The organism is Variovorax brevis (assembly GCF_030317105.1).
In the GTDB taxonomy this organism is placed as follows: Bacteria; Pseudomonadota; Gammaproteobacteria; order Burkholderiales; family Burkholderiaceae_C; genus Variovorax; species Variovorax brevis.
The window spans coordinates 1-57,671 of record NZ_JASZYG010000019.1 but is presented as its reverse complement, the minus strand read 5'-3'; the positions used below and the strand labels follow the sequence as shown (position 1 = coordinate 57,671).

The 57,671-nt window shown below is 64.4% G+C and carries 38 protein-coding genes and 5 pseudogenes (1 of these 43 running past the window's edge); 19 read left to right on the top strand and 24 right to left on the bottom strand.

The annotated features are described in order from the left end of the window. From QTI66_RS33185 to QTI66_RS33170, 4 genes are all read left to right on the top strand, one after another. Nucleotides 1–823, top strand: the 3' portion of a protein-coding gene (locus QTI66_RS33185) for a quinone oxidoreductase family protein (RefSeq protein WP_286564632.1). It extends 158 nt beyond the left edge of the window; only the last 823 of its 981 coding nucleotides appear in the window; the start codon falls outside the window, past its left edge; it ends in the stop codon at nucleotides 821–823. Nucleotides 824–851: 28 nt separating this feature from the next. Continuing rightward, a complete protein-coding gene (locus tag QTI66_RS33180) occupies nucleotides 852–1,703 on the top strand; it encodes a TauD/TfdA dioxygenase family protein (protein WP_286564631.1) in 852 nt (283 codons plus the stop codon). Between the two features lie 308 nt (nucleotides 1,704–2,011). Then, a complete protein-coding gene (locus tag QTI66_RS33175; RefSeq protein ID WP_286564630.1) occupies nucleotides 2,012–2,752 on the top strand; it encodes a CoA transferase subunit A in 741 nt (246 codons plus the stop codon). Between the two features lies 1 nt (nucleotide 2,753). Next, nucleotides 2,754–3,422 (top strand): 3-oxoacid CoA-transferase subunit B, encoded by a 669-nt coding sequence (locus tag QTI66_RS33170; RefSeq protein ID WP_286564629.1) that lies wholly within the window; start codon nucleotides 2,754–2,756, stop codon nucleotides 3,420–3,422. Nucleotides 3,423–3,548: 126 nt separating this feature from the next. Here the strand turns inward: QTI66_RS33170 and QTI66_RS33165 are convergent, their stop codons facing one another. From QTI66_RS33165 to QTI66_RS33140, 6 genes and pseudogenes are all read right to left on the bottom strand, one after another. Beyond that, nucleotides 3,549–4,796 carry a multidrug effflux MFS transporter gene (locus QTI66_RS33165; RefSeq protein WP_286564628.1) on the bottom strand — a complete coding sequence of 416 codons (1,248 nt, stop codon included), beginning with the start codon at nucleotides 4,794–4,796 and terminating at the stop codon, nucleotides 3,549–3,551. A 49-nt stretch (nucleotides 4,797–4,845) separates the two neighbouring features. Continuing rightward, nucleotides 4,846–5,022, bottom strand: a pseudogene (locus QTI66_RS33160) (VOC family protein); the annotation flags it as partial. 35 nt (nucleotides 5,023–5,057) lie between these two features. Beyond that, complete coding sequence (locus tag QTI66_RS33155; RefSeq protein WP_286564627.1) at nucleotides 5,058–7,106, bottom strand: acetyl-CoA carboxylase biotin carboxylase subunit; 2,049 nt, start codon at nucleotides 7,104–7,106, stop codon at nucleotides 5,058–5,060. Between the two features lie 133 nt (nucleotides 7,107–7,239). Continuing rightward, a complete protein-coding gene (locus QTI66_RS33150; RefSeq protein WP_286564626.1) occupies nucleotides 7,240–8,772 on the bottom strand; it encodes an acyl-CoA carboxylase subunit beta in 1,533 nt (510 codons plus the stop codon). 57 nt (nucleotides 8,773–8,829) lie between these two features. Next, a complete protein-coding gene (scpA, locus tag QTI66_RS33145; protein ID WP_286564625.1) occupies nucleotides 8,830–10,992 on the bottom strand; it encodes a methylmalonyl-CoA mutase in 2,163 nt (720 codons plus the stop codon). Nucleotides 10,993–11,015: 23 nt separating this feature from the next. Continuing rightward, a complete protein-coding gene (locus QTI66_RS33140; RefSeq protein ID WP_286564624.1) occupies nucleotides 11,016–12,650 on the bottom strand; it encodes an AMP-binding protein in 1,635 nt (544 codons plus the stop codon). 352 nt (nucleotides 12,651–13,002) lie between these two features. Between QTI66_RS33140 and QTI66_RS33135 the strand changes: the two genes are divergently transcribed. Both QTI66_RS33135 and QTI66_RS33130 read left to right on the top strand, forming a co-directional pair. Continuing rightward, entirely contained in the window at nucleotides 13,003–14,190 is a 1,188-nt protein-coding gene (locus tag QTI66_RS33135) for an acetyl-CoA C-acyltransferase family protein (protein WP_286564623.1), read from the top strand. A gap of 11 nt (nucleotides 14,191–14,201) precedes the next feature. Further along, the gene (locus QTI66_RS33130) at nucleotides 14,202–14,855 is read left to right on the top strand and encodes a DsbA family oxidoreductase (protein ID WP_286564622.1); all 654 of its coding nucleotides are present in this window, start codon (nucleotides 14,202–14,204) and stop codon (nucleotides 14,853–14,855) included. 90 nt (nucleotides 14,856–14,945) lie between these two features. On the opposite strand, the gene QTI66_RS33125 is transcribed toward QTI66_RS33130, so the two are convergent. After that, nucleotides 14,946–15,188 carry an SGNH/GDSL hydrolase family protein gene (locus tag QTI66_RS33125; RefSeq protein ID WP_286564621.1) on the bottom strand — a complete coding sequence of 81 codons (243 nt, stop codon included), beginning with the start codon at nucleotides 15,186–15,188 and terminating at the stop codon, nucleotides 14,946–14,948. A 220-nt stretch (nucleotides 15,189–15,408) separates the two neighbouring features. Here QTI66_RS33125 and QTI66_RS33120 point away from each other — a divergent pair, with 220 nt between their 5' ends. The 6 genes and pseudogenes from QTI66_RS33120 (at nucleotide 15,409) to QTI66_RS33095 (ending at nucleotide 31,706) form a co-directional block, all read left to right on the top strand. Further along, nucleotides 15,409–15,666, top strand: coding sequence for a type 1 glutamine amidotransferase family protein (locus tag QTI66_RS33120; protein ID WP_286564620.1), 258 nt, complete (start codon nucleotides 15,409–15,411; stop codon nucleotides 15,664–15,666). 1,129 nt (nucleotides 15,667–16,795) lie between these two features. Beyond that, entirely contained in the window at nucleotides 16,796–17,506 is a 711-nt protein-coding gene (locus QTI66_RS33115; RefSeq protein ID WP_286564619.1) for a sugar transferase, read from the top strand. Nucleotides 17,507–17,997: 491 nt separating this feature from the next. Next, on the top strand, nucleotides 17,998–26,247 hold the full coding sequence (locus tag QTI66_RS33110; protein ID WP_286564618.1) for a non-ribosomal peptide synthetase: 8,250 nt from the start codon (nucleotides 17,998–18,000) through the stop codon (nucleotides 26,245–26,247). A gap of 412 nt (nucleotides 26,248–26,659) precedes the next feature. Further along, on the top strand, nucleotides 26,660–29,473 hold the full coding sequence (locus tag QTI66_RS33105; protein ID WP_286564653.1) for a response regulator: 2,814 nt from the start codon (nucleotides 26,660–26,662) through the stop codon (nucleotides 29,471–29,473). Between the two features lie 568 nt (nucleotides 29,474–30,041). Then, nucleotides 30,042–31,093, top strand: a pseudogene (locus QTI66_RS33100) (IS110 family RNA-guided transposase); the annotation flags it as partial. 169 nt (nucleotides 31,094–31,262) lie between these two features. Continuing rightward, a complete protein-coding gene (locus QTI66_RS33095) occupies nucleotides 31,263–31,706 on the top strand; it encodes an ADP-ribosylglycohydrolase family protein (RefSeq protein WP_353506256.1) in 444 nt (147 codons plus the stop codon). A gap of 283 nt (nucleotides 31,707–31,989) precedes the next feature. On the opposite strand, the gene QTI66_RS33090 is transcribed toward QTI66_RS33095, so the two are convergent. The 5 genes from QTI66_RS33090 to QTI66_RS33070 form a co-directional block, all read right to left on the bottom strand. Next, nucleotides 31,990–32,484 carry a hypothetical protein gene (locus tag QTI66_RS33090; RefSeq protein ID WP_286564616.1) on the bottom strand — a complete coding sequence of 165 codons (495 nt, stop codon included), beginning with the start codon at nucleotides 32,482–32,484 and terminating at the stop codon, nucleotides 31,990–31,992. A 488-nt stretch (nucleotides 32,485–32,972) separates the two neighbouring features. Continuing rightward, on the bottom strand, nucleotides 32,973–34,064 hold the full coding sequence (locus QTI66_RS33085) for a GSU2403 family nucleotidyltransferase fold protein (RefSeq protein WP_286564615.1): 1,092 nt from the start codon (nucleotides 34,062–34,064) through the stop codon (nucleotides 32,973–32,975). A gap of 1,521 nt (nucleotides 34,065–35,585) precedes the next feature. Then, the gene (locus QTI66_RS33080) at nucleotides 35,586–36,155 is read right to left on the bottom strand and encodes a hypothetical protein (RefSeq protein WP_286564614.1); all 570 of its coding nucleotides are present in this window, start codon (nucleotides 36,153–36,155) and stop codon (nucleotides 35,586–35,588) included. Between the two features lie 317 nt (nucleotides 36,156–36,472). After that, the gene (locus QTI66_RS33075; RefSeq protein ID WP_286564613.1) at nucleotides 36,473–37,354 is read right to left on the bottom strand and encodes a hypothetical protein; all 882 of its coding nucleotides are present in this window, start codon (nucleotides 37,352–37,354) and stop codon (nucleotides 36,473–36,475) included. Nucleotides 37,355–38,177: 823 nt separating this feature from the next. Next, the gene (locus QTI66_RS33070; RefSeq protein ID WP_444815080.1) at nucleotides 38,178–38,456 is read right to left on the bottom strand and encodes an ATP-binding protein; all 279 of its coding nucleotides are present in this window, start codon (nucleotides 38,454–38,456) and stop codon (nucleotides 38,178–38,180) included. 280 nt (nucleotides 38,457–38,736) lie between these two features. Between QTI66_RS33070 and QTI66_RS33065 the strand changes: the two genes are divergently transcribed. Beyond that, on the top strand, nucleotides 38,737–39,126 hold the full coding sequence (locus QTI66_RS33065) for a hypothetical protein (RefSeq protein WP_286564612.1): 390 nt from the start codon (nucleotides 38,737–38,739) through the stop codon (nucleotides 39,124–39,126). Nucleotides 39,127–39,475: 349 nt separating this feature from the next. Then, nucleotides 39,476–40,852, top strand: a complete 1,377-nt coding sequence (locus QTI66_RS33060) for a DUF5666 domain-containing protein (protein ID WP_286564611.1) — start codon at nucleotides 39,476–39,478, stop codon at nucleotides 40,850–40,852. Nucleotides 40,853–41,276: 424 nt separating this feature from the next. On the opposite strand, the gene QTI66_RS33055 is transcribed toward QTI66_RS33060, so the two are convergent. Beyond that, nucleotides 41,277–42,086, bottom strand: a complete 810-nt coding sequence (locus QTI66_RS33055; RefSeq protein WP_286564610.1) for a DUF6502 family protein — start codon at nucleotides 42,084–42,086, stop codon at nucleotides 41,277–41,279. Between the two features lie 1,377 nt (nucleotides 42,087–43,463). Here QTI66_RS33055 and QTI66_RS33050 point away from each other — a divergent pair. From QTI66_RS33050 to QTI66_RS33040, 3 genes are all read left to right on the top strand, one after another. Continuing rightward, the gene (locus QTI66_RS33050; RefSeq protein WP_286564609.1) at nucleotides 43,464–43,808 is read left to right on the top strand and encodes a hypothetical protein; all 345 of its coding nucleotides are present in this window, start codon (nucleotides 43,464–43,466) and stop codon (nucleotides 43,806–43,808) included. A 1,138-nt stretch (nucleotides 43,809–44,946) separates the two neighbouring features. After that, complete coding sequence (locus QTI66_RS33045; RefSeq protein WP_286564608.1) at nucleotides 44,947–45,654, top strand: hypothetical protein; 708 nt, start codon at nucleotides 44,947–44,949, stop codon at nucleotides 45,652–45,654. Next, nucleotides 45,655–46,767 carry an acyltransferase family protein gene (locus tag QTI66_RS33040; RefSeq protein ID WP_286564607.1) on the top strand — a complete coding sequence of 371 codons (1,113 nt, stop codon included), beginning with the start codon at nucleotides 45,655–45,657 and terminating at the stop codon, nucleotides 46,765–46,767. A 73-nt stretch (nucleotides 46,768–46,840) separates the two neighbouring features. Here the strand turns inward: QTI66_RS33040 and QTI66_RS39715 are convergent, their stop codons facing one another. The 11 genes and pseudogenes from QTI66_RS39715 to QTI66_RS32990 all read right to left on the bottom strand — a co-directional run bounded on the left by QTI66_RS39715 (nucleotide 46,841) and on the right by QTI66_RS32990 (nucleotide 56,219). Next, a complete protein-coding gene (locus QTI66_RS39715; RefSeq protein WP_353506257.1) occupies nucleotides 46,841–46,912 on the bottom strand; it encodes a DUF3606 domain-containing protein in 72 nt (23 codons plus the stop codon). Nucleotides 46,913–47,053: 141 nt separating this feature from the next. Next, entirely contained in the window at nucleotides 47,054–47,284 is a 231-nt protein-coding gene (locus QTI66_RS33035; RefSeq protein WP_286564606.1) for a hypothetical protein, read from the bottom strand. 12 nt (nucleotides 47,285–47,296) lie between these two features. Continuing rightward, nucleotides 47,297–47,716, bottom strand: a pseudogene (locus QTI66_RS33030) (ATP-binding protein); the annotation flags it as partial. A gap of 62 nt (nucleotides 47,717–47,778) precedes the next feature. Then, nucleotides 47,779–48,498, bottom strand: a pseudogene (gene istA, locus QTI66_RS33025) (IS21 family transposase); the annotation flags it as partial. 687 nt (nucleotides 48,499–49,185) lie between these two features. Then, nucleotides 49,186–49,311 (bottom strand): hypothetical protein, encoded by a 126-nt coding sequence (locus tag QTI66_RS33020; RefSeq protein WP_286564605.1) that lies wholly within the window; start codon nucleotides 49,309–49,311, stop codon nucleotides 49,186–49,188. A gap of 343 nt (nucleotides 49,312–49,654) precedes the next feature. Next, a complete protein-coding gene (locus QTI66_RS33015) occupies nucleotides 49,655–50,542 on the bottom strand; it encodes an NAD(P)H-hydrate dehydratase (RefSeq protein WP_286564604.1) in 888 nt (295 codons plus the stop codon). A gap of 9 nt (nucleotides 50,543–50,551) precedes the next feature. Next, nucleotides 50,552–51,319, bottom strand: a complete 768-nt coding sequence (locus QTI66_RS33010; protein WP_286564651.1) for a histidine phosphatase family protein — start codon at nucleotides 51,317–51,319, stop codon at nucleotides 50,552–50,554. Between the two features lie 392 nt (nucleotides 51,320–51,711). Then, nucleotides 51,712–52,496: pseudogene (locus QTI66_RS33005) on the bottom strand (transposase); the annotation flags it as partial. Nucleotides 52,497–52,804: 308 nt separating this feature from the next. Next, nucleotides 52,805–53,704 (bottom strand): FkbM family methyltransferase, encoded by a 900-nt coding sequence (locus tag QTI66_RS33000; protein WP_286564603.1) that lies wholly within the window; start codon nucleotides 53,702–53,704, stop codon nucleotides 52,805–52,807. Nucleotides 53,705–53,776: 72 nt separating this feature from the next. Then, the gene (locus QTI66_RS32995) at nucleotides 53,777–55,105 is read right to left on the bottom strand and encodes a hypothetical protein (RefSeq protein WP_286564602.1); all 1,329 of its coding nucleotides are present in this window, start codon (nucleotides 55,103–55,105) and stop codon (nucleotides 53,777–53,779) included. 919 nt (nucleotides 55,106–56,024) lie between these two features. After that, nucleotides 56,025–56,219, bottom strand: coding sequence for a hypothetical protein (locus tag QTI66_RS32990; RefSeq protein WP_286564601.1), 195 nt, complete (start codon nucleotides 56,217–56,219; stop codon nucleotides 56,025–56,027). 459 nt (nucleotides 56,220–56,678) lie between these two features. Between QTI66_RS32990 and QTI66_RS32985 the strand changes: the two genes are divergently transcribed. Both QTI66_RS32985 and QTI66_RS32980 read left to right on the top strand, forming a co-directional pair. Beyond that, nucleotides 56,679–56,828: a hypothetical protein gene (locus QTI66_RS32985; protein ID WP_286564600.1), complete on the top strand. Its 150-nt coding sequence runs from the start codon at nucleotides 56,679–56,681 to the stop codon at nucleotides 56,826–56,828. A 216-nt stretch (nucleotides 56,829–57,044) separates the two neighbouring features. Beyond that, on the top strand, nucleotides 57,045–57,197 hold the full coding sequence (locus QTI66_RS32980) for a hypothetical protein (RefSeq protein ID WP_286564599.1): 153 nt from the start codon (nucleotides 57,045–57,047) through the stop codon (nucleotides 57,195–57,197). Nucleotides 57,198–57,671: the final 474 nt, after the last annotated feature.

Below are 57,671 nucleotides of genomic sequence, written 5' to 3'. Positions count from 1 at the left end.
CGTGCCCATGCCGAGCGGCCTGGGCGTCGAGGCAGCCGGCGTCGTCGTGGCGATCGGCGAAGGCGTGACCAACGTGGCCGTCGGCGACCGCGTCACGTACACCGGCTTCATCAACACGCTGGGCGCCTACAGCACCGAGCGGCTGATCCCGGCCGCCCCGCTGATCCGCCTGCCCGAGGGCATCTCGTACGAGACGGCCGCCGCCATGACGATGCGCGGCCTGACCAGTGCCTACCTGATGCGCCGCATCTACCCGTTCAAGCAGGGTGACACCTTGCTGTTGCATGCCGCGGCAGGCGGCGTCGGCTTGATCGTCTCGCAATGGGCCAAGCTGCTCGGCATCACCGTGATCGGCACGGTCTCCACCGAGGAGAAGGCCGAGATCGCCCGCGCCCACGGCTGCGCACACACGATCAACTACAGCCACGAGGACGTCGCAAAGCGCGTGCGCGAACTCACCGACGGCGTTGGCGTGAACGTGGTGTTCGACAGCGTCGGCAAGAGCACCTACATGGGCTCGCTGGACTCGCTCAAGCGTCGCGGCCTGCTGGTCTACGTCGGCGCAGCCAGCGGCCCCATTCCCGCACTCGACCCGCAAGTGCTGGCGATCAAGGGTTCGCTCTACATGACGCGCCCGGCACTGGCCGACTACATCGCGGACCCCGTCGAAAAGGCAGATCTGGCCAAGGAAGTCTTCGGCCACGTGGCCGACGGCCGCATCAAGATCGAGATCAACCAGCACTACGCCCTGGAGGACGCCGTGCAGGCGCACCGCGATCTGGAGTCGCGCAAAACGACGGGCTCGTCGATCTTCGTGGTCTGACAGGCAATACAACAGAAGGAGACAAGCCATGAAGATCGAACAACTGACGTGCAGCATCGGCGCCGAGCTGATCGGCGTGAACCTGGCCGACGCGGCCGTTGACGACGGCCTGTTCAAGGAGGTCTACGCCGCCTTGCTGAAGCACCGCGTGCTGTTCCTGCGCGACCAGGACGACCTCACACCCCAGGCGCATGTGGCCTTCGCCTCGCGCATGGGCCAGCTCGAGGACCATCCGATGGTGCCCTCGCACCCCGACGCACCGGGCCTGGTGCAGATCTACAAGACCCCGGACAGCCCGGCCGACCGCTACGAGAACGCCTGGCACAGCGACGGCACCTGGCGCGCGACACCCCCGCTGGGCGCCGTGCTGCGCTGCGTCGAATGCCCCCCGGTGGGCGGCGACACGATGTGGGCCAACATGGTCATGGCCTACGACAAACTTCCCGACGACATCAAGGCGCAGATCGCCGACCTGTGGGCCAACCACAGCTTCAACAGCTCCTTCGCCGCGGCCATGCCGATGGACAAGCGCCTGGCAATGCGCGCGCAATACCCCGACGCCGAGCATCCGGTGGTGCGCACGCACCCCGAGACCGGCGAGAAGCTGCTCTACGTGAACGCCTTTGCCACGCACTTCGTCAACTTCCACAACAAGAAGAACGTGCGCTTCGGCCAGGACTACAACCAGGCCGGTGGCGATCTCCTGCAATACCTGATCGCCCAATCGAGCATCCCCGAATACCAGGTGCGCTGGCGTTGGAAACCCAACAGCGTGGCGATCTGGGACAACCGCAGCACCCAGCACTACGCGGTCATGGACTACGCGCCGTGCCATCGAAAAATGGACCGCGCCGCCATCGTGGGCGACAAGCCCTTCTGAAGCCGCCCTTGCCCGCCGCCTTCAACCCCTTCGACTCCATCAAATCCGAGAGACGCCACCATGAAGTTCCCGAACGGTTCCATCTTCCCCGACAACCAGCAAAAGCCCGTCGTCACCTGTGCCCCTTACGGCCCCGAATGGGAGCCTGAGGGTTTCCCGGACCGAGACATCCCCGCTACGAGGGAGGCCCACATTGTGGGTTTGCGTGGGCTGTTCGCCGCAGCGCACCGTGATCTTTGCCGCGCGGCCCTGGCTGCAAACCAGCGCTGAACGCCGCATTGGCAACAACCACACTCTGCAAAGACATCATGGCAAACAAGATTTATCCCTCCGCCGATGCGGCGCTGAAGGGCGTCGTGGCCGATGACCAGTCCCTCGCTGTCGGCGGCTTCGGCGTCTGCGGCATTCCCGAGGCGCTGATTGACGCGCTGCACGACTCGGGCGTCAAGAACCTGACCTGCATCTCCAACAACGCGGGCGTCGACGGCTTCGGCCTCGGCAAACTGCTGGAAACGCGGCAGATCAAGAAGATGGTCGCCAGCTACGTGGGCGAGAACAAGGAGTTCGAGCGCCAGTACCTGGCCGGCGAACTCGAACTCGAATTCACGCCGCAAGGCACGCTGGCTGAAAAGCTGCGCGCCGGCGGCGCGGGCATCCCGGCCTTCTTCACCAAGACCGGTGTCGGCACGCAAGTGGCCGAAGGCAAGGAACTGCGCGAATTCGACGGCGAGACCTACGTCATGGAGCGCTCGCTGGTGCCCGACGTGGCGCTGGTCAAGGCCGACGTGGCCGACAAGTCCGGCAACCTGCGCTTCCGCCTGACGGCGCGCAACTTCAACCCGGCCGCTGCCATGGCCGGCAAGATCTGCATCGTCGAGGTCGAGAAGATCGTCGAGGTCGGCGAACTGGCACCCGACGACATCCACCTGCCGGGCATCTACGTGCACCGCATCGTGCTCAACGCCTCGCCCGAAAAGCGCATCGAAAAGCGCACCGTGCGCGCATCGGCGCCGGTCGACTCCGTGAAGAACAGCAGCAAAGGAAACTGACATGCCCTGGACGCAAGACCAAATGGCCGCACGCGCGGCGCAAGAACTGCAAGACGGCTTCTATGTGAACCTCGGCATCGGCATCCCCACGCTGGTCGCGAACTTCGTCGGCGACAAGGAAGTCTGGCTGCAAAGCGAGAACGGCATGCTCGGCATCGGCCCCTTCCCGACGGAAGATGAAGTTGACGCCGACCTCATCAACGCCGGCAAGCAGACCGTGACCACGCTGCCCGGCAGCGCGATCTTCGGCAGCCACGACAGCTTCGCGATGATCCGCGGCGGCAAGATCAACCTCAGCATCCTCGGCGCGATGCAGGTCAGCGAAAAGGGCGACCTCGCCAACTGGATGATCCCCGGCAAGATGGTCAAGGGCATGGGCGGCGCGATGGATCTCGTGGCCGGCGTCAAGCGCGTGATCGTGCTGATGGAACACGTCGCCAAAAAGAAGGACGGCACCGAGGACCTGAAGATTCTCGAGCACTGCACCCTGCCGCTGACCGGCGTGGGCGTGGTCAACCGCATCATCACCGACCTGGGCGTGATGGACGTGACGCCCGAAGGCCTGAAGGTGGTCGAGATGGCGCCCGGCGTGAGCTTTGACGAACTGCAAGGCAAGACGGGCTGCAAGCTGATCCAAGTCCAGCAATGCACCGGGCTGGAAGAGCGCTGACGCGATTGACCGGCGACGGACATCCCCTGCGCCGTGGGGTCGCACACGAGCCTACCGCAGGGGAACATCCCTTCGTTGCGCCTCGTCGTCGGGGACGAGAGGCAGCACCACGGCGTCATTGCCGCGTCAGGTCTGGGCGACTGCTGCCTCTTGCGCCTTGCGCGTGACGTGGCGTTGCCACAGCAGCAATGCCATGCCGATGCCGGTCAGTGCGGCACAGCCCAGGGCCAGGTGCCACAGGGAATCCCACAGCATGGGTGCGAGGAGACCGGCCACCGCCGCCATCATGCTGTATTGCAGGAACAGTTGGCAGGACGCGGCCAGCCCGGCATTGTGAGGAAAGGGATGCAGCGCGTGGCCCACGAGCAGTGGCATCGACAGGGCGATTGCAAAGGCGTAGGCCGCAATTGGCAACAGATGCATCAGGCTGGGCGGCACCCAAGCGGCCAGCGTGATGTTGAGCACGTTGACCAGGGCAAATCCAGAACAGGCAAGGTACATGGTGCGTTGCGTGCCCCAGCGTTTCAGCAAGCGCGGCAGGTAGAGGAAGCCGGCAATCAGCCCCATCATCATGGGGGTGAAGACCAGGTAGACGTCGGTGGCGGGACGCCCCAGCAAATGCGTCACGAGCTGCGGGCCCGCCGCCACATAGAGATACATGGCCGCCCAGTTGCAGGCGTGCGCCACGCTCAGGCGCATGAACCAGGGTGAACCCAGCACGAGGCGGTAGTTTCGCCACAGGCTGCCCAGTCGTATGGCTTGACGTCGTGCCGGAGGCAGGGTCTCAGGCAGGTGGCGCGCATAGACCAGCAGCAGCACCACGCCCACCGCGCCGAGGAATGCAAATACCGCGCGCCAGCCCCACATCCACGTCAGCCAGCCCCCGAGCATTGGCAGGATGATGGGACCGGCCGTTTGCATCAAGCTGGTGTGGGCAATCATCTTTTGTGCGGCCTCGCCGCTGTACAGATCCCGTATGACGGCGCGGCACAGCACGTGGCCCAGGCCGACGACCAGGCCCTGCACCGTGCGCAAGATCCACAAGTGCCCTATGCGGGTGACCAGCAGGCTCAAGAGCGAGGTCAGCACCAGCACGACCAGGCCGATGAGCAGTGGCTTGCGCCGTCCCCAGGCGTCGGAAAGCACGCCATGCCACAGGCACATGAAGGCATTGGCGACAAAGAACAGCGATACGGTTTGCTGTACTGCAGTGGCAGAGGTGTGCAGATCCTGCTGGATGGACAGGATCGCGGGAAACAGCATGTCCGACCAAAGGGTGGCCAGCGTGCCCATGCAGCCCAGCAACAGAATCGCTTGCAACGAACCGAGGTGCGCCAAGGGGTGTGCGCTACTGGGCGTGGATGGCCGGGGCATGGGTCTGTCCATTCCATCCACTGCAAAGCGGGCTACGGGCAGATTCCCGGGCCGACGCGTTGAAGGCGGCCACGACCTCGGGCAGCGCCTGCACCATCTCCATCAAGCCGCCTTCGCCGACGATCGGGAAGTCGTCATTCGCCCTGGGATGCATGAAGCAGATGTCGAAGCCCGTCGCACGCTTGCGGATGCCGCCCGGGGCGAAGCGTACGCCCTTCGCGCTGAGCATTCGACTGCCACCGGCAGGTGGCGCGCCCGCCATCATGCGAATTCAAGGATCACCTGATCCACCGCCAGCGACTCGCCCTTTTCGGCCGAGATCTTGCCGACCACGCCGTCCTGCGAGGCGAACAGCACGTTCTCCATCTTCATCGCCTCGATGACCGCGAGCTTCTCGCCGGCCTGCACCTTTTGGCCCGGTTGCACCGCCACGTCGACCAACAGGCCGGGCATCGGCGACATCAGGTACTTGCTCAGGTCCGGCGGCGCCTTGTAGGGCATCAGCTTGTACAGTCGCGCGCCCAGCGGCGACAGCACCATTGCCTCGACCTGAGTGCCGTCGTGCGAGATGCGCATTGCCAGCGGATTCTTGCCCACGCCGCGCTCGACCTGCGCCGTGAAGGGCTGGCCGTTGACCATGCCCTGCACGCTGACCGCACCCAACGAGGCATCGCTGCACATCTCGAAGGTCTTGCCGTTCACGGTGACTGCGCTGGAGCCGGTGCTGCCTTCGAAATCGGTCACCGATACCTCGGCATGCGACTGCTTCCCGCCCTCGCCCAGCCTGACCACCACAAACTGCTCGCCAATCTTCACGCCATGGCCATCCAGTTGCCCGCTGATGCCGGACGCACGCGCCCGGTATCGGCGATGCATGAACGCCGCCAGCGCAACGAGGAAATCCGGGTCGCGGTGCGGCACGTCTTCGGCGTGGAACCCCTTGCCGTAGTGCTCGGCGATGAAGCCGGTGTTGAAGTCACCCGTCACGAACTTCGGATGCGCCAGCAGCGCCGCCTGGAACGGGATGTTGCTGCTGATGCCACGGATCACGAAGCCATTGAGCGCTTCACGCATCAGCGAGATGGCGTGTGCGCGATCGCGGCCATGCACGATGAGCTTGGCGATCATCGAGTCGTAGTACATCGGGATCTCGCCGCCGTCGTACACGCCGGTGTCCACGCGAACGCCGTTGAGGTGTTCGGTGTCGGAGGCGAACATCGTCGCCTTGGGCGGCTGGAACTTCACCAGTCGGCCGGTGGAAGGCAGGAAGTTGCGGAACGGGTCTTCCGCGTTGATGCGGCACTCGATCGCCCAGCCGTTGCGCTTGACGTCTTGCTGCGCGAGCGGGAGCTTTTCGCCTGCGGCCACGCGGATCATCAGTTCGACCAGGTCGAGGCCGGTGATGCATTCGGTGACGGGATGCTCCACCTGCAGGCGCGTGTTCATTTCCAGGAAGTAGAAGCTCTGGTCCTTGCCGACCACGAACTCCACGGTGCCTGCGCTCTGGTATTTCACCGCCTTGGCGAGCGCCACGGCCTGCTCACCCATGGCGCGGCGCGTCTCCTCGCTGATGAAGGGCGACGGCGCTTCTTCGATGACCTTCTGGTGGCGTCGCTGGATCGAGCATTCGCGCTCGTTCAGGTAAATGACGTTGCCATGCGAGTCGCCGAGCACCTGGATCTCGATGTGACGCGGCTCCTCGACGAACTTCTCGATGAACACGCGGTCATCGCCGAAGCTGTTGCGTGCCTCGTTGCGGCAAGAGGTGAAACCTTCGAAGGCTTCCTTGTCGTTGAAAGCCACGCGAAGGCCCTTGCCGCCGCCGCCGGCGGACGCCTTGATCATGACCGGATAGCCGATGTCCTTGGCGATATCGACCGCACGCTCGGCCGACTCGATGGCGTCATTCCAGCCGGGGATGGTGTTGACCTTGGCCTCGTTGGCCAGCTTCTTGGAGGCGATCTTGTCGCCCATGGCCGCGATCGAATAGTGCTTCGGGCCGATGAAGATGATGCCCTCTTCCTCGACCTTCCTGGCGAAGCCTTCGTTCTCGGACAGGAAGCCATAGCCGGGATGGACTGCTTCTGCGCCGGTCTGCTTGCACGCGGCAATGATGCGGTCGGCTTGCAGGTAGCTCTCACGGCTGGGCGCTGCGCCGATGTGGACGGCTTCATCCGCCAGTTCGACATGGCGCGACTCCTTGTCGGCATCGGAATAGACGGCCACCGTCAGGATGCCCATCTTCTTGGCCGTTTGAATGACGCGGCAGGCGATTTCCCCGCGGTTCGCGATAAGGATCTTCTTAAACATTTTGGGTCTCCGCGGAGAAACCGCCTGCGCACGCTTCGCGTGCCATGCAATTTGACTTCGTCGCTGCGCCGCTGCGCGGATGGTCACCGCGGTTGGCAATCAGGATCTTCTTGAACATGCTTTTCTACCTGAATCAAAGGGGGATGTTTCCGTGCTTGCGCCACGGGTTCTCGAGCTTCTTGTCGCGCAGCATCACGAGCGAGCGGCAGATGCGCTTGCGCGTTTCGTGCGGCAGGATCACGTCGTCGATGTAGCCACGCGCGCCGGCCACGAAGGGGTTGGCAAAGCGGGTCTTGTATTCGGCTTCACGGGCAGCGAGCTTTTCAGCGTCGTTCTTGTCTTCGCGGAAGATGATTTCCACCGCGCCCTTGGCACCCATCACCGCGATCTCGGCGCGCGGCCAGGCGAGGTTGACGTCGCCGCGCAGATGCTTGGACGCCATCACGTCGTAGGCGCCGCCGTAGGCCTTGCGCGTGATGACGGTGATCTTGGGCACCGTGCACTCGGCGTACGCATAGAGCAGCTTGGCGCCGTGCTTGATGATGCCGCCGTATTCCTGGCTGGTGCCGGGCATGAAACCGGGCACGTCGACAAAAGTCACGACCGGAATGTTGAAGGCATCGCAAAAGCGCACGAAGCGCGCCGCCTTGATGCTGCTCTTGATGTCCAGGCACCCGGCCAGCACCAGCGGCTGGTTGGCAACGATGCCGACCGTCTGGCCTTCCATGCGGCCGAAGCCGATCACGATGTTTTTGGCGTAGTCGGGCTGCAGTTCGAAGAAGTCGCCGTCGTCGACCACCTTCACGATCAGCTCCTTCATGTCGTAGGGCTTGTTCGGGTTCTCGGGAACGAGCGTGTCCAGCGAATGATCGGCGCGGTCGGCCGCATCGCCACTGGGGCGCACCGGCGGCTTCTCGCGGTTGTTGAGCGGCAGGTAGTTGTACAGGCGCCGCAGCATCATCAAGGCTTCGACGTCGTTCTCGAAGGCCATGTCGGCCACGCCGCTCTTGGTCGTGTGCGTGGAAGCGCCGCCGAGCTCTTCGGCCGTCACTTCTTCGTGCGTGACGGTCTTCACCACCTCGGGGCCGGTCACGAACATGTAGGAGCTGTCCTTGACCATGAAGATGAAGTCGGTCATGGCCGGCGAGTACACGGCGCCACCGGCGCACGGGCCCATGATCATGCTGATCTGCGGCACGACGCCGGAAGCCATCACGTTGCGCTGGAACACATCAGCATAACCGCCGAGCGATGCCACGCCTTCCTGGATGCGCGCGCCGCCCGAATCGTTCAGGCCAATGACCGGTGCGCCCACTTTCATGGCCTGGTCCATGACCTTGCAGATCTTCTCGGCGTGCGCTTCGCTGAGTGCGCCGCCGAACACGGTGAAGTCCTGGCTGTAAATGAAAACGAGGCGGCCGTTGATCATGCCGTAGCCCGTGACCACGCCGTCGCCGGGGATCTTCTGCTCGTCCATGCCGAAGTCGACGCAGCGATGCTCGACGAACATGTCCCACTCTTCGAAGGTGTTGTCGTCCAGCAGCAGTTCGATGCGCTCGCGGGCGGTGAGCTTGCCCTTCTTGTGCTGTGAGTCGATGCGTTGTTGTCCGCCGCCAAGGCGTGCCTGCGCGCGCCGTTGTTCGAGAAGTTCGAGGATTTCTTTCATGGTGGTTTGCCTGTCGGTTGTTCTTGAGCCACGCTTGCGTGGATTGCTTCGAAGAGGTCAGCAGGTTGCAGCAGACGCCGCGCGAATCTGTTCCAGCACGTCTTTCGCGCTGGCCGGGATCGGCGTGCCGGGGCCATAGATGCCCTTGACGCCCGCTTCGTACAGGAAGTCGTAGTCCTGCCGCGGAATCACGCCGCCGACGAAGACGATGATGTCGTCGGCGCCCTGCTTCCTGAGCTCTTCGATGATCGCGGGTACGAGGGTCTTGTGGCCGGCGGCCAGCGTGGAGACGCCCACGGCGTGCACGTCGTTCTCGATGGCTTGCCGCGCGCACTCTTCCGGCGTCTGGAACAGCGGGCCCATGTCCACGTCGAAACCGAGGTCCGCGAATGCGGTTGCGACCACCTTCGCGCCGCGGTCATGGCCGTCCTGCCCGAGCTTGGAAATCATCACACGCGGACGGCGGCCCTGCTCTTCGGCGAAGGCGGCGATTTCGTGTTGCAGCGTCTCCCAGCCTTCGGCCGAGTCGTAGGCCGCGGCGTAGACGCCGGTGACCTTCTGCGTGTCGGCGCGGTGGCGGCCGTAGACCTTTTCCAGCGCATCGCTGATCTCGCCGACCGTGGCGCGCAAGCGCACCGCCTGGATGCTCAGTTCGAGCAGGTTGCCCTTGCCGCTGTCGGCCGCGGCGGTGAGCGCGTCGAGGGCGGCCTGCACGGCAGCCGTGTCACGCTTTTCTCGAATCGCCTTGAGCTTGGCAATCTGCCCGTCGCGCACCTTCACGTTGTCGATCTGCAGGATGTCGTGCGTGTCTTCGTTCTTGAGCTTGTACTTGTTGACGCCGACGATGACGTCCTTGCCGGAGTCGATACGCGCCTGCTTGTCGGCCGCCGCGGCTTCGATCTTGAGCTTGGCCCAGCCGCTGTCCACTGCCTTGGTCATGCCGCCCATCGCCTCGACTTCCTCGATGATTTCCCACGCCTTGTCCGCCATGTCCTGCGTGAGCTTTTCCATCATGTAGCTGCCGGCCCACGGGTCGATCACGTTCGTGATGTGCGTCTCTTCCTGGATGATGAGCTGCGTGTTGCGCGCGATGCGGGCGCTGAATTCGGTGGGCAGCGCGATGGCTTCGTCGAGCGCGTTGGTGTGCAACGATTGCGTGCCGCCGAACACCGCCGCCATCGCCTCGATGGTGGTGCGCACGACGTTGTTGTACGGGTCCTGCTCGGTGAGCGACCAGCCGGATGTCTGGCAGTGCGTGCGCAGCATCAGGCTCTTGGCGTTCTTGGGCTCGAACTCCTTCATGATCCGGCACCACAAGAGGCGCGCGGCGCGCATCTTGGCGACTTCCAGATAGAAGTTCATGCCGATGGCCCAGAAGAAGCTCAGGCGTCCGGCGAACCCGTCCACGTCGAGGCCCTTGGCCAGCGCCGTCTTCACGTATTCCTTGCCGTCGGCCAGCGTGAAGGCCAGTTCCAGCGCCTGGTTGGCGCCGGCTTCCTGCATGTGGTAGCCGCTGATCGAGATCGAGTTGAACTTCGGCATGTTCTGCGCCGTGTACTCGATGATGTCGCCGATGATCCGCATGCTCGGCGCCGGCGGAAAAATGTAGGTGTTGCGGACCATGAACTCCTTGAGGATGTCGTTCTGGATGGTTCCGCTCAACTGGTCCTGCGCGACGCCCTGCTCTTCCGCCGCAACCACGTAGCCCGCCAGCACCGGCAACACGGCGCCGTTCATCGTCATCGACACCGACACCTTGTCCAGCGGGATCTGGTCGAACAGGATCTTCATGTCCTCGACCGAGTCGATGGCCACGCCCGCCTTTCCGACGTCGCCGGTCACGCGCGGATGGTCGCTGTCGTAGCCGCGGTGGGTGGCCAGGTCGAAGGCGACGCTCACGCCCTGCCCGCCGGCGGCCAGCGCCTTGCGATAGAAGGCGTTGGATTCCTCGGCGGTCGAAAAGCCGGCGTACTGGCGGATGGTCCAGGGGCGCACGGCGTACATGGTCGCCTGCGGGCCGCGCAGGAAGGGCTCGAAGCCTGGCAGCGTGTCGGTGTACTTCAGGCCTTCGAGGTCGGCCGCGGTGTACAGCGGCTTGACGGCGATGCCGTCCGGCGTCATCCAGTTCAGGGCGTTCACGTCGCCACGGGGCGCGGATTTGGCGGCGGCCTTGTTCCAGGCGTCGAGGGTCGCAGTTTTGAAGTTGGGTTCGTTCGCCATGTTCGTGCGTGCTGTTTCGTTGTTCAGGCGACGTCGCGCAACTCACGCCGCAGGATCTTGCCCACGGTGGACTTGGGCAGGGCTTCAACGAAGGACACGGTCTTGGGCACCTTGTAGCCGGTGAGCAGCGCGCGGCAATGGTCGATGACGTCCTGTTGCGCCAGGCTTGCACCCGCTTCGGTCACGACGAAGAGCCGCAGGGCCTCGCCGGTCTTCAGGTCAGGCACGCCGATGCAGGCACATTCGGCCACACCGGCGCATGCCGTCGCCACGGCCTCGATCTCGTTCGGGTAGACGTTGAAGCCCGATACGATGATCATGTCCTTGATGCGGTCCACGATCTTGAGGAATCCGCGTTCGTCGAAGACGCCGACATCGCCGGTGCGGAAGTAGCCGTCGGGCGTGAAGGCCGCGGCGCTCGATTCGGGCCGCTGCCAGTAGCCGCTCATGACCTGGGGTCCGCTGGCGCAGATTTCGCCGGACTGGCCCAAGGGCACCTCGTGGCCCAGTTCGTCGATCAGCTTGATGTCGGTAGAGGGCAGCGGCAGTCCGGTCGTGCCGGAAAACTCACTGATAAAGGGCGGGTTGATGGACAGGATCGGGCTGGTCTCCGACAAGCCGTAACCCTCCAGGATCAGGCGACCCGTCACTTCCTTCCAGCGCGCCGACGTCGCAGGGATCACCGCGGCCCCACCGCCGATCGCCAGGCGCAGGCTCGAGAAGTCGACCTCCTTGAGCCGGGGATGCGCGGCAAGGCCCGAATACAGCGTGTTCACGCCGGTGAACACGGTCAGGCGCGACTGCTTGAAGATATCGATCAGCCCATCCACGTCGCGCGGACTGGCCACCAGCCAGTTCTCGGCACCGACCGAGAAATAGCTGATGAGATTCACCATCAACGCGAAGATGTGATACAGCGGCAAGGCCGTTACCACCACCTCTTCGCCGGGCCGGATGCTGTCTTGCATGATGGCCTTGAATTGCTCGGTATTGGCGACCAGGTTGCGATGCGACAAGCAGGCGCCCTTCGAAACCCCGGTGGTGCCGCCGGTGTATTGCAGGAACAGCAGGTCGTCGCCGGTGATCACCGGGGCGCTGTAGTTCGAGGGCTTGCCCTCGCGCAAAATGTCCGCCAGGGGCAGCACGCTGGGAAGGCGCGCGTCGCGAGCGGGCCCGGCGACGGGCGTCGCCAAGCCGTCGCCCGGGCTGACCGTGACGATGTTTGCCAGCGCAGTCTCATTGACCACCTCGGCGAGCGTTGCGGTGGATCCGTCGTACGCAACGATGGTCTTGACACCAGCGTCGTTGAGCTGGTGCGCCAGTTCCCTGGCGGTGTAGAGCGGGTTCACGTTGACCTGCACCGCGCCGACGCGGGCGATCCCGAGGAAGACCACCGGGAAGGCCGCCAGATTGGGCATCATGACGGCGACACGGTCGCCCTTGCCGACGTTCAATTCATGCTGCAGGAAGGCGGCGAAGCGTGCTGACAGCCGATCGACGTCGCGGTAGCTCAGGCTCTGTCCGAACGAACGAAAGGCGGTCTTGTCCGCGTACCGGGCCATGGCCTGCTCGAGCAGCGCCACGATGGACCTGTGGACGTCTGCATTGATCTGCGGGGGCACGTTGCCGTACGAATGGAGCCAGGGTCTCTGCGTCATGTTTCTTGTTCCGAATGATCGTTTTGGGGACTGCCTGCAGGCAGGACCTGCAGCTTGGGCGTGCTATTGCGAGCAGCACTGATGCTCTCGCAGGCGTGCGCAGCCTGCATGTCAAATGACGACACCCGTTTAGCATTTGGCGCCAGCGGGGACAAGCGCCCGGACTCGGGAGGCTTGGCGATCGCCGCGCCGCATCGCCGCGTGGCATGAAATGCGAAGCGAATGGCACGAAATGCGGTGCGCCGCGGCGCCGGGTTTCGTACCCTTGTTTCCCGGATGCGGACGACTTTTGCTCGACGCGGCTCGCCCCCGACGGTGTGAGCCCATCCTCCCTCAATTCCAGGAACAATTCATGACCTCTCGCGACATCTTCGTGGTCGGCACCGCCCGCACCGCCATCGGCACCTTTGGCGGATCGCTGAAGGATGTCCCCAACACCCAACTGGCGACCACGGCTGTGAAGGCCGCCATCCAGCGCAGCGGCGTGGCGCCGGAAGCGGTCGGCCACCTCGTGATGGGCAACGTCATTCCCACCGATGTGAAGGACGCATACCTGAGCCGCGTCGCCGCCGTCGACGCCGGCTGCCCCATCGAGACGCCCGCTTTCAACGTCAACCGCCTGTGCGGCTCGGGCCTGCAGGCCATCGTGTCGGCGGCGCAGGCCATCGCGCTGGGCGATTGCGATGTGGCGATCGGCGCCGGCTCGGAATCGATGAGCCGCGGCCCGTACTTCGACACTTCGGCCCGCTACGGTGCCCGCATGGGTGACACCGTGCTGGTGGACTACATGCTCGGCATCCTGCACGACCCGTGGGAAAAGATGCACATGGGCATCACGGCCGAGAACGTGGCCGCGCGCTATGGCATCACGCGCGAGCAGCAGGACGAACTGGCGGTCCTGAGCCAGCAGCGCGCCGCGGCGGCCATTGCGGCGGGCCGCTTCAAGGAGCAGATCGTTCCGGTCGAGGTCAAGACGCGCAAGGGCATCGTGCTGTTCGACACCGACGAGCACGTGCGCGCCGATACCACGGTCGAGACGCTGGCCAAGATGAAGCCGGCCTTCAAGAAGGACGGCCTTGTCACGGCCGGCAATGCGTCGGGCATCAACGACGGCGCCGCCGCGGTCGTGCTGGCCGAAGGCGAGCGCGCGAAGGCGCTCGGCCTCAAGCCGCTGGCGCGCCTGGTCGGCTACGCGCACGCCGGCGTTGAACCGGCGTACATGGGCATCGGCCCAGTGCCGGCCACGCGCAAGGTGCTGGAGCGCACGGGCCTCAAGGTGAGCGACCTCGACGTGATCGAGTCCAACGAAGCCTTCGCGGCGCAGGCCTGCGCGGTCATCAAGGAACTGGGCTTCGACCCGGCCAAGGTCAACCCGAACGGCTCGGGCATTTCGCTGGGCCATCCGGTGGGCGCGACCGGTGCGATCATCACCGTGAAGGCGATTGCGGAACTGCATCGCGTGCAGGGCCGCTATGCGCTGGTCACGATGTGCATTGGCGGTGGCCAGGGCATCGCGGCCATCTTCGAACGCTGCGCTTGACGCAACCCGACATGCAACAACTGGAGCCCACCCTCCACATCGACGTCTACCTCGACCTGATCTGTCCCTGGTGCCTGATCGGCAAGAAGAATCTGGAGCGGGCGCTGGCGAAATTCACCAGCGTCCCTGGTCATCCGTCGGTGCAGGTGCATTGGCGCTCGGTGCAACTGATCCCGGACCTGCCGACGGACGGCGTGGACTTCGAAGCGTTCTACCAGCAGCGCCTGGGGAGCGTCGAACGCATGCGTGCCCGTCAGGCGCAGGTACGAGCGGCTGCGGGGCAGGCTGGTACGGAAGTGCGTTTCGACCGGATTCGCCGCTTTCCCAACACGCTGCTCGCACATCGGATGCTGGCCTATGCCAAGGAGCAGTTGTCATCCGCGCAACTGGATGCGCTGCTGGACGCGCTGTTGGTGGGCTATTTCCAGCAAGGCGCCGACATCGGGGATGAAGCCACCCTGTCGGACATCGGCAGCCGCCACGGGCTCGATCACGCCGCATGGAAGACCTGGATGGCTGCCCGCCCTCCAAAGCTGGAACGTGCGATCAGCGTGCCCTTGTTTGTGTTCAATCGAGGGATGTCACTCAGCGGTGCGCAGCCGGCGGATGTACTGCTGGAGGCCATGGGCGACGCCCTCGCCGCCACGCGCATCCCGATAGACTGAGCTGGGCACTGTCCAGCGCCGATCGGTCGGCGCATCGAGCGTTGCGTCCCTCGCGAGCAGGCGAGCATGCTGTCGCTGCGATTTGCGCTGTCATGCGTGAACGGCTCCGCTACTGAACAGCTGCAGCGAAACCGACCCGCCCATCGCATGGTACCCGGCGCCGCTGGGGTGCAGGTGGTCGCCGCTGTCGTAGAGCGGCAGCAAGCGGGACGGGTGGCCGACATCGCGTACGGTCATGTCGAAGTCGATCACGCCGTTGTACTCGCCGCTGGCGCAGATCCAGTTGTTGACCGCCTGGCGCTTGCGCCTTCGGCGCAGTAGTCGCCAGCGCACTCGAACGGCGGAAGCGTGGCGCCGAAGATGCACACCCCCTTGTGATGCGCGCGCCCGGAATCGCCGAGCGCGGCGAGCGCCGACGCCCCGCTCCCGGTGAGCACGTCCACCGCGGTCAGGAAGAAATACGACTGCACTGTGCACGTCACGGGCGGGACGGGCATGCCGGTGTAGTCGCCGCACTGCGACAGGCAGATGGCCTGCAGCGCAAAGGAGGCCGGTGGCCGATGCTTCAGTGAAGGACTGGCTGGCCGAAAAATCCCGGCCTGCATTGCTGCCGTCCACGGCACGGCCCGACGAGATCGTGGCCTCGAAGATGCCCTCCAACGCCGAACAGGAAATGAAGCAGCGCGGCGGGTTCTACGGGAAAGCCTGGCTTCCGTTCGTCTCGAATGTCGTCGTTGATGGCCTGATGGTGACCGGCCAAAATCCTTGGTCGGCCAAGGCGACAGCGGAGCAGGTGGCCGTCTTGCTGTGACCATCCAGGCCTGCGCAGGGCATGCACCCGCCGATTGCTGAGTCCCCGCCTCGTGACGGCAAAACTGCTTGACGGGTGCAGGTCCACAGCCCGGACAAGGCTGGGCCCGCCCGCGACACGCGGCATTGGCTTTTTTGGGGTTTCTGGTTCGTGAGCAGGATCGAATCGTTCACGAAGCACCTGCGGCGTTTTCACGCCGTCCTGGCGGGAAGACATCGCGGCCATAGAGCCCCGGAGGCGAAACCCCAGCGGCGAGCATCATGCTTTTCCAGAACAACACTTGCCTTCATACCGTGGGGGTGTCAGAAGCAACCTGGTCTGGCTTCAACAGCCCTCCGCTCACTGCTGAGCGCACGCCACGCCACGCGCAGTGCCTCAGGAGTCCAGCGGACCAGAACCAGCGACCTGAGGCCCTTCTGCCCAGGGCGCTCACGCGCTGAACGATTTCATACTTAATGATTACAATCATTGTCAAATGTGAGATTTTCCCATTTTTCCGCCCACGTCGAAGCCAAGGATGACCCAGCTTTTCGCGACCCCATCGCGCAAAGACGCACTGCCGCGAAGCAGCGGGGATGGGGCTGCAGCGCGCCGGGGAGCAAGACAAGAACTGGCGCGACGCACGCTTGGGGTCGGCCACACCCAACAAATGCCGATCGTCATTGAGGTCCCTCGCCCGATCCGCTGGGGACAACCGGGCATCGGCAGCATCGCACCGCGGGCGAGTCGGACCGCGCCGGTTCAAGGCGGCATGGCTCGTGAGACGGCGGCCATGACACGTCGCGATCGATACAACACCTTCGGCGAAGCCATCTGTCTCAGCGCGCCGCCGCCCGGCCCCCACGCGTCGAATCCGCCTGCCTCGCCCATCCCGGGCGCTGTTTCGGGTCCAACGGCGACGGGAATTGCGGCTTCTACAGGCACGTGCCCGGATGGCGGCTTCGCGCTGACCGCGGATCCCGGTGGCAGCAGCCCCAGCGCTGGCAATGGATCCGGTGGTGGTGGGGCCGGGATTGGTCCTGCAGCAAGCGGGCCTGGAGTTGGCAGCGCTGAGGGCGGAACGGGCGGCGGTGGCGGTCCCGGTGGCGGCGCGGCGGGTCCCGGCGGCGGCGTACCGGGCGGCTCTTTCATGCTGGAGCATCCAGTCCAAGCCGTCACGCCGGGCAGTTGCCCGGATCCCGTCGACCCCCAACAGGAATTCCTGTCGGAACCCTGCTGCCTCACACCTTTTCAGCGCGTGCTCAAACGCTCAGTCGACATTGCCGGAGCGTTGGCCTTCTTCGTATTCCTCTGGCCGCTCTATCTACTTGTCGCCGCGGCCGTGCTCGTCGGAACGGGCGGGCCGGTGCATTATTGGCAGACTCGCCTGGGTCAGGGCGGCCGCCCCTTTCGTTTCTATAAATTCCGTTCGATGGTGAAGGGGGCAGAAGAAGTCCTCGAGCGTCATCTGGAGAACGACGCGGCAGCGCGAACCGCATGGAACGAATTTCAGAAGCTGGAAAACGATCCACGCGTCACGCGCGTCGGCCGGATCATCAGAAGGTTGAGCCTGGACGAGTTGCCACAGTTCTTCAACGTCCTGAAGGGCGATATGAGCTTGGTGGGTCCTCGCCCTTGCCTGGTTCGCCAGCGCAGCCTGTACGGCCGCACTTGGGGGCACTATTGCCACATGCGGCCCGGCATCACCGGCCTGTGGCAGGTGAGCGGTCGCAATCGGCTTCCCTTCGCTGCCCGCGTCGCCCTTGACGCTCGATATGCAGCGGAGTGGACGTGGCGACTCGACGCAACGATTCTCGCGCGCACGGTCCTGGTCGTTCTGCGCGGAGAGGGGTCGTCCTGACCACCCGCGTCCATCCGCCCCCCTCTGCAAGAGGTCATGTCGAGCATTGGGGCGCGTTGCGCTCACGTCTTCGGCGGCAAAACGCAGGATTCGGCCGCCGCTGCTGGCCACCCGGGCGCAAAAAAAACCGCCGGATGGACTTGTATCCAGCTGTTGGCGTTCCTGGTGGCCGCGCTGCTCAACTTGGCTTTGCCAGAAGAATTCCTGGAGCGGCCGGCGTCGGCGGTTGGCCAAGGCGTGGTGGCCATGACACGACGCGCGTAGCCGCAGCATTGGACGTCCAAATGGAATTTGCTGAACCAAAGGTGGGAACCCGTCCTACGGTGCCAGCAAACGGCGTCGCTACATTCGGTTACGCGGCGTCAATTCGCTCGCATCGCCCGTTTGTCCATATTGCTTGCTGCTGCGTGAGCGTGCTTTACACACGCGACCACGCAGCACACACTATGAAACAAATGTGACAAATAACTACTAAAGGCGAAAGGGTTGGCGTGACCGATCTGGAACCAACGAACCTGCGTGGGGTATTGGAATTTCATGCAGGGGCCCGACCTTCGGCGCCCGCCCTGCTCTCGCCGGGGCATCCCTCGCTCAGTTACTCACAATTGCTTGCCGCCGCAGACCAGGTGCGGCTTTGGCTGGCATCCTTTGGCCTGGACTCCAGATCCCGCATTGCCGTGGTGTTGCCGACCGGCCTGCCGCTGGCCCTGGCAAACATCACCCTGGCCTGCACCGCGACAGTCATACCGCTGCACCCCGGACTGACGCCGCCCGAGTTGGAGGCCCTGGCACATGACGCACGCGCCAACGCCGTATTGGGCCAGCCGGGCGACGACGTGGTGACAGCCCTTGCCCGGCAACTGGGCGTGCCGGCGCTCCCCTTCGAGCTGTCAGGGTTCCTGCAGGCGCCGGCCGATCCGTCGAAGCACCTGGACCACCGCGCCTCGCCGGCCCCCGGGGACACCGCCTTCGTCCTCTTCACCTCCGGCACGAGCGGAAAGCCCAAGCGCGTACCGCTCACCCACCAACAGATCCTGGCGTCAGCGCGCAACATCGGCCATCACCTGGCCATGACGCAGGACGATTGCGGGCTGCTGGTGATGCCGCTCTTCCACGCCCATGGCCTGATCGGCGGCCTGCTGACGCCGCTGGTCGCCGGCTCCCCGGTGGTGTGCACGCCTGGATTTGACGCGGACAACTTTGTGCAGTGGATCACCCGGTTCGTGCCCACCTGGTACACCGCCGCGCCCTCCATCCACCAGGCCATCGCAGACTTGGGTGCCAGGCTGGGGCCGGCGTGGCCAGAGCATCGCCTGCGCTTTGTCCGCTCGGCGTCTTCGGCGCTTTCGTCCGCCCTGCTGGGCCAGCTGGAAGCGCTGTGGAAGTCCTGCGTCATCGAGTCCTACGGGATGACCGAGTCGGCCACCCAGATGGCCAGCAACCCGTTGCCTCCCGGTACCAGAAGGTTGGGCTCGGTCGGTCCTGCGGCGGGGGCCGAGCTTCGCGTGATCGGCAAGGATGGATACGACCAGCCTTGCGGCAGTGTGGGACGCATCGTCGCGCGCGGGCCGGCCCTGTTTTCCGGGTATGAGGACGCGCCGGAACTGAACCGCGAAGCCTTCCATGACGGGTGGTTCATCACCGGCGACCTGGGCTGGACAGGGACCGACGGCCACATCTACATCACCGGGCGAGCGTCCGAAATCATCAATCGCGGCGGCGAAAAGATTGCGCCCCATGAGATCGAGCAGGCCCTGCTGGCCTTGCCGGCCGTCGCCCAGGCCGTGGCTTTTCCCGCGCCGCATCCGACGCTGGGCGAGGACGTGCACGCGGCCGTGGTCCTGACACACAACGCGTCGGCCGACCCGCGCGCCCTGCGCCGCGCATTGTTCGGGGCCTTGGCCGACTTCAAAATCCCCGCGTGCATCCACCTGCTCGAAAAGATCCCCACTGGCGTGGGCAGAAAAGTGCAGCGGCGGCGGATGCACGAGCAACTTCAGTTCATCCCCCGCCTGCAGCCGGCGGCGACCGGGCCGCGAGCGCCCTTGACGCCCTTGCAGGCACGCATGGCCGCCCTGTTTGCCCAGATCCTGCGCCGGCCCCTGGGCGACACGGATGCAAATTTCCTGGCGATGGGCGGCGATTCGTTATCGGCCGCGCGGCTGGCGCTCGCGGTCAACCGGGACTGCGGTGTGGCGATCTCCGTGGCCCATGTGCTGGCAGCACCGTCGGTCACCGAGTTTGCGGCGCTGGTGCAGGCCGCCATCGACGACGTGGCTGCACGCGGCAGCGCGGTTCATGCCGCATCCGGCTCGCCGGGCCATGCCGACAACGACGCCGACGGCGATGCACCCCTGTCATTTGCGCAGGAGGGCCTCTGGTTCGTCGATCAACTCGGCGGCGGAAATCCGGCCTACAACATCCACTCGGTCACCCGCCTGCATGGCCGTCTCGATGTCGATCGACTCCAGCAAAGCCTCGGTGCACTGCTGGCCCGCCATGCCGGCCTGCGAACCGGATTCCACGCCACGGACAGCGCACCCGTCCAGCGGGTGATTCCGCCAGCGCTCGCGGCGGAGCGCTTCCGTCTGCGTCAAGTGGCGCTTCCGGAACGTGCAGACGAGGCGGCGCACATCGCCGCCGTCATTGCCGAGCCTTTCGATCTCTCGCAGGCGCCCTTGCTGCGTGCCGCTCTCTTGCGGATTTCGGGCGACGAGCACGTGCTCGTGCTGGTTGCCCACCACATCGTGGTGGACGGATGGTCGATGACCCTTCTTCATCGCGACCTGGGCCAGTGCTACGCGCTCGACGCGCCGGCGCTCCCCGGCTTGCCGCTGTCCTTGCGTGCGCATGCCCGGTTGCAGCGCCAGCACTTTGAGCGCGGCGACATGCAAGCCGCTCTGGACTTCTGGCGCAAGAACCTGCGCGATGTGCACGCCCTGGAAGTCCCCGCTGACAGGCCCCGTCCAGCCAAGGCCGGATACGAGGGCAAGACACACGATTTCCGCATCGAGCCCGCGCTCGCCACGGCCCTGCGCAGACTCGCAAAGGAGCAGCACGTCACACTGTTCACGGCCATGCTGGCCGCGTTCCAGGCGCTGCTGCTGCGCTACACCGGCCAGACCGACATCGCCATTGGCGTGCCTGTGGCGGGACGCGACGATCCTCGCCTGTTCGACACGGTTGGCCATTTCGTCAACACGGTGGTGGTTCGCGCCGACCTCCAGTCCGAGCCCGGATTTGTCGAGCTGATCCGTCGCAATCGCCAGGCGCTGTTCGAAGTGCTGACGCACCAGCACATGCCATTCGAACGCCTGGTGGCCGACCTCGGCCCACAACGCGACCCGGGCCGCAATCCGCTGTACCAGGTCTCGTTTTCGCTGGAGAACTTCGCACATCGATCGCTCGAGCTTGACGGGCTGCGCAGCGAGCGCCTGGGCGTGCACTCCGAGTGCGCCAAGTTCGACCTGTCGCTCACAGTGACCGAGACAGGCCCTGGCGCGCAGGCGCATCTGGACGCCGAGATCGAGTACCGCACCGACCTGTTCACGCCGCACACCATCGAACGCATGGCGGCGCACTTCGGCACGCTCCTGGCCGCCATGGTCGAGGAGCCCGCTCGCGCGGTCACCCGGCTGCCGCTGATGGACGCTGCCGAGCAGCAACGCATGCTGGTCGAGTGGAATGGCCCGGCGCTTGCGCCAACGCACCCTCCCAACGTGCACGCGCTTTTTCGCGCGCAGGCACGGCGGACGCCTGAAGCGGTGGCACTGCGCTTCGGCGAGCAAACCATGCGCTATGCCAGGCTCGACGCGTTGTCGGATCGGCTCGCACACGAACTGCGCCGAAGGGGCGTGTGCCCCGGAAGCGTGGTCGGCCTGTGCATGCCGCGCAGCTTCGGCCTGGTCGTCGGACTGCTCGCCCTGCTGAAGGCCGGCGGCACCTACCTGCCGCTGGATCCGGAGCATCCGCCCGAGCGGCTGCGGGCCATGCTCGCCGATGCGGCGCCGCGCTTCGTGCTGGCCGATACGCAACCGGCCTTGCGCCTGCGCGAGCTGGATGCCATGGTGAAGCACGCGATCATCGAAGTGCCGGCCAACGGCGGAACCCTGTCGGTCGACGCCGTGCCAGCGGTGCAGGACCTGACGCGGCCCGAGCACATCGCCTACCTGATCTTCACGTCTGGCTCCACCGGCACACCCAAGGCCGCGCAGTTGACGCATGGCGGCCTGGCCAATCACGTGCAGTGGATGCAGCACACGCTCGACCTGGTGCCGGAAGACCGCGTGCTGCAAAAGACCTCCATCAGCTTCGACGCTTCGATCTGCGAGTTCTTCGCGCCCCTGGCTTGCGGCGCGCAGATCGTGCTGGCGCAGCCCGAGGTCCACCGCGACATGCAGCAGTTGGCGGCCACGCTGCACGAGGACGCCATCAGCGTCGTGCAGTTCGTTCCTTCCGAAATGCGCGTGATCCTCGACGAAGCGCCGTTGGCCCAATGCACGAGCCTGCGCTATGTGCTGTGCGGCGGCGAAGCCCTGGACCGCGACCTGGCGCTCGCCTTCAGGCGGTGCCTGCCGGCTGCGCGGCTGGGCAACTTCTACGGGCCGACGGAAACCACGATCGACAGCGCCTGGTTCGAGGTGGGCGACGCGGTGCCCGAGCGCACCGTCGTGCCCATCGGCCGTCCGGTGGCGAACGCGCAGCTCTACGTACTCGACGCGCATCTGCAGCCGCAACCCGTGAACGTGCCGGGCGAGCTGTATGTGGGCGGCCTGGGCGTGGGGCGTGGCTATCTCAACCGGCCCGATCTCACCGCAGAGCGCTTTGTGCCGAACCCCTTCCGGCCCGGCGAACGCATGTATCGCACGGGCGACCTGGCGCGCTGGCTGGACGATGGTGTCGTTGAATTCATCGGGCGCGACGACCAGCAGGTCAAGCTGCGGGGCTTCCGCGTCGAATTGGGCGAGATCGAGGCCGGCTTGAACGCTTGCCGTGGCGTGAAGATGTGCGCGGTGCTGCTGCGCGAAGACGTGCCCGGGCAACGCGAACTCGTCGCCTATGTCACCCTCGACGCCACGACCGGCGCCAATGCGCACGACCTTCGCACGCAGTTGCGCGCCAGGCTGCCGCAGCAAATGGTCCCCGCGACCTTTGTGTTCCTGCCGCAAATGCCACGCCTTGCCAATGGCAAGGTCGACCGTCGCAAACTTCCGCGCCCCGAAAGCGGTTGCGTCACAGCGGATGAGGTCGCCCCCCGGTCCCCGCTGGAGGAAGGCTTGCAGGCCATCTGGCAGCACGTCCTGGGCAAATCAGGCTTCGGGATCCGCACCAACTTCTTCGACCTGGGGGGCCACTCCCTTCTTGCAACGCAGATCGTGTCGCGCGTGCGCGCCCTTTTCAGGATCGAGCTGCCCGTGCGCAGCATCTTCGAACATCCGACCATCGAAGGGCTGGCCCGGCTCCTGGACGGCCATCCCGGCGTGCCGCCCCTTGGCGAAAGCGCGGCACTCGCACCCCTTGCCGCAGTCTCCCGCGCGCAGCCCTCAATGGTGTCCTTCTCCCAGCGGCGCATCTGGCTGCTGCATGCCATCGACCCGCGCGGCGCGGCCTACAACATGTGCGAGGCGTTGCGCCTGCGCGGCCCCTTGCAGCGCGCGGCGCTGCGCCGGGCGCTCGACCAGATGGCCCTGCGGCACGAAGCCTTCAGCACCACCTTCGAGTCCGGCGAATCCGAGCCCGTGGCCATCATCGGCAAGCCGCAGCCGGCCGTGCTGACCGAAGTCGACGGGCGCGATTGGCCCGAGGCCGAACGGGATGCGCAGTTCGAGCGGCAGGCCGCGGGCATCGCAGCGCAGCCTTTCGACCTCGCACACGGGCCCCTGCATCGCTTCATCCTCGTGCGCCTCGCCGACGACGACCATGCGCTCGTGATGGTGATGCACCACATGATCGGCGACGGCTGGTCGTGGAGCGTGCTGTTGCGTGAATTGCAGGCGCTCTACAACGCGGCGGTGCTAGGCAAGGAGGCTCGCCTGCTGGCACGCGCCATCGACTTCGTCGACTTTGCGAGCTGGCAACGCGAGCATATCGACGACGGGGTGCTGGCCGCCCAGACCCGCTACTGGCTGCGGCAGCTGGCCGGATGGGGCCCGCTGGAATTGCCCGCCGACACCCCGGCGACCCAGCGGCTGTCCAGCCAGGGGGCGCGGGTACGGATCGACCTTTCGCCAGCCTGGGTCGAGCGCGTGCAAGGCTTCAGCGCGCAGCACAGCGCGTCGCCTTTCATGAGCCTGCTGGCGGCCTTCCAGTTCCTGCTGTCGCGCTACTGCGGGCAGGACGACGTCGCCGTGGGCACGCCCATCGCCGGACGCACGCGGGTCGAGGCGGAGGAACTGGTGGGCTCGCTCATCAACACGCTGGTGCTGCGCTGCCAGGTTCGGCCGGAGCAGGACTTCCGCGCACTGCTGGCGCAGGTGCGCGAGACCAGCCTGTCGGCTTTCGCGCACCAGGACGTGCCGCTGGACTACCTCGTGGAACGCCTGCGCAGGCAGGCGCCCGGCACCCGGGTGCCCGAGCTTCGCGTGATGTTCAACGTGCTCAACGCACGCCGTGAGCCGGTGCAACTGGAGGGGCTGGATGTGCAGTTCCTCTCTCTCAGCCTGGGCGCGACCCAATTCGACCTGGGGTTGACCGTCGACATCGAGGGCGAACGTGCCATGTTCCTGACCTACTCGACCGAGCTCTTTTCGGCCGCGACGGCGCAGGCGCTGCTCGACAACTACGCGCACCTGATGGAACGGCTGATCGCGTCGCCCGACGTTCCCTTGCAGGGCCTTGCCGTGCCCGGTCCCCGGCAACTCGCCCTGTTGGCATCCTGGAACCACACGGACGTCGACCGGCCGCGCGGACAGACGGTACACGGACTGCTGTCCAGTCACTGCGCTTCCGACGCCATGGCACTGCGCCAACTGCCCGGCGCCAGCCTGCACTATGCGCAACTCTGGTCACGCGTGCATCGGCTGACCCATGCCTTGCGCGCCCGGGGCGTGCAACGCGGCACGCGCGTCGGGCTTTGCCTGGAACGCGACCCCACCATGGTCGTCGCGCAACTGGCGGTGCTGATGGCGGGCGCCGCCTATGTGCCGCTGGACCCCGCCTATCCGCGGCAACGCCTGCACGACATGGCGCTGGATGCTGGCCTCGTCTTGCTGCTGACCGGTCAGCAAAAGGCCTCCCACTGGGAAGAACTCGAATTGCCGACGATGCTGCTGGATTCGCCGGTGGACCCCACGGCGCACCCCGACACTGCGCCGCCTCCCGACAGCGCGCGCGACGCCGGCCCCGACGATCCGGCCTATGTGATCTACACCTCCGGCTCCACCGGCAAGCCCAAGGGCGTGGCCGTGCCGCACCGCGCGGTGGTGAACTTCCTGCTGTCGATGCAGCGCGAGCCCGGACTGCGTGCCGGCGACGTGCTGCTGGCCGTCACCACCTTGAGCTTCGACATCTCGGTGCTCGAGCTCTTGCTGCCGCTGTCCGTGGGCGCCACGGTCGTGCTCGCAACGCGCGAGCAAGCCAGCAACGGCCTGTCATTGAACGCCCTGCTCGACCGTTCCGAAGCGACCGTGATGCAGGCGACGCCCTCCACCTGGCGGCTCCTGATCGACGCCGGATGGATGGGAGGCCCCGCATTCAAGGCGCTCATCGGCGGCGAGAGTCTCAGTCTGCACATGGCACAGGCCCTGTCGTGCCGTGCGGGCGAAGTCTGGAACATGTACGGCCCCACCGAAACCACGGTGTGGTCCACCTGCTGGAAAGTGCCCAGGCCAGCGCAGGCCATGTCGATCGGCCGCCCCATCGCCAACACGCGCTTGCACGTGCTGGACGAACATGGCAACTGTTGCCCCGTCGGCGTGTCGGGCGAAATCTTCATTGGCGGCGACGGCGTGGCACTGGGCTACCTGGCGCGGCCCGAGCTGACGGCCGACCGGTTCGTCCCGGAGCCCTTCGGCACGGCGCCCGGCGCACGCATGTACAAGACGGGCGACCGGGGCCGCTGGCGCCACGATGGCACGCTCGAGCACCAGGGCCGGCTCGACTTCCAGGTGAAGCTGCGCGGCCACCGCATCGAACCCGGCGAGATCGAAGCGCAACTGCAAGCGCACCCCGAGGTGTCGCAGTGCCTGGTGATGGCGCGCGAAGACCGGCCGGGCGATGCCCGCCTGGTCGCCTATGTGGTGACCGCCGACGGCACCTGCGACGCCCCGGCGCTCAGGGAGCACCTGCGCGCGACCTTGCCCGACTACATGCTGCCGCAGCACTTCGTGGCGCTGCAGGTGCTTCCGCTGCTGCCGAACGGAAAGATCAATCGCGCCGCGCTTCCGCCGCCCAGCCGCGAAACGCGCACGGTGCGAAGCATGCGGCCAGGACATCGCTCGCCGGCAGAAGGCGCGCTCGCCAGGCTCTGGGCCGACGTGCTGGACCTGCAGGTCGAGGACATCGAACCGCACGACAACTTCTTCGACCTGGGCGGCGACTCGCTGAAGGCCGCACGCATCGTCATCCTGTTCGAACGGGAATGGGGTGTTCGCATGGAGTCCAGGCGGCTGCTGTTCGAAACGCTCTCCCAACTGGCGAGCGGGGTCGATGTCGAACGGGTCGCGGAACAGATGGTGCAGGCCACGCCTTTGTCCGAAGGCGGCACGGCCTGGTGGAAGCGGTTCGTCGAGATCAGGCGGTGACGCCCGGCAGGCTGTTGACGCCCGCACGACATGCAGGTTCGCGAGTTCGCGAGGTGTCGGCAGATTGCGCGCGATCAAGCCTCCCATGCAGTGCATGGGTTTGCCAATGTTGCGTGCAACTCCAGCGCAGACCTTGCCGCCGTACCCGGAAGTTGATCGAATTGTCGGTTGAACGCACAATCGTCGAGCCGGCAACGAAAACGAGGCTGACTACTGAGAGAACAGGCTCTGGCAACTGCACTTCGCAAGCGACAAGCGACTGGCCTTACGAGAACTCGAGCCCACTGTTCCTGATGCACCCGTTGCCTGCACCCTCCAAAGGGTCCGGTGCAAAGCGTTCGTCTGCTGTTTCCACGAGGACGATGATGACCGCCACGACCATCAATGAGCCGAGGGAATCGACGTGACGGCGATGGCCCGGCCGTTTCGCGTTGTCCTGATCGCCAGCGATCCGGAAGCGCGCGCCGAGATGCGCACCCACCTGGACCAGGGCTCAAATCGTCAATACCAATTCATCGAGGCCGACACGGGCAGTGCCGGGATTGCGGCCGTACGCTTCCCCGACGGGGGGTGGCCTGACTGCGTTCTTTTGGACTTTGACCTTCCCGACATGCAGGCCCCGGAAGTGCTCGCGCATCTTGGCCGCGCGGGAGCGCCCCCTTGTCCCATCGTCGTCTTGATACGAGCCGACAGGATCGAATTGGGTCAGACGGCGCTCCAGGCAGGCGCGATCGACTACATCGGCGAAGACTGGATGTCGCGTGCAGCACTGACACGGGTGGTTGAGAATGCCGTCGAGCGTTTCGCCATGAAGCGCCAATTGCGTCGAATCGCCGATCGTGAAGACTTCTTCCACAACCTTTGCGAAGCATGGCAGCGCGAAGTCGATCCTTCGACCGTGAAGGCGGCGACGGCGCATGCGCTCGTGAATCACCTGGATGCGACGTTCGTGCGGTTCGGCGAGATCGGCGAGGACGGACATTTGATGTGGGAGCACACCGCCAACGACGCTCAAGTGATTGACCCTTGCCTTGCCGCGGCTCACGCTATCTCCGCGTCGCTGCAGGTCCTTCGCGCTGGCGGCGCTGTGGTCATCGCTGATGTGGCCAACGATGCGGCTTTGCGCATCGAAGAAAAGCGAGCCCCGGCGGCAACGAAGCCAGGCGCGGTGGTCGCCGTACCCATCGGGCAAGACCACTCGACCACCTTTGTTCTCGGCGTGTTCGACGCCGCGCCCCGGGCCTGGACGAATGAGGAAGTCGCCCTCATGCAAGAAGCGGGCGTTCGCGCACTCGCCGCGTTCGTTCAAGCGCGCGCCGAGCAACGGTTGCGCGCGAGTGAGCATCGGCTGCGTCTGGCGCTCGCGGCGGGCGGTATGGGGGTTTGGCACTGGGATCAAGCCACTGGACAGTCTGAGGTAGACGCCACGTTACAAGCACTTTCCGGTCTGGCCCCCCCGAACTCCGGCGAGAGTTGGGTCGCACTGCTTCGCGCGCGCATCCATCCGGATGACTTGCCGACGCTTGAGGCTGACGTTGAACGTGCGTTGCGCGAGGGCGTCAGCTATGCCCACGAATTCCGCTATCTGCATCCGGACGGGCGGACCCTGTGGTTGGGTGGGTATGGGGCCGCATTCGCCAATGAAGGCGTCGCGGGCAACATACAACTCACCGGTGTCAACTTCGACATCACCGCGCGGCGCCGGGCACAAGACGCGCTGGCGGAAAGCCGGCGCGACCTGCAGTCGCTCGCCGACAACGCGCCCGTGATCCTCGCCCGCTTCGACCGCGAACTGCGCCACGTGTTCGTGAACGCAACGGTGGAGGCGATGACCGGCCGCCCACCCTCGGACTTTATCGGCCGTACCAACCGTGAGATCGGAATGCCACCGGCACGTTGCGATCAATGGGACGCCGAGATGAAGGCGGTATTCAACGATGGACAGCCGCGGCGCATGAAGTTCCAGATCAATGGGCCAGACGGAACCCATTTCTTCATCAACCGGCTGGTGCCCGAATTCGGCGGAGACGGGCGGGTCGCGCATGTCCTGGCTGTAACGCACGATGCGACGGAGGAGATGCGATCCCAGGCCACCTTGCGTGAAGCGGATCGAAACAGGAACGAATTCCTGGCGACGCTCTCCCACGAATTGCGCAATCCGCTTGCCCCGATAAGCACCGGCATAGCGCTGTTGCGCGCTCAATCGCTGGCTCCCAAGGCGACGCGAGTCGTCAACATCATGGAGCGGCAGCTGGCCCGGCTTGTCGACCTGGTCAACGACCTCTCCGATGTATCGCGCGTCAGCTTCGGCAAAGTCCATCTGCGTCTGGAGCACTTGCGCCTGAGTGACGTGGTAGACGCCGCTGTGGAGGCCTGCCAACCGTCGATCGAGTCCCGACAACATGCGCTTTCGCTGGACCTGCCGTACGAGAATATCTACGTCCACGCTGACCGCACCAGGCTGATCCAGGTCGTGGCGAATTTGCTCACGAACGCGGTCAAGTACAGCGAGCCCGCGAGCGCAATCCAGATCGAGATCGCTCGTGAAAGCAATTCAGCCGTGGTCCGTGTGCGCGACCACGGTATTGGCATCCCTTCGGAAGCCCTGAACAAGGTGTGGGACATGTTCAGCCAGATTCGCGAAAGCGTTGACAAGTCCCAAGGCGGCCTTGGCATCGGCCTTTCCCTGGCAAAGAGGCTGGTGGAATTGCACGGCGGCAGCGTCGCGGCCGAAAGTGCCGGGTTCGGCCAAGGCAGCGTGTTCACAGTCAAACTGCCGCTGGCCATGGCCCCTGCCATCCTCGAGCAACCGGCGTCGGGCGAGCCGTCTCCTGCTGCCAGCCCACGTTCGCGCCGCGTCCTGATCGTCGATGGCAACGTCGACGCCGCCGAAACGCTTTCTGCACTGATAGCGGCCTTCGGCCACGAAGCCGCGGTGGCTTGCGACGGCGCTTCGGCCATCGCTTCTGCAGCCGATTTGAGGCCCGACCTTGTCTTTCTTGATCTCGGCCTTCCGGACATGACAGGGTTTGAAGTTGCCCGACGGCTGCGCGGCGACCCGAGGCACAGGCATCTCCAACTGATTGCCTTGAGTGGGCATGGCACAGATGAATACAGGCGCATGACAACGGCCGCAGGCTTCGACCTGCATGTCGTCAAGCCGGTTGAACTGACATCCCTGATTGCAATACTCGACAAGGACGCGGACTTGTCACGCACTCAATAGCCCCCGAAGAACGGAGTGTGGCGAGCGAGGGGCGGCACATGGCCGAACACGGCATTCTGGACAAGCACGAAGGGATTCACCGGCTGAGCCAACACCGTTTGTGCCTCGGCCCGTGGCGTGGCTCAAGTCCTTGAGCTTTGGCTTCCAAACAGGCGCGGCGTGGTGGTGGAAAGCACCCGGATCAGTCCAACCCCCTCAGGTCGGGAGTGCCCACGCGCCGTTCCAGGCGTGCGATGTCGCCATTTGCGAGATGGAATCGGGTCCCAAGGAGAACCTGATTCGTCGCTATCCCTGATTGCTATTGAGCATCCCAAGCCCGCACGCGGGCCAGGCGTTCCCGAAGAAACAGGGATGCGCTACAAGGTGAACGGCAGCGCCGCGATGACCGAAAAGTCAATGGTGCGAACTCTCGCCGTTATCGGCGCCAGGCGGTGAGCCCGCTATTGAGCATGGTCCGGGAATCGCCGGCGACATTGGTGAGCGCAGCGATGCGCATCCCGCTTGAGAGATCGAGTCGAATTCGACGTTTCCCATGGCGCTGCCGTTCTCAACGATGCTGGAGCAAGCCATGGCAGTTCGCAAGCGAGATGAGGAGGTATTTCCCAATGCGGCCGGGATCGATGTCGGCGCCTCCAGCCACTGGGTGGCGGTGCCACCGCACCTGGCCGAGGAATCGGTGCGCGAGTTCGGCGCGATGACCGATGACCTGAACGCGCTGGCCGAATGGCTCATCGCGTGCGGCGTCGACACGGTGGCACTGGAGTCCGCCGGGGTGTACTGGATCCCGGTGTACGAAGTGCTTTAGCAGCGCGGGCTGAAGGTCTGGCTGGTCGACGCCAGGCAGATGAAGTACGTGCCCGGCGCAAGAGCGACGTGCAGGACTGCCAGTGGTTGCAGAAGCTCATGAGTCTGCGGTTTTTGCGCGCGGCCTGGCGCCCCTCGGGTGAGGTGTGCGTCGTGCGCGCGGTGGCCCGCCAGCGCGAGGTGCTGCTGGTCGAGCAGGCCAGCTGGGTGCAACGCATGCAGAAGGCGCTGGTGCAGATGAACCTGCAGCTCACGGAAGTGCTCACCGACGTCATGGGCCTGACCGGGCAGGCGATCATCCGCGCCGTCATAGCGGGCGAGCGCGATGCGAAGTCATTGGCGCGCCACCGACACAGCCGAGTCAAGGCCAGCGCCCAGGAGATCATCAAGGCGTTGGCGGGAAACTGGCGCGAGGAGCACTTGTTCGTGCTGCGCCAGGCGCTGGCGATGTATGACGACATCGCCCGGCACTTGGCCGAATGCGATGCGAAGCTGGACGCACTACTGGCCGAGTTGGGTCAGTGCAAGGTTGATCTGGGCAACGGGCCCCGGGCTGGCAGCAAGATGCGCCACGAATTCGACACGCGCCAGACTCTGGCCAACTGGGCCGGGGTGGATCTCACGCGCATCAACGGCCTGGGATTGACTGCGGTGATGAAGATCCTCTCGGAGATGGGCCCTGACCTGAGCCGGTTCGCCAACGTCAAGCATTTCTGCTCCTGGCTGGGGTTGTGCCCGGGCGCCAAGATCAGCGGCGGTAAGGTGCTCTCGGCAAAAACCAAACGCTCGGCCAACCACGTGCTGATGCTTCTTGAATCAACAAACACCAAGATTCAACGTGAGATCGCATCGCCGCGCCAGCCAATGTCCTTTCCAGAAGATCGAATTCACGGTGCATTCTGTGGCGCACTGGTTGGCGGCGCCCTCGGTGTGCGCTACGAATTCCACGCGCCGGAGGACCTGCCCCCCCAGGAAGCTGCTGGAGATGGAGCCACCGGCGGGATTTCGCCGTGCTCACTACGGTGTGCCAATGGGCACTTGGAGCGACGACGGCGCGCTCATGCTCGCCCTGCTCGACAGCCTCGCGACGGTCGCGCCCTTCCCGGTGGATGACTACGCGCAGCGCATGCTCCCCTGCCTGCGCCACGCCGAATACACGCCCGATGGGCGCGTGTTCGATGTCGGAATTCAGACGAGCACAGCACTACGGCGCATCGAAGCGGGAATCCCTGCGCACCACGCCGGGTCTGCAAGCGAACGCGACAACGGAAGCGGCGCACTGATGCGCGTGCTGCCGGTCGCTGGTAGAGCTGGAAGCTGCTTGCACAGCATCGGCAAGGCCCTGGAGCGCTGCAAGCTCGAGCCGCAGGTCAAGGTTCACTCGTGCTACGAAGCCGGGCGTACGGCTGGTGCCTGCACCGCTCGCTGATGGAGCAGGGTACGACAACATCGTGGTCGACGCCTCCATGTGGTGAACCGGCACGCCAGGCGGGCCAAGACCGACCGTATCGATGCCGACATGCGGTTGGCGATGTTCGGATCATTGCTTTGGAGTGCCTTCGGCGCACTGCACTCAGGCGCTGAGACAATTGGCAGGTTCAGTTGCCGTCCCTTTGTCGGGATTACGCGCGACGCACAGGCAAGCGCAGACGTGCAGGCACGCGTCGAATAGGCGCAAGCGACACGAGCGCCCTCATCGACAGGCCCGGCCGTTACGGAGCCATTGGCGGCGCCCTTGTGGCTACCTCCAGCGAGGCAACGAGACCCGCCTCGAAATCAGCGAGCATGCTGCGCAGCTTCGTCTCTTCCTTCGTCCCCGACTCGATGCCGCCACATTCCACGACGCCCTTGATCAGGTCGTACTCCGCTTCCGAGCGGATCGTGCCGTGCTTGAGAATCTGAAAGTACTTCCCCCAGTACCGCCGCCGAACCTCACTCAGGGTGAAGGTCCCGGCAGCTGCCAGCCAGGCATCGGCTTCGCCCACCTGTTCGGGCGTCCATTCCGACGTCAGTTCGATGGTGCGGCGGATGGCCTTTCTCAGGTCCTTCTTCGACAAGGCGCTTTTTTCGATCCCCTGAAGAGATGCGAACAGGCCATCGTCCGGATCGTTTCCCTTTTGATTTCCAGAGATGAACCAATCGGCGTAGCACGCGAAAAACGTCTTCCATCGTGCGTGGTCATGCACCATGTGTTTGTCGGTGTGCATCGGAAGGGACCCTTCAGCCAGCGTGGCGCGTCACAAGGAGAGGCGACGCACCCGATACGCCTGATCGTGGACCGCTGGGGTGCCCCCGACAACTATCAAGTTTGCTAGCCTGCGTGCACACGAGAACGTCAGGGCACTGCCGGTGGCCAACAGCCTTTCCTCGGCGCCCGCGCGCGCAAGTGCTCGTAGACGCGGCCAACAATGAACCCGAAGGCGATCCCGAACAGGAAGCCCTTCACAGCTTCGGTAATCTCCACTCCGGCAGCGAGCTCATCCGCACAGGTTAGCAGTTATACTCCGGCGACGCCGCGCGGGAGTATAACGACGGCCGACCCTGGCCGGCTGCATTCTCGAATTGTTTCGGGGTCGAAGTTATTTCCGCTTCGGTTCATTGCGCGGCCGCTCGGTGCTGACGCGCAGGCGATTGCCGCATCGATGGTTTCCGGAGCCGGAACGGAGCCAACGTGCCACGCAGGCCAGCAACGGACCTATCGTTCCTTGCCGGCCTTTGCGGGCGCCGCCTGGAGCAATACGGCTTCGAATTGCTTAGCGATTTGCGGGTGGTATTCGGCAACGAAGTTCAGGCCTTCGGCGGCCCGCTTGCGCCAACCAGGTCCGCGGGACATCAGGTCCTTCGCGGCCACCCGCAACGCCGCTGCCGATCGAAGCATTCCGTATTCGACCAAGGCGGCGACCTGGCCCGCGTCCTTCTGGATCTTGATGCGGAAAGCCTCTTCTCGCTCACCCATAATCACAAGCTTGTGCAGCGCGTAGCGCATCGGCGATGGGATGTTCACCAGCACCACCTGCTCGCCAGAGATAAGAGCCGTTTGAATAGGCTGCTCCAGCGAGAACTCCATGAACTTCAAGGGCTGAAGACGAACGTTCAGTGGCTCGTAGAGATAGACATCCTTTTTGCGGCCCACTGAGGTGAGCAGATCGACCCGCAGATCCTTCTTGGCCGTTATGTAGGTGGCTCCGGGGGCGCTGCCAAACGTCTGCAACGGTAAAAGCCCCATCTCCAGCGAACTGATTGCGTCGTGCATGTCGGCCTTGGCGTTTTCCGCCAGCGCCAGGGAAACATTCTTGCCGGCATGTGCCACGTCGACATCGTTGGTGCGCCAGCCGCTAGCCCACCGCACACCGAGCGTGTTGCCCATGGCAATGAACGCATGCGTCCCGACCAACACCCCGCCGGCGCGAAAAAACCCATGCTCGGCCATCCGGTTGATCACCTCGAAGTGCTGGGGAATGACCGTGGCACAACCAAGAGCTACGCACGCGCCAGCGAGTGATGCCAGGTCAGCAGACTGTGGTGGCTGGCCATTGCCGTGCTGCTGAACAAGCTTCTGCAGACGCTCATCATCGGGGCCGAGGTAGACCTGCCGTTTTGCGCCAGTCAAGTCGTGGACCTGCCAGTACCAGTACTCTCGCCCCTTGACGACTTTCTTGTTGAAGGATCCGGGCAGGTCGCGAACCGATCGATCGAAAGTGCCTGCCTGGACTTGCTCGAAGAGCTCGGCGAAGTTCGTCTGCGCTGACACCGACATGTCGCTGAAGAGCTGCGTTTCTGTGGCCATGAAAGTTATACTCCCGGTCGTCTAGACGGGAGTATAACGTTCTGAGATCTCCAACTGCTGGCGAAGCGGGCAAAGGCCAGCGACTCGCCGTCCTTCACCCCTGACCAGATTGCGCGCCAAGTTCTCGCAAACGGCACGCCATTGGCCGCCAGGCTGCGGCCATGCCAAGGCTCCAGTGGCCGAATGGGGTGTCTGCTGTGCCGTAGCATTCGCCTCATGATCTTCATCGTCGAAATCTTGCACGCGTGAAACAGGGCCGAGCGGACGTTTACTCCCATGTGCACCTCGTCGACAGAATGCACAGCGCTTGGGCAGACCTTGGTGCATCCATCTGGTTTCCCCCTGCGCGGTGACCATGTTCGAGCATGGCCGCGACGCGTCTTCCGGCAAATCCTCACCCCGGCGGGTCGAGCCGTGGCTGGGCGAAGGGAAGATCTGCGCCGAAGTGTCCCCCATGACCGACGAACATCGACTTGAAACGTCGGGGCGAGATGATGGCCCTCAAATCTTTTTGCCTCGCCTTGGCGGCCACGCACCATGCGCCGGGTCAGCTTAGAAGCGCGCTGGACGCGGCGACTGACCAACTGATGCCCATGCTCCATCACGCATTGACCTCGGATGAGCTGATCGAAGGCTTTCAGGCCTACACGGCCTCGCTGATGTCGGTGCTTGAGCAGCGACTGGACAAGTGAAGCGAGTGCGTTCGCCGGTAGGGATCGCTTCGCGCGGGCGGGCCTGGTTTTCACACGGTTGGCCACGCGCCTCACACCTGCAAAATGGACCATCACCTGTGCATGCCCGCTGGGGTGTACAGCACCAACGTTCGAAGGTGAGACCCGGGCGCGTCGCTTGTCGTTTTCTCCACCGTCGGACGATCGCGTTTGCGCGTTGAAGGCAGGCAGACGACCCCGGCTCGTGTGCCAGCGCGTCCCTGATGGACCGGCGTCGCAGCCCCCAGGGGTGTGCGCACTTCACGCCACCATGAATGACAGGACCACCCGCAGCAGGACGGCGAACGCCAGTCGTCCATCACTGCGGCCGGACGTCTTGGCGCCATCGCCTCAGGTCTTCGGCGCTGAAGTGCTTCGGGTCATTCACCATTCGCTCAATGGAGAGCCCGCGTCGCCGTAGGTACTCCCATCTTCTTGATAGGAGCACCGCTGGCGTTGGGCTGCGGGACGCCGTTTCCCGTGCGCCACTGCGGATGCAATGGCGGCGTTGCAGCGATCGCGTTGAGCACCCAAGTGTTGACCCAACTTCGACTCGCACAGGACCCAAGCGGCCATCATTGACAACGCATCGGGCGAGTTCACCAAGACGTTCACATTCAAGACCGTCAGGCGACCGCCGAGCGATCGCAGACCCGGGTCGGCGCGTAGACAAGATTTTTCGACGAACCCAACCGACTCTGACGGCATCCAACCAATGCCGACGATCCAGCATCGCGTATGGGCGTCAACGTACCTTTGCCTGGCCATCAGTAGCGTCATAGCTGACGAAAGGTCACCTGTCTGCGTTGTGTCAGTTGCCGCATGCGGGGCAATGGCCCGCGATCGTCGTCACGGTTTTAGGCGACCCGGGGATATGGTCCTGGCTGCGGGCTTCGATCGCCGTCTGAACAAGCCGGTGTTCCTCGCGGCGTTGAATGAAGTGGCGCCGCTGGCTGGAGATGCGCTCACGCGCGCTGGCTCCCGGGTACCCTTTTTCCCCGCCGACTGCCACCTTGGAATTCGTCCTACACGGAAATCGCCCTGTTTTGTTGAAATGTGATTTTCTCCCATATGAGAGGTAATCATGCAAGCCGATGAGCAAGATGATTTCTGGGGGCACAGCGCAAAGAGATCGCTTGAACTGGAAAGGCAGATTCGCAAGCAGCTCTATGCGCGCGACTGGCGGCGAAATTTCGCTTTGCTCTTCGTGGTACTCCTTACGCTTGGTGCGCTCGCCGCTTGGCACTGAAAACGCGCTTGTCGCCCAGTTGTCGACACCGGTCGGCCACTTCGCGCTGGTGCCCCAAGACCGCGTCAGCGGTGGGTGCCACGCCCGCCGCTCGAGTTCGTCGGCAACCAAACGGTTGGCAGGATCGTCCAAGTCGTACTGCTTCTGCGCGCGGCGATGACCTCGTCCATTCCGCGCGACCGCTCAACGCTGGCCATCGTCGCTGCCTCGATCGCTGGCTGTACCGCGCGCAAGATCTCCTTGGCCACTGCCCGATCCACCGCCACTCCCGAAAGCCGATGCATCTGGGCTCGCCGTTGTCGAGCCGTCCGCGGTCCTGATTCGCGTAGAAGTTCATTGACGGACTTCGCTTGCCAGTCACTGGCAAGGCTGAAGGGGGCAGGTCAAATGTCCCAGTTGATGAAGGAGGAGTCCGTCGTGCAAGGCCGCCTGCCCGTCCTCAAGGGAGCCTAGGCTTTCCGGTAAAAGCGCCCGATGGCTGATGCCACTCTCATACCCAGGCGCAGCAGGCCAAGATGCACGTCCGAGTACAGGCGGATCGGGTGGTTGGCAAAACGGTAGAAGGCCTTGGTGGCAGGCGTGGGCGGGTGTCCCTTCAGGGCGTGGCGGATGTGGCGTCCCAGCCATGGCTTGTTCGGGCCGATGGCGTGCGAGAAGTAGTAGCCGCCTGACTGAAAATCCATGGCCTCCGGACCGGCGGTGTTCAGCGGGGCGTGGTGGGCCATGAGTGCGAAGTTCATGGCGTCCTGGTCGGTCGAGTGGAACATGTCATGTGCGTGCCCGCTCTTGATGCTCTTCAGGCCCGCGTTGTACTCGAGCACATGCTCACACAGCTTGCGCCACAAGGCCAGAAAGTTGGCGTACTCGCGCGGCACGCTGATGAAGCCGGAGTTGTAGTAATGCACCATGTCGCGGCTCACATGCACACCACGCTTTCCAAACCAGTCCGTCCACATCAGGCGCTTGGGATGGCGCGAGGGCAACGACCCGTTGACATCCTCGATGACGCCCAAGCCCCCTGAAAACCAGCATCCGATGTTGGCCCAGCCGCACTTGACGACGATGTCAGGGTCCATATAGGCCACGGTGTCGCAATCGGGGTCCAGATCTTCAAGCACGCTCAGCATGAAAGCGGGCTTGTAGTAAGCGAAGAACATGGGCGTTTCCAGCTTGACGAAGCAGACGCTGAAAACGTCGTTGATGCCAAGCCGCCCGCTCGCGGCGTCGAAGAACGGGGACTTGGCAACCCAGTCCGCCAGATCGCCCCGGTAGCCCGCCCACAGCACCCCGGCGTATTTCGCTGCTGCGAGCGAGTTGGCCAGCGCAGCCACGCCGTAGTGATAGTGGCCCTCGAAAAGCGTGCAGAGCGATGTTTTGATGAGTGGCGCTGTTTCTTTGGGCGCAGGGCGCGCGCGCGTGCCGCGAGCAAGTGAAATCCAATCGGCATCATGGCTACGACGAGTCACGGGTTTGAACATGATGTCCGCGCTTTTCACGATCATTACGAAGATTGCGTCTGCCAAGCAAGCGGCGAGCCCGGTTCAGCGACCACGTAACGTGAGGCCATTTCTGTCCATGGTTCCCATGCATTGAACCCACTTTGATACTAAACTATTACAATCATACCGAAGAATGGGAGGTCTTCCCATTTACCGTTCATGCCGGAGCCATGAATGACTCAGCTGTTCGTGGCACCAATCGCAAAGCCGGCATTGCCGCGAAGAAGCGGCAGATTGAGCCGGCTCGGTCGTGCCAAGCTGCCAGCGTGGCGATCGCTGGCGTTATGCGGGGCCTGCAAGCCCAAGGCCTTGGCGCAGGCGGCGCGCGCACGACGCGCATTGCAGCAAAGGATTGTGCGTTCCCTGGCAGAGCAGGCCAGAGGCGGCGTGGGGCCCTCTGACGCGCAGTTGCGCCTGTTCGCAAGGCTGGTTGCCGCACAAGAGCGCTTGGGGCGCAGCGTTGCCATGGCCAAGGCGAGGATGTCGCTCACTTTTGCGGCACTTTCTTCTTGCAACGGCACCAGTGAAGGCGACGCACTTTTCCCTGGAAGTTGACCACTTCGCCGCGTGAACCGCCGGCAAGCCATTCACCGTCGAGGTCCACTTGCGGCTTGGCCGGCTCGGTGCTGGTCTTTCAATCGGAAGCTCTCGCCCGTCATCTGTGAGCGTGGTGCAGCAGGCGATCCAACATGGCTGCGGTCAACGACTGGTCGTCCGCAAAGGCGCTTTCCCACTGTAAACGGCAGATTGCTTGTCGGCACCATCGAGCTTCGGTCGTAGCGCTTGGCCACCACATGGAAGACACATGGGCTTCGTCGCGCCCGAACGGCAGGTAGCCGATCCCGTCGATGACCAGCCGCTTCGGTCCGAGCACCGTCCGATTGCAGTGTTCCTTCAATCGGTTCTTGGCCTTGGCCGCGGGCAGTTCCATCATCAGATCGGGCGCGATGATGAAGCGCTACCTTGTGTCCGGCCATCACCACACGGCGGCACAGCGCCAACGCGAAAGGGGTTTGCCAACGCCGTGGGGTCGAGGCAGCGCTACGTTTTCGGCGCGATCCGGCCTACGTGATCTGCACCTCCGGCTCCGCAGGCAAACCAAGGCCGTGCCGTGCCCCACCGCGCGGTCGTGAACTTCCTGCTGTCGATGCAGCGCAAGCCCGGACTGTGCGCACAGGACGTGCTGCTGGCCCACGCAGAGCTTCGACGTCGCGGTGCTCGAGCTGCTGCCGCACCCCGACGCGCACAACAGCTTCTTCGACCTGGGTGGCGATTCGCTCAAGACCGGACGCACCGCCATCCTGTTCGAACGCGAATGGGGCGTTTGCGTGGCGCGCGGACGGTTGCTGTATGAAACATTGTCTGAACTGGTCAATGGAATCGAGCGTGACCGGAAGCACGCACAACCGATTCAAGGGCATGCCGTCCCCGAAACGCGGCGCAGCCTGGGTGAAATCGGCTGGACAAGTGGCGTCGGTGAACAACCAGGAGACATATGGCAGCCGGACGCCGCAATGAAGGAAGACGACGTCAACATCTGGGGCGACGGCAGCACCGGCGAGTCTTCCGACGCGACTGCGCCGATGGGCAGCAGTGGTGCGTGAGTCTGGACCGGGCTGGAAGAAAAGTTGATGCCTGATGTACAGCGCGACGGTCGCATCGGACAAGGCGAAGACTTCATGCCGGCGAACGACTTGCCGGGGATGGTTCGCTCTTCGCTGACAACAACATGGCCCGGAATGCGGCGGTGTCCATCCACCCGCTTCTCGAACTGCCAATCTTCGCGTAGGTGTTGCCCTCCCGAATCTGCGAGGAAGCCCTGCAAAATGAGAAGCGCAACCACTCACGCAACAGGCGCAACGGGTCGTATCGATTTGCCTTTCAACTTACACCGGAGAACAAGCCGCACGCCTCTATGGCCAACACGTGCGTTTGACGCTGACAATTGACGCAATGAAAAAACTCGTGCCTCGTGCCCTGCTCGCTTTGTCCTTGAGCTTGGTCCTGTCCTGCGGAGGCGGAGGTGGGGGCGGCCGAAACGGTGGCACAGCATTGACCGGATCAAACGGCCCCGTCGTTGCGCCGACTTCGGATACCACTTCGCAGATCGAATTCGGCTTCAAGGCCGTACTCAGCTCGGGCGGCGCAGCGAACGACTCGAGTGGCGGCCCTGGAGGAACCAGCACGGCTTCCGCCGGAGACAGTTCAGGCATCGGGTCCGGCGGCACTGGCGCCACGGCGTCCGGGGGCGACAATTCAGGCGTTGGGTCGGGCGGCACAGGGGCCACGGCATCGGCAGGCGACAGCGGCGACGCGGGCGTTGGTGGCGTCGACGGTGTGGGCAGCATCATCATCAACGACGTCCGCTATGACACCAGCACCGCGATCTTGAAACTGAGGGATGCCCCGTCCTTGCAGCTTGGGATGACGGCAAAGGTGATTGGGCCGACGAATGCGGACTTCACCGAGGGCGTGGCGACCCAGGTGGAATCGGCGGCTGATCTACGCGGCGCCATCACCTCCAGCGACCTGGCTGCCGGCACCTTTGTGGTCCTCGGGATCAACGTGATCACCGACAGCGGCACAGTGTGGGGCAACCTCTCGGCGCTGGAGCCAGGCGTCGCTGTGACGGTCTGGGGATTGCCTGCCGGCCCAGGCGCGCTACGTGCAACGCGAGTGGAGCACCACGCCCCCGAAACGCCGATCCTCTCGGGCACGGTGCAAAACGTGGCGCCTGGCACATTCATGCTCGGTGGATTGACCATCGACACCAGGGCAGCGAAAACCGAGGCGGGCGCTCTGACATCCGGTGTGAATGTGCGGGTTCGCGCCGACGCGCAGCCTTCGTCCGGGGTGTTGAAAGCCAGTTCGGTTGAGCTTTGGTACCCGTTGTCGCTCAACAATGGTGCGCGACGCCAGCTCGGCGGCGTGGTGACGGAATACGCCGGGGCGAGCTTCTTCCGCCTCCTTGGCATTCCAGTGGACGCTTCTTCAGCAAAAGTCTCGGGTGCGCCGTTGACCTCGCTTGCCAACGGTGTCGAGGTTGACGTTGCTGGGACTGTTTCCAATGGCATCCTGCTCGCGACCAAAATCAAGGTCAAGAAGACACCGGGCGGGGGCGGCAACAGCGACGCGTTCCAAGTGATGGGTCCCATCGGAGCATTCAAGTCCTCTTCGGATTTCAAGGTGAAGGGACAGGCCGTCAATGCAACCCACGCACAATTCATCAACGGGACGCAAGCGAACCTGCGCAACGGCACGAAGGTCACGATTACGGGCGATCGAATCGACAACGATGTCTTGAACGCAACGCGCGTCGCCTTCGATTGATGAGGCGTCGCCGATCCGGTATCGACCATAACGGGCGGCGCCGCTTTGACCGGCCTGCGCGGTCTGCGCGCAGGGTCGGACGACTCTTCGGCGAGGAGAATTGGTTTGCGGCGAAGCCGCTTGCGCCGCGCCCCCTCCAATTGCCTCGGTCACGCCGGGCGATCCGGTTCAGGTGCGCAGTTCGTTCGGCTGCTTCCGGCCCGAGGGCTGCAGTGCTCAACCCAGCAGTCAATTGCCCATGAATTCTGTGCCTTCGCAACCAGCCGAATGGAACAGCGGATAACTGTCGAAGGATCCCTGTGTCTTTTTTCGTGGCGACAAGTGCAGCGTTCGCGCTTCTTTCAATGCTGCGCGCACTTGCCGAAGCGTGGGACAGCTTCGTCATCCCCGGTACGGCCTTCTGTCTTGCGCAGCGGTTGTCTGGTCATGCTTTCTTTCGCGACGACCTGGAAGGTGTTGCCGGCGGCTCGCCGTTGTCCATTGCGGCGTCTTCGTAGTAGGTGTAGATGCCGACCCGGATGCGCCCCGAAACCGTCTTGTCCGCCGCCTCGCAGGCACGTCTCATCTCACGCGCCAGCTCGTCATGAAGCCCGTCCCAGCGTTGTCGCGCGAGCTGGTGAATTCGCTCGCATTCCTCGAGCGAGATGCCAGTTGCGAACACCGATCGCTCGAGCATGGGCGCTTTCCCGCCGATGGTGTTCGAAACGCTCGACAAGAGGTGATCGCGCGAGTTGTCGCCCAGAAAGGAGAGCATCCCTTTCAGGTCGCTCGCCGGCACGAACCCGGCCACTGCGAGTTCGGTGGTGCCTTCGTGTTCGGTCGCCATGTGGAGACGCACCAGTTCGTCGAGGATGGCCCGGTGGTGCACGTCGCCTCGGCTGGCGCGCCGCGCCACCGTCTCGAAGGACGGCACGGATGGTTGTTCGGACACGATGGGCAGCAAGCGGTGCGCCGGGTTGTCCGCGAACATCTGAAGCCACAAGGTCAAGGTCTTGGCCTCCGCCGACATCTCCGTCTTGGGCAATGAAGTCGCCGCTTCGCGCATCCGGGTCGTCACGGCCTTGCGGTTCAGCCCCGTGGTCACCGACAGCTGGCTGATGTTGGGTTGGCTGCCTTTGGCGGTCCACGCGCGACGCGCCTCATCGACCAGGATGTCACGGAGCAGTTCCTCCAGATGGGCATGCTTGACGCCAAAGGCAAGGGCGAGTCGAACCAGCGGGCGTAGCACCCGCATGCAAGCTTCGAGGACCCACGCCAACTGCCCGTCCCTCCTTTCCAACAGGCGACTTCCGAGCGGATCCCGGGCTCGATCATGCTTGCCGTTTTTTGATCCAGTGTGTGTCGGGGCCATGAAGTCTGTTGGCGAACTGAGGCTTGGGCCGGCTTGGCGCGGTTGCGCGGGAGGTCCGGAATCCACAAGCTGCGTCGATGGTTCGTGATCGAATCATGAACGACTTCTTAACGACGCCACCGCATCTTGAGCAATTATCGTCAGACCTTTTCAACGCATGTTGCACCCACGCATTAACCATGGGTTGCCAGCGGGGCGTCGGCATAGCCTCTCTTCAAGGCTCGTCGAACGGACGACGGTACAAGCACCCGTCGGCAACTTGCTCAGCGAGCTCCGTCGCGTGGACGAGCGCATGTTTGCGATGACGTGCGAGGCTTCGCTCGCGCGCCGGTTGATGTGCCAGAGCGACATCGGCGCAACCACCGCCACGGCACTACTGGCCGGCATCGGCTTGAGCACGAATTCAGGTGCGAACGCGGAGCCTGGCCAGCCTGCGAAACCGCTTCGTCGCGGGCTCGAACGCATGCGCGGACATGGCGCTCGCCAATTTCTGAACCCCAGCCTCAGTAGCCCCGCTTCTTTCCTCCCCTCCCCTCAATCGCGGTACCGCGCGAGCGCCGAACGATAGACTCGCGCCCAGGCTCGACACTGCAATCTTCGATACCGCAGCGCCGGGCGCGGCCGAACAGCATGGCTTCCCTGAGAGCGTGCGTGAGGACGTCGCGCGCCCTCGGCGCGTTGGGGCGGCCGAAGAGGCGGACCTGCAGCAGGCCGTGCCCTTGACCCTCCATTCAAAAGGCCGACGGTCTATCGCAATGGCGCTTTTGCAGCAGAAGCTCATTCTGAATCTTGTCTGGACGAGGCAACCTGCAAGCGCCGGCCACGCATGCGTAGCGCCTCGAAGCGTGGCGAATACCACTTGTTACCCTCCCGCAGCGACATCAGCCTCCGTCTTACATCTCGGTGACTCCAAATGGTGGACAACTCCATCTGATGTGAAACGTTCCCATTTATTGTTCACCAAGGAGCTGCGATGGCAAGACCCGGCGTGCGGGCGCAAGCGCGGGTCCGTCGACGAACAAGGCTGTTTGATCCTCCCCTCCAAGGAGCCCGTTCCATGGCACACCGCAGTCGCGCTTCGCCGAATCGTCGCATGCGCCAGGCCGGGGTCAACGCGTTTCGGCATGCAGCGGGCAAAACTTGCATGCGCCGGGCGATGGCGGACGCACGGCCTGAGCAGGACGACGGACCATGGGCGTCGGGGCTCATTGTGGCGCCTTTGTTGAATGGCCCGGCGATCGCCGATGTGGGAGATCCTCGATGATCGCCGCCGCCATCAACCGTGACGAGCCCGAAGTCACGCCGCGCGCCGTCGCCTCCGCCAGTCCCGTCGACCAATCAACGCTGAAATTGGTCGCTCTTTACGCCGAACTCGGCAGTGCATGCCAAACCTTCACCACGGGTTCCGCGTGCTGCTGCAAATGTTGCTCACGCCAGTTGCTGCCGTTCCATGTGTCCACCAAGGACGACGCGAAGCGCTTTCCCGTGCGCGAGACGGTCTTGTCCGGGCACTCGATACGGGTTCGGGCGTCGGGAATGGACCCGGCCCTCGCGGTGGTGATCAGCTTGCTCGCGATGGTCACCGCATCCCATCCGGTTCCGTAAGTTCCCACCCTCGCTGTCATTGTCATGACGAAGTTCTGCGAGTCCTGCCACACCGCGAACCGGGACCGCGCCAAGTATTGCCGAGGATGCGCAGGCAAGTTCAGCGGAATTCGCACGCCCGCGAATGTTCCGGCAGGGCCCTCGAATGATGGATGGACCACCAGAGTCGCAAAAGCCCCCAAGGTCACGCCCCCCGTGCCGATGACGGTGCCCGCCCGAATGCAAGCGGCGGTGACAGGGGATCGGTGGGCTTCGCCCACCATCAAACGCGAGATCACGAGCAAGCCACCTCGTCCCGGCGGCCTCGATGTGCCTGTCACGTTGTTGATGATGGTCATCGTGCTGTTGAGCGCGGCGTTCGTATTTTGGTACTGGAATCGCATAGTGGCGCGTGCAGTTCCCAAAGCGGCGGCGATCCGTTGGCAACAGTCCGAGTTGTCGGCCGGGTCGCTTCCAAAACTGCTGACGGATTCGTTGCCGGCCGCGCCAGTCGCGGTCGCAACGATGGCCGAACATAACGTCAAGCCGGCGCCCTCGTTGGAGGAGGCGCAGCCTGAAACGCATCACGTGGCGGTAGCGCCGGAAGAACCGCAGGCAGCAGCATCGAAACCACTAGCGTCCGAAGCACAGGACCGATTTGATTCAGTGGCTGCGGCGTCACGAACATCGGAGGCACGGGCTCCCCAGACCCCGTCGCCGCAATCGCTGGCTGAACCTCAGCGCGCGCGCGCCGGTCCGCTGCAGCGCGACAGGATGACAAGAACTGAAAGAGCGCGGCGCACAATTGTAGTCGCCCACGCCAAGTCGACCGTCATTGACCACCGTCGCCCACTGCGCAACGAACAGGCGGACCTCGGTAGTACTGCACCGCTTGCGAGTCCGACCGCGCCGGTTCAAAGCAGCATACCTCGTGAGACGGCCAGCATGACACGTTGCGATCGGTACAACCCCTTCGGCGAAGCCATCTGTATCAGCGCGCCGGTGCCCGGGGCTCACGTGTCGAATCCGGCTACCACATCCATCTCGGGCATACCGTTGGGTCAGACAGCGACGGGAATTGCGGCTTCCAAAGGAACGAGCCCGACTGGCGGCTTCGAGAAAGCCGCGGTTCGGGGCGGCGGCAGCCCCAATGCCGGCAATGCATACGGTGGTGGTGATGCCGGGATTGGTAGTGCAGCGACCAGCGCTGGAATCGGCCCCCCTGGAGGCGGAATGGGCGGGGGACCCGGCGGCGGCGGTAGTGCTGCCGCCAGCGCTGCCGCCAGCGCTGGTGGTGGTACCGGTGGCGGCGGTGGCGGCGGCGGACCCGGTGGCGGCGGTCCCGGTGGCGGTGGCGGCGGACCCGGTGGCGGTGGTGGCGGTCCCGGTGGTGGTGGCGGCGGTCCCGGTGGTGGTGGCGGCGGACCCGGTGGCGGTGGTGGCGGACCCGGTGGCGGTGGTGGCGGACCCGGTGGTGGCGGCGGCGGACCCGGTGGTGGCGGCGGCGGACCCGGTGGCGGCGGCGGTCCCGGTGGTGGCGGCGGCGGACCCGGTGGTGGCGGCGGCGGACCCGGTGGCGGCGGCGGTCCCGGTGGTGGCGGCGGCGGTCCCGGTGGTGGCGGCGGCGGACCCGGTGGCGGCGGCGGTCCCGGTGGCGGCGGCGGTCCCGGTGGCGGTGGCGGCGGACCCGGTGGCGGCGGTGGCGGACCCGGTGGTGGCGGCGGTCCCGGTGGTGGCGGTCCCGGTGGTGGCGGCGGCGGACCCGGCGGCGGTAGCCGCTGACATGAAGCGCCCGCTGGCGAGTTCTGCCGGTAGCGCCATCTGGCCGTCCAGGGGCTTGGGCTTCGGTGTCCCTGCACAAAGCTGAATGACCCGACTTCCGGAACTGACAGGCCTGCGCTGCGTCGCCATATTGATGGTGGTGTTGTCGCACGCCGGCGGCACCCTGGTCGGCGGTTACCAGGGCTGGCTTTCCCCTGTGCGGCCGCTGGCGGGCGTGGGTGTGCAGATCTTCTTTGTGTTGAGTGGCTTCCTGATCACTGGCATCCTGCGAGCCGAATATGAAGCCACGGGGCGGCTGGGGCTGTACGCCTTCTACAGGCGCCGCGTCCTGCGCATCTGGCCAGCATCCTATGCCTTCCTGCTGGTACTCGCGCTCCTGACTTGGGCCGGACAGCTCGACATCGGCTGGCAACAGTTCACTTACGCCGCCTTGCAGGTCTGGAACTACGGCGCTGCGCTGAACGGCCTCTTCCCCCCCGCCGTCCCACGCCTGCAAGGCGAGTGGTTTCTGGGCCATTTCTGGAGCCTGGCCCTGGAAGAGCAGTTCTACTGGATCTGGCCACCGATGCTGGTGCTGTTCCTGCGCACCGGGCGCAAGGCCTGGCTGCCACTGCTGATCCTTTGCATTCCGTTGTTGCGCATCGCCACGTACTTTCTGGCCCCGCGCCTGCGCGGCCAACTGGGCATGATGCTGCACACCGGGCTTGACACCATCCTGATTGGCTGTTGGTGTGCCCTGCGGCGCGACGAGATCGCGGCACGGATCCGGTCCTGGAAGCATGGCAGCCTCTGGCTGACGCTCGCTTTCGTGGCGCTGGTGGGTGTCATCCCGCAGTTGGGGCTGCGCCTCGGCGGCTTCTGGACCTCGACCTATGGCGTTACCGTGGCCGCCGCGCTCGCGGGCCTCCTTGTCGTAGCGCTCGCGACGCGCAAGGACTTCTGGCTTTCGCGCCTGTTGCGCATACGGGCTTTCGTCTTCGTGGGCTCCATTTCCTACAGCCTGTACCTCTGGCAGCAACTGTTCCTGTACGGCGCGTCGCCGGTGGGCTGGGGCTTTCCGTACAACATTCTTCAGGCCGTCGGCGCAGCCTGCCTGAGTTACTGGTTCATCGAACTGCCTTTCACGCGCATGAGGGACCGGCCCCTGGTCGCGCAGACGCCGTTGTCGCCCGCTGTCAAGGCCGAGGCCGCCCGGTAACGGGCAGGCGGATCGCGGTCCTTGGCAGCCATGTCGACGACCGCGATCGCGGGCCATTTTCCGGACAGGTGCTTTAGAGGACGGCATCGGCCGCGTGGCCCGCGGCTTGCACGGCAGCGCGCAGTTGCTCAGGCGTGCAACCCAAGCTCCTGCACCAGTTGTTGGCGACGGTATAGATCCGCTGCTATACGCCGGTGAGGGCGCGGTTTTGTTGCCCCAGTTTGATGTGAAGAAGAGCAGATGGCCCCGCAGGGGCATCTGCTCTTTGGGCGACGCCGCTGCGCAGTCAGAACGGCGAGTCGGGATCGAGTTTGGCTGGGGCGCGATCGGGCACGAGTTGATCACGCCAGGCGCGTTGGATTTCGGGGCCGTAGGCGAGCCAGAGCTGCTCACGCATCAGTTCGAGGCACTCGAAGATGGCGAGGGCCTGCTTGGGCGACCAGTGCGACGGCAGCGCGAACGCAGCATTCTCTCGGGGCGTGCGCTTGCGCCGCTGCGGTTTCATCGAGGCAGCCATGGCCTGGGGGCGTCACGCACGCGGCTGGCGCGTGGACGCTGGCTTCGAGCGTGCCGTGGCGCTGCGGGCAGTCGCGCGTTGCGTGGCGCGTTCTTCCGCTTCTTTCTGGCGGTACGAGTCGCCCTCGATGCGCACGACCTCGGCGCGGTGCATCAGCCGGTCGACCAGGGAGACCACGCAGGCGGCGTTGGGGAAGACCTCGCCCCAGTCGGCGAATCGGCGATTCGTTGTCACGATGGTGCTCTTGTGCAGGTAGCGTCGGCTGACCAGCTCGAAGAGCATGTCGGCATGGCGATTGGAGTACGAGAGATACCCCACTTCGTCCACCAGAAGTAGATCCGGGGCGGCGTAGTGTTGCAACCGGCGGCGCAGGGCCGAGTCGCTGTCCAGCGCGGCGAGCTCGCTGAGCATCTGCCCGGCGGTGGTGAACAGCGCGCCTGGGCGTTCAGGTCGGCCACATCGGTGAACTCGCGCCCGGCGAAGAAGGATTTACTAATGAAATCGATTTGCCTTTCAACCCGTCCCTTCTGATTTCCTCGTGCGACCGCCACGGGACGAGGCTCGAAGCGGTAGTGTTTGGCGAAGGCCAGAAATTCCGGATTGAAGCGGATCGCATCGCCCACGCGCTCGAGCACGACGCTTTTAAGATTGTCATAGAGGATCGTTCTGACGGTCCCGCCAAACGCGTCAAACGCCTCGACGTGGCCACGCAGGAAGCTGTCCATCTGGGCATTGAGGCAGAAGCGCAGGAAGACGCGCCGCGAGTAGCTCAGCACCGTCACGAAGCCCATGAGCGGGCGCCGCGCACGGCCGATCTGCAGGTGATCGAAGTGGGCCCAGTCACATTGCATTTGTTCGCCTGGCAACGTGCGAAGGCGCAGGTAGGCCTCGGCCGGTGGCCGGGGCCGCATCGTGCTCACCAGGTAACGGAAGTGGCTGGCTTGCCCCGCATAGCCGCGCTCGCACACCATGTCATGCAACCGGCTGGCCGTCAGCGTCGGGTACTTCTCCAGCGTCTCGAGGATGAACGCTCGGTAGGTATCGATCAGGCTTGGGCGCAGCGGCACGCCCGGCGGGACCACGGCGCGTGCACGCAGCACACGGCGCACCGTGTCGCGGTGCACGTGCAACTGGCGCGCGATGGTTCCCACGCGCCAGTGCTCGACCGTGAACAGACGTTCGATGCGTGCAGCCAGATCAAGAGGGATGGTCATGAGAGCCGCGCGGTCGAACGCTGCTCGTGCGCAGGGAGCCCAAGCGCACATGCGGCCGCAACTGGTGCGCGCAGCGCCGGCATACCAGTGCGGCGAAGGGGACGACCGCGCCGGCGCTCACCCATGCAGCGTCGGGGATCGATGGCAATTCGGTCAGGACGCTGGACTCGAAGGCGCTGGGTGGCTCGCATGCCAGCAGTGGAGCATCGGCCCCCGCGTTCGGGCAACCCTGGTGCGTCACTTCTTTATCGATGACGTCGCCCGCGCTGTCCTGACGCAGCGAGCGTTGTCGTTGCCGCCAGCACGCAGTGCGCGCGGCATGCTTGAGGCGACCGCTGCGACTGCTCTGATAGCGCTCGGCAGTCTCGCGTCGCCGCTCACGCCGACTCAGGCTCGAGCACGCCCGGCTGCAATACTGCTGACCGCGGTTGCAGTGAGAACACAACAGCACCTGGTTGCGGCAACGCGCGCACAGGAACAGGCGGGCCACACGGTCCATGTCCATCCTCGGCAATCAGCCAAAGGTGCTGGACGGACTCGTCCCAGGGTGCAACACTGCTGCAGCACCACCTTCATCGGCACGGTGTAGGGCGCGGCGCGGTCTTCAAGCTTGCCGGCGTGAGGGAACGCTGCCGCACCCGCCTACTTCGGCATCGTCGACGTTGTACCGCGCCGTACCCGCGTGTGTCACGGGCGGCGCGTGCAGCCGCCGCCCCACGGGCTGGCATCGCCGCCCGGAATCAAGACCTCTTCACTGGCTTCATCTTCGCCTGCGTGGCCGCCCTCGGGCGGCCACGCAGGCGAGGACTTCATGCGCCGATCGATCGGCGGTCAACGAGCCGAAGCTCGGAACATGACCAGACTCAAAAACGCCACCTCGCCGTCAAATACACGCGGATCTGGATCGGCGTTCACAACAGTCGCGTACTTCGCAGTCCCCGGTCAGGCTGGTCAACTTGCAGCCTTGAGCGGTCTTTGAGGTGTCGTCACTCATCGGGCGTCTCCCTTGTTGACGACCAGAACATGGGCCGGGCACCGGCCCCCGCGTGGCGGGCGGCGCCCAGACCTGCGGGCGCGCTCCCGGATACTGCAAGGGGCCAGGCCTCGCCGGGCCCGCGCTTCCATCGATCGTGGATCCCGCGTGAGGTGTTGCAGCTCACCGATGAAGTGCGTGGAGCTGCTGCGGGAATTCGCCCGCCAGTTCGCGCGCCAGATAGCCGAGCGGCCCGTGGATCCTGGACAACGCAGCGCCGGCGCGCGCATGGGTCATCACGCCCCAAGCGCACGCCGCATGCGGTGGCAACCCCCGGGCCGACAAGCCGGCGATCAGCCCCGCCAACGTGTCGCCGGAGCCGGAGGTCGCCAAACCTGGCCGGCCTTGTTCAAATCGCCAGGCCTGGCCATCGGGCAACACGATGAAGGTCCTCCCGCCCTTGAGTGCGACACAGGCATTCCATTGCGCTGCGGCCTCGCGGGCAGCCGCAAGCGGCTCTGCGCAGATCGACTCCTTGTCGCGCCCGGTCAGAAACGCCATCTCGCCCGCATGAGGGGTCAGCACAACCGGCTGCGCGAAGGCCCCGTCGCGAGCGACCGACATGGCCAACGCATCCAGCACGACCGTGGCATGAGAAAAAAGCGGAAGGACGTTTCGCACCATCGCCACCGTGCGCCTTTCATCCTGCATGCCGGGCCCCAGGACGACGGCACTCACGTCCGGAGCGATTTCCGCCAGCGCGGATGCCCCGGTCGCCAGCAGGCCCCCACCACGCGACTGCGCAAGTGCAATCACCCGGGACTCGGGAATCGCCATGGCCAGGCCTTGCGCAATGGATGCGGGCGCGGCCATCGTGAGCTTGCCGGCGCCGGCGCGCAGCGCCGCTACGGCGGCCAGCACAGCCGCCCCGGGAATCTCATCGCTACCCGCCATGACCAGCACATGCCCGCGCACCTCCTTGTCGGCATCGTCGCCGGGCTGGGGCAAGGGCCAGCGGGCGAGTTGGGCGCGGGTCAACGCCCGGGCCGGTGCGAGGACGGCGTTCGCCATGCGGCAGGTTCAGGGTTTGGCCGCCGCCGGCTGGTCCTTGGCGGTGGTGACGGGCGTTGCAGCCTCGTACAGGGGCGCCAAAAAGTTGAGGAGGTCCAGCTGCAGCACCGCGTCGTCGTCGTGTCCGCGCTCTGCGCGGTAGGAGGTGATGGCGCAATTGGGCACGTCCCCTTGGCGGTCGATGTCCAGGATCGTTTTCTCGTCCATGTGTTCGAGCAAATAGCGCATGCAGTTGACGATGACCTGGTGCGCTACCACCAGCACTCGCCGGTCCGCATATTCGCGCGTGACCATCTCGAGCAGGCTGCGCAGCCGCAGGATGACATCGCACCAGCTCTCGCCGCCAGGCGGGCGAAAGTAGAACTTGCCGACATGCACGCGCTGGTCGTTCAGCTCGGGGTGCTTTTGCTGGATGCCCAGCTTGGTCAAGCGATCCAGGATGCCGAATTCCTTCTCGCGCAGGCGCTCGTCGATGCGCAGCCGTGCGACTGACCTTGCCATGCGGGCGCCTTCTGCAATCAAACGGGCAGTTTGCTGTGCGCGCTCGTAGGGGGAACACAGGATGACTTCGGGTTGCTGCTCCGCAGGGAGCTTGGCGAACCATTGCCCCAGCGCCTGCGACTGTTGCACGCCCAGGTCCGAGAGCGGCACGTCGATGTCGCGCCACGCCAATTCGATGACGGCGAGCCCGCCCGCCTCCGCCGCGTCACGCGCGACGTTGCCGGCGCTTTCGCCATGCCTGACGATCCACAAGTTTTGCGGCCAGCTGGAGTTCATGGCGTGCAATATAAAAGCGCTCGTTTCGAAAGGACGTAGGCGCGGATCGACAAGATGGCGTTTTGCACAAGGCAGACGCCAACCACGCATCGACGGCCCGGCCTTCCAGACCGACAGACCTTCCTGTCCACACGCACGCGCGCTCTTTCCCCATGAAGCGCGCGCACCGCGGCGCGCACACTCGCCGCTTCGCCGGGAAGCGGAGACGGCATTAAACCGGCATCGACCTCTCCCCACGCTGCGGCTGCCGACGCTCACCCGTCCTGGTGGCGCAAGCTGGGGCCGGGATCGATCACCGGCGCTGCGGATCCGAGCATCCACGCCCCGGAACCCCAGGTCCACCACCACCTGCCTGGGCTTGCTGCCCGTGTCCTCCGTCAGGATCGTCACCTGCTCCGTCCCATCCATTCGCGCAGGTTGTGCAGGGCGAGGGCCGAGGCATCGACGCCTTGGTCCATCTTGCGCTGGACCTCGCGCAGCACGATGCCCAGCACCGTGGGCTGGCGTTTGAGATCTTCTTCAAGCGCTTGAACTGCCTGGCATGGGCGTCGCCGCCGGCCTGCGACGCAGCGTCTTGCCCTCGCGTGCGAAGGTCTCCTTCAGCGCAATGCCGGCGCGCCGGGCGGCGCCAACGACCTTGTGGCGCGCGATCTCCAGCAGGCGCGAGTCCACCGGCTGGCGATGGCCTTCTCCTGCACGGTGGTGTCCACGATCAGGCGCTCGAACTCGGCTGGCCGGATCGCCTTACTCTTCACGGCGGTGTCGACGCCGGCCTCGCCCAAGGCCACACGGAAGCGCCCGATCTGGGTGGCGTCGCACGGCAAGCGAGGCTCATAGAAGGTCATGCCGCTGAAGGCTGCCACACGACGTTCTCGGCCCAACGCTCGACCAATTCCTCGTCGCTGAGCTGGGAGGCGTGCTTGAGGTACAGCAGGCTGGCCATCAGGCGCACGGCAAGACGCGGGCGCCCGGTCGCAGCGACACCGGTGGCGGCGATCTGCAAGGTCGAGCCGAACAAATCGTCTTGCTCAATGACACGGCCATCGCGCACACGACGCGCGAAGAACGGCGCGAGGCTGGCCTCGATCTGCGACCAGGGCAGGCGACTGGCCAACACCGCCAGCGGGTGGCGCAGGTCGATCATCTCGACCAGACGCTGGCGGAAGAAGTCAGGCATTTCGCGGGTTTCCGGTCAATCAAGCAAATCCCCCAGAAACCCATTCGATGTTCAACGCTTCCCGGGGGATTCGGTGCACCGCGATTGCCCAAGCAGCCCAGTGTTCATGCGGCTTTCGAGAGATTTGCAGGTCGGACTCCTTACCGACCTTCGTGATGTGAAGGGCTGAACCTGGCGAAAAAGCGCCACCTCCTGGATGGGCTGTTCAAATGCCGGCACTGCGGGCGCAAGAGCGCCCGGAGGCCAACGACGGCGCCCTGATCGTGGGAGCTTTTTTGGCCTTTGCGCGTACTCGCGAACGAATGGGCTCAGTGCTGCAAGTTCTTGCGCAGCACTCTCCAGCCATCCGATGCGCACTGACGCAGCATATTTTCAGGATCAATCGTCGCCACAAAACTCGGCGACTCCCAGGGCCTTGCACCTGTGACGCAGTTAAAGGGTGCGAGTGAAAGTCCCTTGACTGTCCATCCAAGCGAAAAGACCTCGTAGCCGGTCTCGCGCAGGAGCCGCACCACGCTGCTGTTTTTCCAGTCATGTTCTTCGAACACGACGTGACGGATTCTCCGGGATGTCAGCGCCTGCTCGGCCCCTTTCAGCACGTGGTACTCGAAGCCCTCGACATCGAGCTTGAGAACTTCAGCCGATTGTTCGCCGAGTACCTCGTCGAGGGTTTGAACACGCACCCTGATTTTGGGAACCGGGGATTTCACATCGCTCAGCATCGTTGCAATGCCGTCATTGCCATCGAAGCCCTCCGGGAGTGCCAACTCGCCCATGCCCGGCTCATCTCCCAGGGCGCTTTGGTATACCTCGACTTTGGCGGATGTACCTGTGAGTGTCGCTGCCGCTACGTTGGCACGCAGTATCTTGACAAGTTCAGGATGAGGCTCGAAGGAGAGAACCTTTCCTCCGGCGCCGGCCGCCATGGCAGCCAGCGTCGTCATGTAGCCGATATTGGCGCCCGCGTCGATCACCGTGGCTCCGGGCGTTATCAGCCGCGCCAGCACTTCCGATACCGAGATGTCGTACAAGCCGGTCATGACAATGTTGCGACCGATCGTCTTGGTCGGGTCGGCCGTGATCGTGGCTCCCCAGCTTGTGCGTAGCGGCTTGTAGCCGGACGTCGGCGGCACCAGCGAGGCGTATAGCCGCTGCCCGATCTGCACCGGGCGATGAACAAACCAGGGTTTCCACAATCTTGTTAGCACGAGGTTCCTTCAAATGAAACGAGAAGAAGCTCAACAAGCGGGCACCGCCAGCGCCCGGAGCTTCGCGCCAGATCATTTGAAGACCTTGACGGTTGGGTATCGGAGAACCAGCAGCCCGAAAGCCAAGTACACGCCAAAGAGCGCGTTAGCCGTCAACTGACCAATGAATGGCCAGCCCGCCGCTGCGACAGCGAGCCCAACCCAGACAAGAAGTGGAAAGACCTGATGACTGCGCGCCGCACGCTTCAAGGCGGCAAGAAGGCCGCCTACGACAACCGCAAACTTCAGGGCGAGATACAACCAGCCCAGCAGTCCGCCCTCCACGAGCGCGCGCCCGGATTCGGCCTCCGCAAGTACGAAAATTCGGCGTTGCCCTGACTGAACATATTGGGCCAGGTTTGAACCCATGCCAATTCCAATTCCGTGCCACGTCACATGCTCATAGGCGCCGCTCTCGCCAAAGATCACCGAGAGCATTCGCGCCACAAGGTCCTCATCCTCCGCGGCGGTCTGAAAGCGCTCCTGGGTTGCCTCGATTGCGCCGTGGAATACGGAGGCCAGTCCGACGACGACAGCCAATATGACCACAACCATCAGCAAGGCCGATCCCTTGCGGCGCACCGGCGCAAACAGCAAATTTGCGAACAGGTACACCATCAGCAATCCGCCGGAGAAAATAAACGCCGAGCGCGCACCGCTCACCACACAGCTGATGACAAGGCTCGCAAAAATTCCAAGCGCCACGATCCATTGGCGAAAATTTCGCTTTCTGGCCTCAAAAATGCCGATTGCGAACGGCGTGCACAGGGCCAGGAAGATCACAAAGCCCGCCGTGAAGCTGAATGTCCCGGTGGTGCGCACAATACCGGCAACAACCACGAATATGTCTTCCTCGTTGTCCTCGAGACCGGCATTGATGAATGAGCCCGGGGGCGAGAAATGCTGGACGACGGCGAGCGGAGTCATCAGCACCAGCGTAGCCAGCAGGACGCGCAATGAGACCTCGTAGTCCCGCTCGGTCATGACGGCCGCAATGATTACCGCGAACGCGATGTAAAGCAGCCAAAAGCGCACGCCGATGAAAAAAATCCCGAAATTGCTTTCACCCAGTACAAGCTGCAGAAGGCCCCATCCGAATACGCAACATGACCAGACCAACAGTATCGAGACGATATGTCGTTGGCGACGCATGACACTGGGTGCGAACCGGGCAATGGCATAGAGGGCCAAAAGATCCCGCAATAGCACCAACGGAATCGTGGCCGACCTGAATCCCCATTTGCGGATTGCGCCTTCGAACACCACAACGAGGAAAACCGCAATGAAAATACGGCCTGCCGTTGAAATTCGTGCGGTTCGGGCCGACGCCGCGGGTCGGGCAGAAAGGATGGTGTTTTGCATCAATTCCCCGGTCCCTCAACCGAACTTCCATTAGCGCATCGATCCAACTCAGGTCGTCGGCCACCGCGACGCGCGCCAGGCTGCAATGGGTGCACAGACCGGTTCTTCTTCGCACACAGAAGATGCAACCCACACAACCATGTGCCTGCGTCCATGAAAAGCCTTTCACGCTTTGTTGCGAATTGTCACATGGGTAAGTGTAGATGGAAAGTTGTACAGTCACGCAGTGTTACTCGATAGCGAGGCAAGGTGCCGCGCGGCCTGCTGGGCCGCATGTTTTCGCTTCGAGCACGACGCCACCGTTTCATCATCACCACGCGCGCCGCCCGCGGTCGTCACTTTGAGGGCCTTGTCCGTCAATCGTTCGGCATGCCCCGCCTGTCGCTGATGGCATGGTCGAAAACCGGGGGCGCAAGAAAACGTAGCGCGCATCCGTGGCCACCGACAAGAGCCGCTCAGCGGCGTCGCTGAATTCCTGCTGGCGCCTTGTCACTTCCTCGTCGGTCAAGGCCACCGAAGTCAAACCGTCGACCCGACACGGTCCACCCGCATCACGATGCCCGCCGGTTATCATCGTGCCACGGTAAAACTGCCTCGTGACCGGATCACGGAATATCCCGATGCCATTGGCATCCAGATCCCAGCACTCCAACCCGCCCTCGTCACCGTCATGCGGAGTCCTGCCGCCACCATGGACTTCAGTCATGGGCGTGGTCCTTAATCTTCATGTTTAGTGAGGCGCGGGCCCCGCAGCGCTGGTACCGCTTGCGGAGCCTGCGTCTTTGTAACCGCGATCAGGGCAGCAGGAACGTCGTGTTGATCGTTATGACCGGAACGGTCCGACCATTACGGTGTGTCTTGCCCGTCACGCCGGCCAGGGACCAAAACCGCCCGGCATCACAAGGCCGGGGAACCTGCCTCAGCGCTTCTGGGCGGGCTGCTGCTGGTTGCCTTGATCTGGTTGTTGACTGCCCGGGTCTTGCTGTTGCTGGCCTGGATTGCTCGGGCTTCCTTGTCCCGGCTGTTGCTTTCCCGGATCCTGCTGCTGCTGGTCGGGCTTGCTCGGTTGATTGCCGGGCTGATTGGGATTCGTCTGACCTGGTTGATTTGCCATGGGAACGCCTCTTGAAAGTCACTCGGAGCAACGCGCTCCATTGATCAGACTAGCAACCCGCGCGATGCACAACCGTAGTCGCACCACCAGTCGGGGTGTAGGACAACTTTTTCGCCAGCACACGGAGAGAACTTGGTTGCCCCGAGACCGACGGAACTGGCTCGCCGCCGTCCTGGCATTGAGGATGCTGCGCAGTCGTCAAACGAGCCGAGCAAGCGGCTGACGCGCGTCTCCCCTTTCACCTCGTTCACGCGCACCTCGCCGAATGTGGCAAAGAAACGACCAGACCTTCATTCGCGGCATCCGCGCGAATTTGCTGCCACCCGCCCTAGAGCCTCCTCGTTGCTCCCGACGCGACGCAAGACGTGTCGGCGCGCCGAAAAGCGTTGGCGACTTCTTGCTACCGAATCACCCAGTTGGCCAACAGCGGAGGGCCATCGAGGCCCGGTCCATGCCGCCATGGTCGACAACCTCGACCAGAACATCGGCCGCCTCATCCAGCACCTGAAGGACAACGGCGCCGAAGACTCGGACACGCAACGTCGACAACAGCCTGGCCAATATCGGCCGGCCCTTGTCCAACGTGGGTTATGGGGAGCGCTGGGCTGAGGTCAGCGCCACGCCCTTTCGCCTGTGGAAGGGCATGACCACCGAGGGCGGCGTGAGTTCACCGGCGATCGTCCGCATGCCACATCAAGGCGCCGCGCGCGACCAGTTTGCGGACCTGACCCGCATCAGCGACCGCTGCCGACCTTCCTGGACGCGGCCGGCATCGCCAACCCGGGCGCAAGCTACAACGGCCATCCGGTCCCTCTGATCACTGGTGTGTCGCAATGGGCGCGACTGAATGGAGGCTCCACCAGCGCACGCGACGAGACTGCCGTCGTTGCCGACGAACTGTTCGGAGGCCGCTACGTCATCCGCGGTCACTGGAAAGCGGTCACGATCACGGCGCCCTTCGGCGACAACACCTGGTAGCTCCATGACCTGCGCACCGACCGCGGCGAGAGCGAGGACGTCGGAGCAAGCAACCCTGAAGTACTCGCCTCGATGACACAGGCCTATGAGGACTACGCGCGACAAACAGGCGCAGTGTACCTGCCGTTTCCGCTGCCACGAAGGGCTATGCCATGACGCAAGTTATCGAGTTCTGGGAGAGGCACCAACGGCTTCGGATCAAGGGACCCGGAATGACGGCAACCTGGATTCCAGCTTACCCATTCGCTGAAAGCCGGGTTCAGACTGGTTGCGGCTGTTCGAGTTTTCAAACTGGGCGGCGGCAGCGGCTGAAAGCTGACGCAGGCCCCATGGCCCGCTGCGCGACTGCTGTACCCCGAAACCTGATAAACATCTAGCCCACGAGGTCGGCCTCCGTTCACGGGGCTATCGTTTGGATTCCAGTTCAACCGATGGTCCACATTGAAGGAGGCCGACATGAAACTGTACGCGGGG

What these genes read in the sequence shown, in the direction of transcription:
- QTI66_RS33180 (WP_286564631.1), top strand. Translation starts at nt 852, where the DNA reads ATGAAGATCGAACAACTGACGTGCAGCATCGGCGCCGAGCTGATCGGC.
- QTI66_RS33175 (WP_286564630.1), top strand. Translation starts at nt 2,012, where the DNA reads ATGGCAAACAAGATTTATCCCTCCGCCGATGCGGCGCTGAAGGGCGTC.
- QTI66_RS33170 (WP_286564629.1), top strand. Translation starts at nt 2,754, where the DNA reads ATGCCCTGGACGCAAGACCAAATGGCCGCACGCGCGGCGCAAGAACTG.
- QTI66_RS33165 (WP_286564628.1), bottom strand. Translation starts at nt 4,796, where the DNA reads ATGCCCCGGCCATCCACGCCCAGTAGCGCACACCCCTTGGCGCACCTC.
- QTI66_RS33155 (WP_286564627.1), bottom strand. Translation starts at nt 7,106, where the DNA reads ATGTTTAAGAAGATCCTTATCGCGAACCGCGGGGAAATCGCCTGCCGC.
- QTI66_RS33150 (WP_286564626.1), bottom strand. Translation starts at nt 8,772, where the DNA reads ATGAAAGAAATCCTCGAACTTCTCGAACAACGGCGCGCGCAGGCACGC.
- scpA (WP_286564625.1), bottom strand. Translation starts at nt 10,992, where the DNA reads ATGGCGAACGAACCCAACTTCAAAACTGCGACCCTCGACGCCTGGAAC.
- QTI66_RS33140 (WP_286564624.1), bottom strand. Translation starts at nt 12,650, where the DNA reads ATGACGCAGAGACCCTGGCTCCATTCGTACGGCAACGTGCCCCCGCAG.
- QTI66_RS33135 (WP_286564623.1), top strand. Translation starts at nt 13,003, where the DNA reads ATGACCTCTCGCGACATCTTCGTGGTCGGCACCGCCCGCACCGCCATC.
- QTI66_RS33130 (WP_286564622.1), top strand. Translation starts at nt 14,202, where the DNA reads ATGCAACAACTGGAGCCCACCCTCCACATCGACGTCTACCTCGACCTG.
- QTI66_RS33115 (WP_286564619.1), top strand. Translation starts at nt 16,796, where the DNA reads ATGCTGGAGCATCCAGTCCAAGCCGTCACGCCGGGCAGTTGCCCGGAT.
- QTI66_RS33105 (WP_286564653.1), top strand. Translation starts at nt 26,660, where the DNA reads ATGGCCCGGCCGTTTCGCGTTGTCCTGATCGCCAGCGATCCGGAAGCG.
- QTI66_RS33095 (WP_353506256.1), top strand. Translation starts at nt 31,263, where the DNA reads ATGGAGCCACCGGCGGGATTTCGCCGTGCTCACTACGGTGTGCCAATG.
- QTI66_RS33090 (WP_286564616.1), bottom strand. Translation starts at nt 32,484, where the DNA reads ATGCACACCGACAAACACATGGTGCATGACCACGCACGATGGAAGACG.
- QTI66_RS33085 (WP_286564615.1), bottom strand. Translation starts at nt 34,064, where the DNA reads ATGGCCACAGAAACGCAGCTCTTCAGCGACATGTCGGTGTCAGCGCAG.
- QTI66_RS33070 (WP_444815080.1), bottom strand. Translation starts at nt 38,456, where the DNA reads ATGATGGAACTGCCCGCGGCCAAGGCCAAGAACCGATTGAAGGAACAC.
- QTI66_RS33060 (WP_286564611.1), top strand. Translation starts at nt 39,476, where the DNA reads ATGAAAAAACTCGTGCCTCGTGCCCTGCTCGCTTTGTCCTTGAGCTTG.
- QTI66_RS33055 (WP_286564610.1), bottom strand. Translation starts at nt 42,086, where the DNA reads ATGCGGGTGCTACGCCCGCTGGTTCGACTCGCCCTTGCCTTTGGCGTC.
- QTI66_RS33050 (WP_286564609.1), top strand. Translation starts at nt 43,464, where the DNA reads ATGATCGCCGCCGCCATCAACCGTGACGAGCCCGAAGTCACGCCGCGC.
- QTI66_RS33045 (WP_286564608.1), top strand. Translation starts at nt 44,947, where the DNA reads ATGCATACGGTGGTGGTGATGCCGGGATTGGTAGTGCAGCGACCAGCG.
- QTI66_RS33040 (WP_286564607.1), top strand. Translation starts at nt 45,655, where the DNA reads ATGACCCGACTTCCGGAACTGACAGGCCTGCGCTGCGTCGCCATATTG.
- QTI66_RS33035 (WP_286564606.1), bottom strand. Translation starts at nt 47,284, where the DNA reads ATGGCTGCCTCGATGAAACCGCAGCGGCGCAAGCGCACGCCCCGAGAG.
- QTI66_RS33020 (WP_286564605.1), bottom strand. Translation starts at nt 49,311, where the DNA reads ATGAAGTCCTCGCCTGCGTGGCCGCCCGAGGGCGGCCACGCAGGCGAA.
- QTI66_RS33015 (WP_286564604.1), bottom strand. Translation starts at nt 50,542, where the DNA reads ATGGCGAACGCCGTCCTCGCACCGGCCCGGGCGTTGACCCGCGCCCAA.
- QTI66_RS33010 (WP_286564651.1), bottom strand. Translation starts at nt 51,319, where the DNA reads ATGAACTCCAGCTGGCCGCAAAACTTGTGGATCGTCAGGCATGGCGAA.
- QTI66_RS32995 (WP_286564602.1), bottom strand. Translation starts at nt 55,105, where the DNA reads ATGCAAAACACCATCCTTTCTGCCCGACCCGCGGCGTCGGCCCGAACC.
- QTI66_RS32990 (WP_286564601.1), bottom strand. Translation starts at nt 56,219, where the DNA reads ATGGCAAATCAACCAGGTCAGACGAATCCCAATCAGCCCGGCAATCAA.
- QTI66_RS32985 (WP_286564600.1), top strand. Translation starts at nt 56,679, where the DNA reads ATGGTCGACAACCTCGACCAGAACATCGGCCGCCTCATCCAGCACCTG.